This window comes from Streptomyces sp. SD15, from assembly GCF_054462255.1.
Window position 1 is genome coordinate 1 of sequence record NZ_JBTLMO010000047.1, and the last position, 57113, is coordinate 57113.

General features: G+C 69.8%; 48 protein-coding genes and 3 pseudogenes (1 of these 51 running past the window's edge). 23 read left to right on the forward strand and 28 right to left on the reverse strand.

Annotated features, from left to right (window positions below):
- Positions 1–242: 242 nt before the first annotated feature.
- Together ACX28W_RS33925 and ACX28W_RS33930 are read right to left on the reverse strand one after the other, a co-directional pair.
- Positions 243–617, reverse strand: a complete 375-nt coding sequence (locus tag ACX28W_RS33925) for a hypothetical protein (RefSeq protein ID WP_459003841.1) — start codon at positions 615–617, stop codon at positions 243–245.
- A gap of 84 nt (positions 618–701) precedes the next feature.
- Positions 702–896 carry a hypothetical protein gene (locus ACX28W_RS33930; RefSeq protein WP_459003842.1) on the reverse strand — a complete coding sequence of 65 codons (195 nt, stop codon included), beginning with the start codon at positions 894–896 and terminating at the stop codon, positions 702–704.
- A gap of 645 nt (positions 897–1541) precedes the next feature.
- Between ACX28W_RS33930 and ACX28W_RS33935 the strand changes: the two genes are divergently transcribed.
- Entirely contained in the window at positions 1542–2759 is a 1218-nt protein-coding gene (locus ACX28W_RS33935) for an acyltransferase family protein (RefSeq protein ID WP_459003843.1), read from the forward strand.
- A gap of 31 nt (positions 2760–2790) precedes the next feature.
- Here the strand turns inward: ACX28W_RS33935 and ACX28W_RS33940 are convergent, their stop codons facing one another.
- Together ACX28W_RS33940 and ACX28W_RS33945 are read right to left on the reverse strand one after the other, a co-directional pair.
- Positions 2791–3246, reverse strand: coding sequence for an HD domain-containing protein (locus tag ACX28W_RS33940; RefSeq protein WP_459003844.1), 456 nt, complete (start codon positions 3244–3246; stop codon positions 2791–2793).
- A gap of 226 nt (positions 3247–3472) precedes the next feature.
- Entirely contained in the window at positions 3473–4645 is a 1173-nt protein-coding gene (locus ACX28W_RS33945; protein WP_459003845.1) for a PP2C family protein-serine/threonine phosphatase, read from the reverse strand.
- 160 nt (positions 4646–4805) lie between these two features.
- Here ACX28W_RS33945 and ACX28W_RS33950 point away from each other — a divergent pair, with 160 nt between their 5' ends.
- Positions 4806–6035, forward strand: coding sequence for a GNAT family N-acetyltransferase (locus tag ACX28W_RS33950; RefSeq protein ID WP_459003846.1), 1230 nt, complete (start codon positions 4806–4808; stop codon positions 6033–6035).
- 8 nt (positions 6036–6043) lie between these two features.
- On the opposite strand, the gene ACX28W_RS33955 is transcribed toward ACX28W_RS33950, so the two are convergent.
- A complete protein-coding gene (locus tag ACX28W_RS33955) occupies positions 6044–6859 on the reverse strand; it encodes an Fpg/Nei family DNA glycosylase (protein WP_459003847.1) in 816 nt (271 codons plus the stop codon).
- Between the two features lie 333 nt (positions 6860–7192).
- Positions 7193–7678, reverse strand: a complete 486-nt coding sequence (locus tag ACX28W_RS33960; protein ID WP_459003848.1) for a ribose-5-phosphate isomerase — start codon at positions 7676–7678, stop codon at positions 7193–7195.
- Positions 7679–7896: 218 nt separating this feature from the next.
- Here ACX28W_RS33960 and ACX28W_RS33965 point away from each other — a divergent pair, with 218 nt between their 5' ends.
- The gene (locus tag ACX28W_RS33965; protein WP_459003849.1) at positions 7897–9405 is read left to right on the forward strand and encodes an amino acid permease; all 1509 of its coding nucleotides are present in this window, start codon (positions 7897–7899) and stop codon (positions 9403–9405) included.
- Between the two features lie 104 nt (positions 9406–9509).
- Here the strand turns inward: ACX28W_RS33965 and ACX28W_RS33970 are convergent, their stop codons facing one another.
- Positions 9510–11492: a serine/threonine-protein kinase gene (locus ACX28W_RS33970; protein ID WP_459003850.1), complete on the reverse strand. Its 1983-nt coding sequence runs from the start codon at positions 11490–11492 to the stop codon at positions 9510–9512.
- Between the two features lie 232 nt (positions 11493–11724).
- On the opposite strand from ACX28W_RS33970, the gene ACX28W_RS33975 reads away from it, so the two are divergent.
- Positions 11725–12450 (forward strand): LPXTG cell wall anchor domain-containing protein, encoded by a 726-nt coding sequence (locus ACX28W_RS33975; protein ID WP_459003851.1) that lies wholly within the window; start codon positions 11725–11727, stop codon positions 12448–12450.
- Positions 12451–12539: 89 nt separating this feature from the next.
- Here the strand turns inward: ACX28W_RS33975 and ACX28W_RS33980 are convergent, their stop codons facing one another.
- Positions 12540–13130, reverse strand: coding sequence for a biotin transporter BioY (locus ACX28W_RS33980; protein WP_459003852.1), 591 nt, complete (start codon positions 13128–13130; stop codon positions 12540–12542).
- 299 nt (positions 13131–13429) lie between these two features.
- Between ACX28W_RS33980 and ACX28W_RS33985 the strand changes: the two are divergent.
- The 3 genes and pseudogenes from ACX28W_RS33985 to ACX28W_RS33995 all read left to right on the forward strand — a co-directional run.
- A pseudogene (locus ACX28W_RS33985) lies at positions 13430–13687 on the forward strand (TauD/TfdA dioxygenase family protein); the annotation flags it as partial.
- Between the two features lie 172 nt (positions 13688–13859).
- A complete protein-coding gene (locus tag ACX28W_RS33990; protein ID WP_459003853.1) occupies positions 13860–15248 on the forward strand; it encodes an amino acid permease in 1389 nt (462 codons plus the stop codon).
- A gap of 333 nt (positions 15249–15581) precedes the next feature.
- A pseudogene (locus tag ACX28W_RS33995) lies at positions 15582–15947 on the forward strand (superoxide dismutase); the annotation flags it as partial.
- Positions 15948–16233: 286 nt separating this feature from the next.
- On the opposite strand, the gene ACX28W_RS34000 reads toward ACX28W_RS33995, so the two are convergent.
- Positions 16234–16890, reverse strand: coding sequence for a histidine phosphatase family protein (locus ACX28W_RS34000; RefSeq protein ID WP_459003854.1), 657 nt, complete (start codon positions 16888–16890; stop codon positions 16234–16236).
- 129 nt (positions 16891–17019) lie between these two features.
- On the opposite strand from ACX28W_RS34000, the gene ACX28W_RS34005 reads away from it, so the two are divergent.
- Positions 17020–17244 carry a hypothetical protein gene (locus ACX28W_RS34005; RefSeq protein ID WP_459003855.1) on the forward strand — a complete coding sequence of 75 codons (225 nt, stop codon included), beginning with the start codon at positions 17020–17022 and terminating at the stop codon, positions 17242–17244.
- On the opposite strand, the gene ACX28W_RS34010 is transcribed toward ACX28W_RS34005, so the two are convergent.
- Positions 17241–17897 carry a mycothiol-dependent nitroreductase Rv2466c family protein gene (locus tag ACX28W_RS34010; RefSeq protein WP_459003856.1) on the reverse strand — a complete coding sequence of 219 codons (657 nt, stop codon included), beginning with the start codon at positions 17895–17897 and terminating at the stop codon, positions 17241–17243. The genes ACX28W_RS34005 and ACX28W_RS34010 overlap by 4 nt on opposite strands.
- 157 nt (positions 17898–18054) lie before the next feature.
- Between ACX28W_RS34010 and pepN the strand changes: the two genes are divergently transcribed.
- Both pepN and ACX28W_RS34020 read left to right on the forward strand, forming a co-directional pair.
- A complete protein-coding gene (gene pepN, locus ACX28W_RS34015) occupies positions 18055–20634 on the forward strand; it encodes an aminopeptidase N (protein ID WP_459003857.1) in 2580 nt (859 codons plus the stop codon).
- Positions 20635–20882: 248 nt separating this feature from the next.
- Positions 20883–21935, forward strand: a complete 1053-nt coding sequence (locus ACX28W_RS34020) for a hypothetical protein (protein ID WP_459003858.1) — start codon at positions 20883–20885, stop codon at positions 21933–21935.
- A 258-nt stretch (positions 21936–22193) separates the two neighbouring features.
- Here the strand turns inward: ACX28W_RS34020 and ACX28W_RS34025 are convergent, their stop codons facing one another.
- The 3 genes from ACX28W_RS34025 to ACX28W_RS34035 form a co-directional block, all read right to left on the reverse strand.
- On the reverse strand, positions 22194–22967 hold the full coding sequence (locus tag ACX28W_RS34025) for a hypothetical protein (RefSeq protein ID WP_459003859.1): 774 nt from the start codon (positions 22965–22967) through the stop codon (positions 22194–22196).
- A 109-nt stretch (positions 22968–23076) separates the two neighbouring features.
- The gene (locus ACX28W_RS34030) at positions 23077–24849 is read right to left on the reverse strand and encodes a TIGR03767 family metallophosphoesterase (RefSeq protein WP_459003860.1); all 1773 of its coding nucleotides are present in this window, start codon (positions 24847–24849) and stop codon (positions 23077–23079) included.
- Between the two features lie 241 nt (positions 24850–25090).
- Positions 25091–25549: an NUDIX hydrolase gene (locus tag ACX28W_RS34035; RefSeq protein WP_459003861.1), complete on the reverse strand. Its 459-nt coding sequence runs from the start codon at positions 25547–25549 to the stop codon at positions 25091–25093.
- A 277-nt stretch (positions 25550–25826) separates the two neighbouring features.
- On the opposite strand from ACX28W_RS34035, the gene ACX28W_RS34040 reads away from it, so the two are divergent.
- Positions 25827–29147, forward strand: a complete 3321-nt coding sequence (locus ACX28W_RS34040; protein WP_459003862.1) for a S8 family serine peptidase — start codon at positions 25827–25829, stop codon at positions 29145–29147.
- 97 nt (positions 29148–29244) lie between these two features.
- Here the strand turns inward: ACX28W_RS34040 and ACX28W_RS34045 are convergent, their stop codons facing one another.
- Together ACX28W_RS34045 and ACX28W_RS34050 are read right to left on the reverse strand one after the other, a co-directional pair.
- On the reverse strand, positions 29245–29994 hold the full coding sequence (locus ACX28W_RS34045; protein ID WP_459003863.1) for a hypothetical protein: 750 nt from the start codon (positions 29992–29994) through the stop codon (positions 29245–29247).
- Between the two features lies 1 nt (position 29995).
- Positions 29996–30541, reverse strand: coding sequence for an RNA polymerase sigma factor (locus ACX28W_RS34050; RefSeq protein WP_459003864.1), 546 nt, complete (start codon positions 30539–30541; stop codon positions 29996–29998).
- Between the two features lie 403 nt (positions 30542–30944).
- Between ACX28W_RS34050 and ACX28W_RS34055 the strand changes: the two genes are divergently transcribed.
- Entirely contained in the window at positions 30945–31964 is a 1020-nt protein-coding gene (locus ACX28W_RS34055) for an aspartate-semialdehyde dehydrogenase (RefSeq protein WP_459003865.1), read from the forward strand.
- A 271-nt stretch (positions 31965–32235) separates the two neighbouring features.
- Here the strand turns inward: ACX28W_RS34055 and ligD are convergent, their stop codons facing one another.
- Entirely contained in the window at positions 32236–33117 is an 882-nt protein-coding gene (gene ligD / locus ACX28W_RS34060) for a non-homologous end-joining DNA ligase (RefSeq protein ID WP_459003866.1), read from the reverse strand.
- Between the two features lie 140 nt (positions 33118–33257).
- On the opposite strand from ligD, the gene ku reads away from it, so the two are divergent.
- Both ku and ACX28W_RS34070 read left to right on the forward strand, forming a co-directional pair.
- Positions 33258–34370, forward strand: a complete 1113-nt coding sequence (gene ku, locus ACX28W_RS34065) for a non-homologous end joining protein Ku (RefSeq protein ID WP_459003867.1) — start codon at positions 33258–33260, stop codon at positions 34368–34370.
- A 513-nt stretch (positions 34371–34883) separates the two neighbouring features.
- Positions 34884–35360, forward strand: coding sequence for a hypothetical protein (locus ACX28W_RS34070; RefSeq protein WP_459003868.1), 477 nt, complete (start codon positions 34884–34886; stop codon positions 35358–35360).
- A 223-nt stretch (positions 35361–35583) separates the two neighbouring features.
- On the opposite strand, the pseudogene ACX28W_RS34075 reads toward ACX28W_RS34070, so the two are convergent.
- Positions 35584–36209, reverse strand: a pseudogene (locus tag ACX28W_RS34075) (IS200/IS605 family accessory protein TnpB-related protein); the annotation flags it as partial.
- An 18-nt stretch (positions 36210–36227) separates the two neighbouring features.
- Positions 36228–36545: a hypothetical protein gene (locus ACX28W_RS34080; protein ID WP_459003869.1), complete on the reverse strand. Its 318-nt coding sequence runs from the start codon at positions 36543–36545 to the stop codon at positions 36228–36230.
- Between the two features lie 259 nt (positions 36546–36804).
- Between ACX28W_RS34080 and ACX28W_RS34085 the strand changes: the two genes are divergently transcribed.
- The gene (locus ACX28W_RS34085) at positions 36805–37770 is read left to right on the forward strand and encodes an ABC transporter ATP-binding protein (protein ID WP_459003870.1); all 966 of its coding nucleotides are present in this window, start codon (positions 36805–36807) and stop codon (positions 37768–37770) included.
- A gap of 19 nt (positions 37771–37789) precedes the next feature.
- Positions 37790–38584 (forward strand): ABC transporter, encoded by a 795-nt coding sequence (locus ACX28W_RS34090; protein WP_459003871.1) that lies wholly within the window; start codon positions 37790–37792, stop codon positions 38582–38584.
- Between the two features lie 156 nt (positions 38585–38740).
- On the opposite strand, the gene ACX28W_RS34095 is transcribed toward ACX28W_RS34090, so the two are convergent.
- Positions 38741–39400, reverse strand: coding sequence for a response regulator (locus tag ACX28W_RS34095; RefSeq protein ID WP_459003872.1), 660 nt, complete (start codon positions 39398–39400; stop codon positions 38741–38743).
- Between the two features lie 119 nt (positions 39401–39519).
- Here ACX28W_RS34095 and ACX28W_RS34100 point away from each other — a divergent pair, with 119 nt between their 5' ends.
- Entirely contained in the window at positions 39520–41133 is a 1614-nt protein-coding gene (locus tag ACX28W_RS34100) for a sensor histidine kinase (protein WP_459003873.1), read from the forward strand.
- A gap of 103 nt (positions 41134–41236) precedes the next feature.
- Here the strand turns inward: ACX28W_RS34100 and meaB are convergent, their stop codons facing one another.
- The 3 genes from meaB to ACX28W_RS34115 are packed head-to-tail and all read right to left on the reverse strand — an operon-like array spanning position 41237 to position 46190.
- The gene (gene meaB / locus ACX28W_RS34105; protein ID WP_459003874.1) at positions 41237–42223 is read right to left on the reverse strand and encodes a methylmalonyl Co-A mutase-associated GTPase MeaB; all 987 of its coding nucleotides are present in this window, start codon (positions 42221–42223) and stop codon (positions 41237–41239) included.
- Entirely contained in the window at positions 42220–44382 is a 2163-nt protein-coding gene (gene scpA, locus ACX28W_RS34110; protein ID WP_459003875.1) for a methylmalonyl-CoA mutase, read from the reverse strand. The genes meaB and scpA overlap by 4 nt, the downstream gene beginning before the upstream one ends.
- Entirely contained in the window at positions 44382–46190 is a 1809-nt protein-coding gene (locus ACX28W_RS34115; RefSeq protein WP_459003876.1) for a methylmalonyl-CoA mutase family protein, read from the reverse strand. The genes scpA and ACX28W_RS34115 overlap by 1 nt, the downstream gene beginning before the upstream one ends.
- Before the next feature lie 125 nt (positions 46191–46315).
- On the opposite strand from ACX28W_RS34115, the gene ACX28W_RS34120 reads away from it, so the two are divergent.
- Positions 46316–46999, forward strand: coding sequence for a hypothetical protein (locus ACX28W_RS34120; protein ID WP_459003877.1), 684 nt, complete (start codon positions 46316–46318; stop codon positions 46997–46999).
- A gap of 47 nt (positions 47000–47046) precedes the next feature.
- Here the strand turns inward: ACX28W_RS34120 and ACX28W_RS34125 are convergent, their stop codons facing one another.
- From ACX28W_RS34125 to ACX28W_RS34135, 3 genes are all read right to left on the reverse strand, one after another.
- Entirely contained in the window at positions 47047–47703 is a 657-nt protein-coding gene (locus ACX28W_RS34125; RefSeq protein ID WP_362077204.1) for a response regulator transcription factor, read from the reverse strand.
- Positions 47700–49025, reverse strand: a complete 1326-nt coding sequence (locus ACX28W_RS34130) for a sensor histidine kinase (RefSeq protein WP_459003878.1) — start codon at positions 49023–49025, stop codon at positions 47700–47702. The genes ACX28W_RS34125 and ACX28W_RS34130 overlap by 4 nt, the downstream gene beginning before the upstream one ends.
- A 125-nt stretch (positions 49026–49150) precedes the next feature.
- Positions 49151–51367 carry an MMPL family transporter gene (locus ACX28W_RS34135; RefSeq protein WP_459003879.1) on the reverse strand — a complete coding sequence of 739 codons (2217 nt, stop codon included), beginning with the start codon at positions 51365–51367 and terminating at the stop codon, positions 49151–49153.
- A 330-nt stretch (positions 51368–51697) separates the two neighbouring features.
- On the opposite strand from ACX28W_RS34135, the gene ACX28W_RS34140 reads away from it, so the two are divergent.
- A complete protein-coding gene (locus ACX28W_RS34140; protein WP_459003880.1) occupies positions 51698–52537 on the forward strand; it encodes a patatin-like phospholipase family protein in 840 nt (279 codons plus the stop codon).
- Between the two features lie 58 nt (positions 52538–52595).
- On the opposite strand, the gene ACX28W_RS34145 is transcribed toward ACX28W_RS34140, so the two are convergent.
- On the reverse strand, positions 52596–52964 hold the full coding sequence (locus ACX28W_RS34145) for an HNH endonuclease family protein (RefSeq protein ID WP_459003881.1): 369 nt from the start codon (positions 52962–52964) through the stop codon (positions 52596–52598).
- Between the two features lie 19 nt (positions 52965–52983).
- Here ACX28W_RS34145 and ACX28W_RS34150 point away from each other — a divergent pair, with 19 nt between their 5' ends.
- From ACX28W_RS34150 to ACX28W_RS34165, 4 genes are all read left to right on the forward strand, one after another.
- Positions 52984–53304 (forward strand): GatB/YqeY domain-containing protein, encoded by a 321-nt coding sequence (locus ACX28W_RS34150; protein WP_459003889.1) that lies wholly within the window; start codon positions 52984–52986, stop codon positions 53302–53304.
- Between the two features lie 565 nt (positions 53305–53869).
- The gene (locus ACX28W_RS34155) at positions 53870–54355 is read left to right on the forward strand and encodes a DUF2975 domain-containing protein (protein ID WP_459003882.1); all 486 of its coding nucleotides are present in this window, start codon (positions 53870–53872) and stop codon (positions 54353–54355) included.
- Positions 54355–54576, forward strand: a complete 222-nt coding sequence (locus ACX28W_RS34160; RefSeq protein WP_266636582.1) for a helix-turn-helix domain-containing protein — start codon at positions 54355–54357, stop codon at positions 54574–54576. Before ACX28W_RS34155 ends, ACX28W_RS34160 begins: the two co-directional genes overlap by 1 nt.
- Before the next feature lie 383 nt (positions 54577–54959).
- The gene (locus ACX28W_RS34165; protein WP_459003883.1) at positions 54960–55448 is read left to right on the forward strand and encodes a hypothetical protein; all 489 of its coding nucleotides are present in this window, start codon (positions 54960–54962) and stop codon (positions 55446–55448) included.
- Positions 55449–55584: 136 nt separating this feature from the next.
- Here the strand turns inward: ACX28W_RS34165 and ACX28W_RS34170 are convergent, their stop codons facing one another.
- Positions 55585–56595, reverse strand: a complete 1011-nt coding sequence (locus ACX28W_RS34170; RefSeq protein WP_459003884.1) for a DUF6215 domain-containing protein — start codon at positions 56593–56595, stop codon at positions 55585–55587.
- A gap of 127 nt (positions 56596–56722) precedes the next feature.
- On the reverse strand, positions 56723–57113 hold the 3' portion of the coding sequence (locus ACX28W_RS34175) for a type II toxin-antitoxin system VapC family toxin (protein WP_459003885.1). The gene runs 23 nt beyond the window's last position; only the last 391 of its 414 coding nucleotides appear in the window; its start codon lies beyond the right edge, outside the window; the stop codon is at positions 56723–56725.

Below are 57113 nucleotides of genomic sequence, written 5' to 3' on the forward strand. Positions count from 1 at the left end.
CATGCCAGGAAGATGCCCACCACCAGGCGAGATCACCCAAGGTAACGAAGCACTACTAGGGCCTGTCCGGCGGATCAGGTCGCAGGGAAGCAGCGGCGCCTGATAGTCGCCGGTGAGCGGGGCCTGGTGCGTGCGGCTGCAAGGCGGAGGAGGGCGTCGACGCGGAGCGTCGGCAACCGACGACAACGCCGCAGGTGGGCGTGCCAGGCCCCGCGTCTGCGGCATGATCCGCCGGACAGGCACTAGGCAGCGGTGGCCGGCTCCGCGATCGCGTCGAAGTACTGCCATCCGTCCACTTCGACCACCCGCTCGGATGCGAGGCGGTCCAGGCTGGGCGTGGCGGCGTCCAGGTAGCGGCGGACCGTGCCGGGCTCATAGAGATTGAGGTAGCTGCGGTCCGGGAGACGCACCACGGCTCCGGAGTCGAAGTAGCAGTTCGAGATGACCCGATCCGAGTCCGGCCGGAAAACCAGAGTCAGCCGGCGTCGCGCGCCCTCGGGATAGAGGGAGAGCGTGAGGCTGCAGTCCTCATAGGCGGGCCTCACTCGCTGCCGGACCATCCAGTGCCAGGTCGCGTCGCCCACGACAAGGCGGCGAAGGCGTCGATCGTTCTTCACCGGGGCAGCGTAAGCGGCCAACGGGATACGCGCTCGGGCATTTCACGTCGGCCGGTTGTCGGTCGGGCTCACCATTCGTCCCGCTCAGAAGCTGATCGAGTTGATCGTCTCCGCTATCGAGTCGAGGAACCGTTGGATGGACGGAGCCATACCGGTCGACGCGAGGAAGAAGCCGAAGAGCACCGCGACGACGGCGGGCCCCGCCTTGATCGACCCCCCTCGGATCAACACCACGAGGATGATCGCCAACATCAGTACCACTGACAGCGAGATGGCCACAACTGATCACACCCTACGGTCGGTCCGCTCTCCCGGCCCGGGGGTGCAACCCCGCACACCCCCGCCAGAACCATCGTGCCACCAACCCGGCTTCCGTATGCCGCAGGTGACGCATCGTCAGCCACGGGCATCCGGGCTCCCCTACCCCCGCTCCCCCCCCGTGACCGACGAACTGCGGGGCTCCGCACTGCAATTCGAGTGCACCCGCACGGGAACCCAGAGGGGCCGTTGCCGTGTCCACACATCCTGTTCGCAGGTAATTCGAATTGCTGCCACAGACGCATCGAGGATGCCGAAGACCCGGTCGGCGACGGGTCATTAAAGGCCAATGAAGCGGACATTTCACCAGAGTCGCCCGCGAGCCTTATGCACCATTTAGTCATGACGAATGAGGACAGAGCGACCTCATGGCGGCCTCAGAACGACCTCACCGGTGAGCAAATCCATATGCGGATCCACTTGCGATCCGGCAGGCAGACATCTTCAAATCCCGGGTACTCGCAGGCGATAAGCAGAAATGACATCGAGAGTTTTACGAAGACGCACAGACAGCGCTAGGGTGCCTCAGATGTTCCACGCCGCCTCGTCCCCCGTAAGCGCAGCGAGGTCCCGGATCGTCTCCCCCAGTTCCTGGTGGGAGGGTCTGTGACGAACTCGCTGCGACCGCCCGGCCGTAATCGAGCGCCGCTCCCCCCGGCACAGCAGTCGGCGGAGGGAGTGCCGAGTCCGCACTCACCCCGGAATCAGGCCTCGAAGACCGCTACCCAGACCGCTTCGAAGGCGGCCGTCACCGGCTCCGCTCCGAGTACCGAGCCCGGCAGACAGCGCGACGCCTTCTTCGACAACGCCAAGTACCTGGCGATCGTGCTCGTGGCCATGGGCCATGCCTGGGAGCCGCTGAAGAGCCAGAGCCGCATCCTCGAAGCCGCGTACACGATCGTCTACGCCTTCCACATGCCGGCCTTCATCATCATCTCCGGCTACTTCTCGCGCAGTTTCGACATGCGTCCCGACCGGCTCAAGCGGCTGGTGACCGGTGTCGCCGTGCCCTACATCGTCTTCGAAGTGGCGTACGTCCTCTTCAAGCGCTGGGCCGACGACGATCCGTCCCTGCCGATCAGCCTGCTCGATCCCTGGTATCTCACCTGGTTCCTGTGCGCGCTCCTCATCTGGCGGTTGACAACGCCCCTGTGGAAACTGGTGCGTTGGCCGCTGCCGGTCGCACTGGTCATCGCCATGCTCGGGTCCGTCTCGCCGGACATCGGTGACGACCTGGACCTGCAACGCGTACTGCAGTTCCTGCCGTTCTTCGTCCTGGGTCTGGTCATGAAGCCCGAGCACTTCCAGCTGGTGCGCCGCCGCGAGGTGCGCGTCCTGTCGGTGCCGGTCTTCGCCGCCGCGCTGGCCGTGGGCTGGTGGGCGGTGCCGCGGATGAACACGGCCTGGTTCTACCACCGTGACAGCGCGCAGGAACTGGGCCACCAGTGGTGGGTCGGCCCGGTGATGGTGTGCGTGCTCTTCGGCTGCTCGCTGCTGCTCACCGCGTGCTTCTACTCCTGGGTGCCGCGCCGCAAGATGTGGTTCACCGCTCTCGGCGCGGGCACGCTGTACGGCTATCTGCTGCACGGATTCCTGGTCAAGGGCGGCACCTACTGGGGCTGGTTCGACCACGCGTGGCTGCACCGGCCGCTCGGCGAGATCTTCGTGACGCTTGTCGCGGGTGCGGTCGTCACGCTGCTGTGCACGGCGCCGATCCGGCGGATCTTCCACTTCGCGATGGAGCCCAGGATGGAGTGGGCGTTCAAGCGGGACGCGGCGGAACTGGCCCGGGAACGGGCCGGGGTCGGGTCTGCCAGAGCGTAGGCGGTCTCGCGGGTCTCGCGGTCTCGCGGCCTCATCCCGGCGGGAGGTCGAGCAGCGTCCGCATGGCGACGTACTTCTTCGTCAGCCGTGCACGGGTGTGTTCGTCGAGGGCCGCGAGCCGGGCCGGGTCGGCGTTGTGCGCCAGGTCCGACGCCTTGACCAAGAGGGCCCCCGGAGTCGTGCGAATGCGTTTCGCGTACGACTCCGGGGGCTCTCCGTCGCGTTTGGTGAGCGCCAGCACGATGTCCTTCGTACGGCGGGTCAGTGCGGCCTCGTGCAGCCAGTCCTCGGAGAGTGCGTCGTCCTCGACGGCGTCGTGCAGCCAGGCCGCGGCTATCTGTTCGTCGTCGCCCCCTCGCTCGCGGACGCCGTCCGCGACGGCCTGCAGGTGTTCGGCGTACGGCCGACCCGCCTTGTCGGTCTGGGCGGCGTGCGCCTCGCGGGCGAGGGCCTCGACTTCGGCCAGGGTCAGGAGAGTTTGCGTCACTCCTCCAGTGTCTCTCGAACAGGGGGGAGGGTTTCGTTCGTTCGCCCCCGCCGTCCCTACCCGTCCCACCCTTGGGGGCTCCGCCCCCAAACCCCCGCCATCGCCCGAAGGGCTCGTCCTCAAACGCCGGACGGGCCCGGTATGTCAGCCCGTCCGGCGTTTGAGGACGAGGCCGTTCAGGCCGAAGCGGGGGTCTGGGGGCGGCGGGGGCGAGGAAAGTCGGCCGTCAGCGGGTTGGCGCTGGGGCCTCTCGGCAGATCAGGAGTAGCGCACGGTCGTCGTTCACGTCCTTGGCCACCGCCTCGATGAGGTGCCAGGCGGCACCGTGGAAGCCACCGGCGACATAGCGATCGGCTTCGCCGGTGAGACGGTCGATGCCCTCCACGATGTCGCGGTCGGAGGTTTCCACCAGACCGTCGGTGAAGAGCATCAGAACATCGCCGGGACGCAGCGAACCCTTCACGGAGTCGAACTGGGCGCCGTCGTACACCCCGAGGAGCGGACCGTCCGCGACCTTCTCCTCCCAGCGGCCGCTGCCCGCGCTGAGCTGGAGCCCCGGCGGATGCCCGGCGGAGAAGAGCTCGTAGTCACCGGAGTCGAGGTCGAGGACCAGGTGGATCGAGGTGGCGAACCCCTCGTCCCAGTCCTGGCGGAGAAGGTAGCCGTTGGCGGCGGGGAGGAAGGCATGGGGTGGGAGCGATCCCAGGAGGCCACCGAACGCACCGGACAGGAGCAGCGCCCGCGACCCCGCGTCCATGCCCTTGCCGGAGACATCGGTGAGGACGACTTCGAGGGTCCGGCCGCCGTTGGTACGGGCGGCCACCACGAAGTCCCCGGAGAACGACTGCCCGCCCGCCGGCCGCAGCGCCATCTCGCGGTGCCAGCCCAGCGGCAGCTTCGGCAGCTTGCTCTGCACCCGGATACGCTCGCGCAGGTCGAAGAGCATGGTGCCGCCGCGCCGCCACGGCACCCCGACCCGGCTGCGGAACTGCGCGATCACCAGGCCGAAGAAACCGCAGGCCGCGACGACGAGGACCACGCCCGGCGTCACCCGGGACGGGCCCTCCGTGTACGGGCCGAGTTTCACGGACTCCACTATCAGCGCGCTGGCGGCGGCGGCGTACAGACCGAGCAGGCTGGCGGGGCGCAGGAGGAGGCCTCCGGCCACGATCGGGAGGACCAACGCCGCCGGTGAGCACCAGACCGAGTTGACCAGCGTCGTCGCCGCGATCACCGGGATGGTGAGGAGCAGACCGGCCAGCGCGATCCAGTCGGAACCGTCCCCGCGGAAGTAGTCGACGGCGGATCTGCGCAGGCCGGTGCGGGCCCGGTGCCACTGCTTCTTCAACCGGGCCGTGAACGTATCGGCTTCCGCGCGCCGCTCTCGTCCTGCTGCCATTAGTTCGGGACCCTATCCATCGGACCAGGTGCTTGGCACGGGAGGTCCCACTTGTCCCCCGTCCGAGCGCTCAACATCACAGCGAACTGCACGGCGGGCCCCCTTCCGGCCGAGTGGAAATCCCCTCGCCCGTACCGCATTGCCCTGGTAGGCATGGCTTATGACGACTGACTTGCGGGTGCTGCGGCAGGACGACTGGGATACGTGGTACGACAACCTGCTCCGCGCCTTCGGCGGGATGAGAGAGTCGTCCGAGGAGCGCGAGCTGTCGAGCGCGCTCACAGAGTACGACCGTTCCCTGGGCGTCTGGGACGGCAACGAGTGCGTGGGCACCGCGAGCGCCTTCTCCTTCCGGGTCACCGTCCCCGGCGGCGCCTGCGTACCGGCCGCCGGCATCACGATGGTGAGCGTCGCGGCCACACACCGGCGGCGCGGACTGCTGACGTCCATGATGCGGCGGCAGTTGGACGACATCCGCTCGTGGGGCGAGCCGCTCGCCGTCCTGACCGCCTCGGAGCCGATGATCTACAGCCGGTTCGGCTACGGCATCGCGACGCACCAGCACAATGTCGAGATCGACACGACCCGGGTCCGGCTGTCCGTCCCGCCCGGCACCGATGACGTACGGCTGCGGTACGCCGTGCCGGCCGACGTGCTCGACGCGTGCGAGGCGGTGTACGCACGACTGGTTCCGGGGCGGCCCGGCATGCTGGCGCGGCAGCCCGGCTGGGATCGGGCGATGCTGCTGGACCGGGAAAACGGGCGGGACGGCGCGTCGCCGTTGCAGTGCGTGGTCGCCGAGCGGGACGACGCGGTCGTCGGCTACGCCCGGTACCGGATCAAGCCGGGCCACGACCACGGCGGCCCCAGGAACACGATCGTCCTGGATGAACTGGAGGCACTCGGCCCGGCTGCGCACGCGGCGCTGTGGCGGTTCCTCTTCGACATCGACCTCGCCTCCACGCTCCGTGCCCACAACCGCCCCGTGGACGAGGCCTGGCAGCACATGGTGTCCGACATCCGTCGCTGCGGTGTGCGGACGCGGGACTCACTGCACGTACGGCTCGTCGATGTCGGCGCCGCGCTGGAGGCGCGGACGTATCAGGCGCCGGTGGACGTGGTGTTCGAGGTCGAGGACGCGTTCTGCCCCTGGAACGAGGGGCGTTGGCGGCTCACCGGCGACGCCAAGGGCGCGACCTGCGCGCGTACGGGTGACGCGGCCGATCTCTCGCTGTCCGTACGGGAGTTGGGAGCGGCGTATCTCGGCGGGGCGTCCCTGGCCTCGCTCGCGGCGGCGGGGCGGGTGCGCGAGCTGCGGCAGGGGGCACTGACGGAGGCCTCGGTGGGGTTCTCGTCGACGGTCGCGCCCTGGCTGCCGCACGGGTTCTGAGCCCACGGTCAGATTGCTTGGCAGGTCGGGCACCAGAAGAGATTGCGGGCGGCGAGACCGGCGGTGCGGATCTCGCCGCCACAGATGTGGCAGGGCTGGTTCGCCCTGCGGTACACGTAGACCTCGCCGCCGTGGTCGTCCACGCGCGGTGGGCGGCCCATGGCCTCGGGCGTGTGTTCCAGGCGGACGGTGTCGATGCGGTTGTTGCGGACGCCTTCGCGCATCAGCGCGACGAGGTCCGACCAGACGGCGTCCCACTCCTTGGGAGTGATGTCCTTGCCCGCGCGGTACGGGTCGATGCCGTGCCGGAAGAGGACCTCCGCGCGGTAGACGTTACCCACGCCCGCGATGATCTTCTGGTCCATGAGGAGGGCGGCGATCGTCGTACGGCTGCGGGAGACGCGGTGGTACGCGGCCGACGGGTCGGCGTCGGGGCGCAGCGGGTCCGGGCCCAGACGGTCGTGTATCGCCTGTTTCTCGTCGTCCGTGATCAGGGCGCAGGTGGTGGGGCCGCGCAGATCGACGTACGACGTGGGGTTCGCGAGGCGGAGGCGGACCGTTTCGGCGGGGGGCGGGGCGGGGGCGTCGCCGAAGTTCACCTTGCCGAAGAGGCCGAGGTGGATGTGGATCCAGTCGGTAGCGCCGCGGAAGGCCAGGAAGAGGTGTTTGCCGTGGGCTTCCGTGTGGTCGAGAGCGGCGCCGTCGAGGAGGGTGGCGGCGTCGGCGAACTTGCCCTGCGGGCTGGTTACGCGGGTGGGGGTGCCGCCGCCGAACCTGGCCTCGTAGTCCTCGGCCAGCCGGTGAATCGTGTGCCCCTCGGGCACGGGGTCCTCCTGTTTGTGCGGGTGGCCGACGGCGGCTCGGGGGTGTGTTCGCCCCCGCCGCCCCTACCCTCCCCCAAGCTCTCGACTTCGCTCGAGCAGGGGGGACCCCCATCATCCCCGGGGGCTCCGCCCCCGGACCCCCGGCAGGTGGTTGTTTTGCTGCGGGAGGGTGGGGGCTGGGCGCGCAGTTCCCCGCGCCCCTGACCACTTCCAGCCCGTCCGGCGTTTGAGGACGAGGCCGTTCAGGCCGAACGGGGGTCTGGGGGCGGAGCCCCCAGGAACGGGATGGGACGGGTAGGGGCGGCGGGGGCGAGAAACCAACCCCGCCGGGGGCTACGACTGCGGGTGGTGGGCCGGGATGGGCGGCAGGGCGCCCGTCGTCTCGTACTCCGAGAGCATGTCGATGCGGCGGATGTGACGCTCGTCGCCGGAGAACGGCGTACCGAGGAAGGTCTCGACGAACTTGGTCGCCTCTTCCTGGGTGTGCATGCGCGCGCCGACAGCCACGACGTTGGCGTTGTTGTGCTGGCGGCCCAGCGACGCCGTCTCCTCGCTCCAGGCGAGCGCGGCACGCACCCCGTCCACCTTGTTCGCGGCGATCTGCTCACCGTTGCCCGAGCCGCCGATCACGATGCCGAGGGCGTCGGGGTCGGCCGCCGTGCGCTCCGCGGCGCGCAGGCAGAACGGCGGATAGTCGTCCTGGGCGTCGTAGATGAGGGGGCCGCAGTCGACGGGCTCGTGGCCGGCGGCCTTGAGCCACTCGACGAGGTGGTTCTTGAGTTCGAAACCGGCATGATCGGAGCCGAGATACACGCGCATGCTCCGAGTGTGACACGCCTGTTTCGGACCGGCCTCGCGGGGTGCCGCCAACGAAAACTGTGAGCAACACTACAAACCTAATGGAAAGCTCAGGTAACGATCTGGATTCAGAGGTTCACGAATTCCTTTACCTCAGATTCACTGGACCGGCTTGTTACACCGCTCGCACGAGTCCCCACCTCACTCGTGCGCACCCGGCGCAAAGGAATTCCCCCCTCATGACCTCGCAGCCGACCCCCACAAAGGCCGCAAGCGGCCCCGGAGGCCCCGAAGAACCTGGTGGCCTCCACGCCGGACTCAAGAACCGTCACCTCTCCATGATCGCCATCGGTGGTGTCATCGGAGCCGGGCTCTTCGTGGGCTCCAGCTCCGGTATCGCCACCGCCGGACCCGGCATCCTCCTGTCGTACGCCCTCGTCGGCACGCTCGTGGTGCTGGTGATGCGGATGCTCGGCGAGATGTCCGCCGCCAATCCGACCTCCGGCTCCTTCTCCGCCCACGCCGACCGCGCGCTCGGACGCTGGGCCGGGTTCTCGATCGGCTGGCTGTACTGGTTCTTCTGGGTGGTCGTGCTCGCCGTCGAGGCGACCGCCGGGGCCAAGATCCTCGAAGGGTGGATTCCCGCCGTTCCGCAGTGGGGGTGGGCGCTCATCGTGATGATCGTGCTCACCGCGACCAACCTCGTCTCCGTCGGCTCGTACGGTGAATTCGAGTTCTGGTTCGCCGGGATCAAGGTCGTGGCGATCGGCGCGTTCATCGTGGTCGGCGGGCTCGCCATCTTCGGATTGCTGCCGGGCGTCGACGCCCAGCAGGCCGGCCTCGGGAACCTCACCGACCACGGCGGCTTCCTGCCCAACGGGCCCGGCGCGATTCTCACCGGCGTGCTCCTGGTCGTCTTCTCCTTCATGGGCAGTGAGATCGCGACCCTCGCGGCCGGCGAGTCCGAGGACCCGCAGCGGGCCGTCACCAAGTCCACGAACAGCATCATCTGGCGGATCGGCGTCTTCTACCTCGGCTCGATCTTCGTCATCGTGGCCCTGCTGCCGTGGAACGACCCGTCCATCAAGGACAAGGGCTCGTACGTCGCCGCCCTCGACTCCCTCGGTATCGCGAACGCCGGTCAGATCATGAACTTCATCGTGCTGACGTCCGTGCTGTCCTGCCTCAACTCCGGGCTCTACACGGCCTCCCGCATGGCCTTCTCACTCGGCCGGCGCGGGGACGCGCCCAAGGCCTTCGCGAAGACGACCTCGCGCGGTGTGCCGCTGGCCGCCATCGTCGTCTCGGTCGTCTTCGGCTTCGTGGCCGTCTTCTTCAACTACAAGTTCCCGGACTCGGTCTTCCTCTTCCTGGTCAACTCCTCCGGCGCGGTGGCCCTGTTCGTCTGGCTGGTCATCTGCTTCTCCCAGCTGCGGATGCGGAAGATCATCCAGCGCGAGTCGCCGGAGAAGCTCGTCGTGAAGATGTGGCTGTACCCGTACCTGACCTGGGCGGCCGCCGCGCTGATCGTCTTCGTGCTCGGCTACATGCTGACCGACACGGAGCACGACGGGCGCGAGACCGTACTGCTGTCGCTGCTCGTCGCCGCGGTGGTGCTGGCGATCGCCCTGGTGAAGGAGAAGCTGCGCGGCGGAGCCAAGGCGGCGAAGGCCGCGGGCACCGATACGGAAACCAGTGCGCCGCTGGGTGGCGGAGAGCCGGCCGACGCCGTGTCCGACGCTCGCTGAGCGCGGTGGCATGAGGGGAGGGGGTCCGGGGCAGTGCGGTCGCACTGCCCCGGACCCCCTCCCCTTTCTTTGTGTGTGCGTGTTTCTCCGCGTGTGCGCGCGGCTCACAGGGGCGTGAAGCTCTTCTTGACCTCGTCGTAGACGCGGATCGCGGCGGCCTCGATGTCCGGGTGGTACCAGGTGCTGATCTCGTAGGACGTGCCGCCCGAGCGGAAGCCGAGCAGCCGGACGTGCCAGAGGCGTCCCTTGGCGGTGACGGAGTACTCCCAGGAGACCGCGGGGGCGTTGCGGAACGTGGTGCGCTCCAGGCGGATCCGCTGGTAGTTCAGCCCCTTGCTGGTGTCCGCCTCCGCCTGCTGCCACTGCGCCAGCAGGTCGCCCCGGGCAGGCCTCGCGTTCGCCACGATCTCCTGTGCGCGGTCGGGCGAGGTGTAGTGCACCTCGGAGCCGCTCTGCGCCACCCGCTGCCAGCTCTTGGGCGGGACCCATGCGTACAGCCCGGCCTCCTTGCGGGCGCCCGCGGGCAGGCTCGGCGGCCGGGACGTGCCCTCGACGGTGGGTGACGGGGAGGAGACCGTCGACACCGATGAGGAGGAGGAGGACGGGGACGCGCCGTTCGTGTCGCGGGAGGACCCGTCGGTCATCGCGACGATGAGCCAGACAGCGGCGCCCGCGACCACCACACCACCGGCTGCGGCGAACCCCATCCTGCGCCGGCTCCGCCGCGGGCCTGACGGCACGACGGGGCCGGGGAGTTCACCCGGCGGCAACGCTGCGGATCCGGGGACTGTCGGGTATGTCGCGAGGGACGCGGGGGAGGAAGGGGCTGGGGAGGGGATGGGGGTTGGGGTTGGGGTTGGGGTTGGGGCTGGGGTTGGGGACGGGGACGGGGACGGGGAGGGGGCTTCCGAGCGGACCTGCGAGTGCGCCTCGGTGGCGGGGGGTTCGGCGGCTGCGGTGGGCAAGGGCTCGGGTGTGGCCTGCCCGGGGTCGGGTGGGCTCTTCTGCGTGTGAGTGCGTTGCGCTGGTATCGCGTCGTGGACGGAATCGGGCTCGGACTCGGACTCGGATTGATGTTCGGGCTCGGGCTGAGGTTCGGGCTCAGGTTCGGACTCGCGCTCACGCTCCGGCTCCGGTTGCGGCTGCGGCTGCGGCTGCGACGGCGGGCTCTGTGCCGCGCGTATGAGCTCCGCTTCCAGGAGCACGGGAGTGCGCGACTCCTCATGGGCGGGGGGTACGGGCGGCACGAGTTCCGGCGGTTCGGGCGTCTCTTGTGCTTGCGGTGCTTGTGGTGCTTGTGGCATCTGTCGCGTCGGGGCGGGCTCGCTCTCTCCCTCCGGGAACGCGATCGGCCGCAACGCCGTCCCCAGTTCGTCCAGGCCGGGCCGAGTCGACGGTTCCTTGTCCAGGAGGGCAGCCAGGATGTCCCGCAAGTCACCTGCGGAGGAGGGAAGTTCCGGCTCCTCGTACAGCACGGCGTGCAGCGTCGCCAGGGTGGTCGCGCGGGAGAACGGGGAGCGTCCGCCGAGGGCCGCGCAGAGCGTCGCACCGAGGGACCACACGTCGGACGGCGGGCCCTGCGGGCGGCCGGAGACGCGCTCGGGCGCCATGTAGTCGGGTGAGCCCACCAGCATCCCGACCATGGTGAGCGCCTCCGCGTCCTGGAGTGCGGCGATACCGAAGTCGGTGAGAACGACCCGCCGGCCGCGCCGCTCGACCAGGACGTTGCCCGGCTTGATGTCCCGGTGCAGCACTCCCCCGGCGTGCACCTGGCTCAGGGCCGCCACCAGTTCGAGCCCGATCCGGGCCACGGCGGGCGGGGCGAGCGGGCCGTCCTCCACCACCATCTGTTCGAGGGAACGGCCTGCGACCAGTTCCATGACGATCCACAGTCGCTCGCCCTCGTCCACGACGTCGTAGATACGCACCACGTTGGGATGGTCGATCCGGGCCGTGGCCCTGGCTTCGCGCAGCGTGCGTTCCCGGCGGGTGCGGGTGTCCTCCGGATCGAGTCCGTCGATCCGCATTTCCTTGACGGCGACCAGCCGGTCGAGCATTTCGTCGGTCGCTCGCCACACCCGCCCCATTCCCCCCTGCCCAATACTCTCGGCCAATCGATATCGACCCGTCACCAATAATCCCGGAACGCCACCACGCGTATTCCCCGTCAATCCCCTGCACCCCCTCAACACCCGCCACAATCGCCCGTCACAGCAGAAACATAATGGTCACACTTCACGCCGTACCAGCATAGTGTGGAGAAATCTTGTGGTACCTCTTCAAGTACTGCGAATTCAGGCGCAGCCAAGGGGGACGAACATGAGTTCTCGTCACACGACGACCATCGCGGGATCGCTGCTCGCGGCATCTTTCTCGGCCGTGATGATCCTTTCCTACACCGCCGTCGCGGACGACCAGGGGCCGGGAAGCAGCAAGGGAGGAAAGGCAGTCGACGAGGCACCGGCGGGCGTCAAGCTGACCACGGAACTGCCCGAGAAGATCACGGTCGACAACAGCTCGCAGGAGACGGCGATTACCGCCACCGTAAAGAATGAGGGGACCAAGGAAAGCGACAAGATCCGGCTTTTGGTGGTCGGTTTCGACGGCCTCCAGGTCAAGAGCGTCAAGGGCTGCACCGCGATGGCCGAAGCGGATCTGCCCGAGGGGTCGAACAGTGGTTTCATTTGCGATGTCGGTAATCTCGCGGCCGGAAAGTCGAAGTCGTACGCCGTCGACGCGACCTTCGACCTGAGCAAGACCGGAAAGATCTGCCTGCCGGTCCAGGACAGCGACGGGAAAAAGACGTTCTGGCAGCAGGGACCGGTGCCGTTCGGTGCGGCGAACCCGTCGCCGAACGCCCCCACCACCCCGCTTCTCCTCGACACCGAGAACAACCCGGTGACACCCGGCGGCGACCAGCTGCCCGAGACCGGCGTCGAGAATGACGTCCTACCACTCGGTGCGGCGGGGGCGGCGCTCATCTCTGCCGGGGCGGTGGGCCTGTGGTGGGCGCGGCGACGACCCCGGCAACAGCAGCAGTCCTGAGCCCGCTCACAGACAAAGCGGGCCGGGATGCCCTGTGTGGCATCCCGGCCCGCTTTTCCGCAGGAACCTTTTCCGCAGGAACTACGGCGTCACCGGTTGAGGAACTTCCAGGCCGTGGGCAGCACACCCATCGCCAGCGCCGCCTTGAGGGCGTCGCCGATCAGGAACGGGGTGAGGCCCGCCGCGATCGTCGCGCTGAACGACATGCCGGTGGCGGCGGCCAGGTACGGGAGGCCGACCGCGTAGATGATCGCCTCGCCCAGCAGCATCGTGCCCGCCATGCGCAGCATCGAGCGGTCGGCGCCGCGGCGTGCGAGCGCGCCCACGGCGGCGGAGGCGAACAGCATGCCGAGGACGTAGCCGAGGGAGGGGGCCGCGGCGCCGGAGCCGCCTTCGGCGAACCACGGCATGCCTGCCATGCCGACCAGCGCGTACACGAGGAGCGACAGGAAGCCGCGGCCCGCGCCCAGCGCCGTGCCCACGAGGAGGGCGGCGAAGGTCTGGCCGGTCACCGGTACCGGGGAGCCCGGCACGGGCAGCGCGATCTGGGCGGCGAGGCCGGTGAGCGCGGCGCCACCGAGCACGAGGGCGGCGTCCCTGACGCGGGAGGCCGGCAGCAGGTCGGCGAGGACCTCGCCGGGGCGGATGCCTGTGCGGGACGTGGCGGCAGCGGTGCTCATGGGGACTCCGGCGGGTGGCTGGGGTTCGGGACACGGTGACGCTATCCCAGGGGGCTTGCGGGGATCACCATCAGCGCTCGACAAAGCGGGGATCGGGGGGTTGGTGGATCTCTGACAAAGAGTGCGGTGTACACCTGCGGGGGCGTGATGCTGGTCACTGGGGTGGGGTCGTCTTGTCCGCGGAGGGGGGTGGCTGGGGACTGTAGAGTCCCGCCAAATCGGCCACACCCGGCGCCGTGCCCGGCGGGTTCTTCGCCCCCGCGGCCGCAAGATCCATCCACCGCGCCACAAGGGGACGTGGCGAGTCCCGCAAGATCCTCGACCTGTTCCAGTCGTACGTCACCCGCCCGGAGAACGTCCTGCGTCACCGCTGGTCGCCGAACCAGCTCGTGCTGTTCGACAACCGGATCACCCAGCACTACGCCATCGACAACTACGACGGCCTGCCGCGCCGCCTGCACCGCGTGACCGTCGCCGGTGACGTGCCGGTCGGAATCGAGGGCAAGGAGAGCCACTCGATCGCGGGCGACGCCTCGCACCACACGTCCGTGGCATGACGCCCGGATGACCCATAGGTGACCATTCCTTTACGTTGCGTACGGCGCGCGTCCGCATACTGGGCAGCCTCTTCCTCTGAGCGGAGAGGCTGCCCAGACTGTGGGGGTTTTTGCCCACACGCACGTTCTCGTGCGTACGCACGCACTCGCACGTAAGGGACCACCCGCACCCATGTCCCGCACCACCCTCGACGCCCCGCCCGGTACGACCGACACGGGCGTCTCCCTCTCCCACGGCCTCAAGCAGCGCCACCTCTCGATGATCGCCCTCGGCGGGGTGATCGGCGCGGGCCTGTTCGTCGGCTCCGGCGCGGGTATCGCCGCTGCCGGACCGTCGATCGTGATCGCGTACGCCGTCTCCGGTCTGCTCGTCATGCTGGTGATGCGGATGCTCGGCGAGATGTCGGCCGCGTATCCGTCCTCGGGCTCCTTCTCGGCGCACGCCGAGCGGGCGATCGGCCCCTGGGCCGGCTTCACCGCCGGCTGGTCGTTCTGGGTCCTGCTCTGCACGGCCGTCGGCCTGGAGGGCATCGGCGCGGCGAAGATCGTCACCGGCTGGCTGCCCGGTACCCCCGAGTGGGCCTGGGTGGCCCTCTTCATGGTGGTCTTCTGCACCGCGAACCTCGCCGCCGTGAAGAACTTCGGCGAGTTCGAGTTCTGGTTCGCCGCGTTGAAGGTCGGCGCGATCAGCCTGTTCCTCGTCCTCGGCGTGCTGGCCATCGCCGGGGTGCTGCCCGGCACGGACTCCCCCGGGGCCTCGAACCTGAGCGACTTCCTGCCGCACGGCAGCGAGGGGCTGGTCATCGGCCTGCTCGCGTCGGTCTTCGCGTACGGCGGTCTGGAGACCGTGACGATCGCGGCGGCCGAGTCCGAGAACCCGGTCCAGGGCGTGGCGAGCGCGGTCCGTACGGCGATGTGGCGCATCGCGCTCTTCTACATCGGCTCGATGGCGGTCATCGTCACCCTCGTCCCGTGGGACTCCAAGGAGGTCGTCGAGAAGGGCCCGTACGTCGCCGCCCTGGACCAGCTGGGCATCCCGGGCGCCGGTCAGCTGATGAACGTGGTCGTCCTGGTGGCCCTGCTCTCGGCGATGAACGCCAACATCTACGGCTCCTCGCGCATCGCCTACTCGCTGGTGGAGCGGGGTCAGGGCCCGAAGGCGCTGGGCGCGGTGTCCGGCGGGGTTCCGCGCGTCGCCGTGCTGGTCTCCTGCGTCTTCGGCTTCGTCTGCGTACTGCTGAGCTACTGGCGGCCCGACGACGTCTTCCCCTGGCTGCTGAACATGATCGGTGCGGTGATCCTGGTCGTCTGGATCTTCATCGCGGTGTCGCAGCTGCGGCTGCGGCGCACGGTGGAGCGCGAGGCGCCCGAGAGGCTGGTCGTACGGATGTGGCTGTTCCCGGCGCTGACGTGGGTGGCGCTGGCCGGTATGGTCGCGATCTTCGTCCTGATGGCCCGGGAGCCGGACACGCGGGTGCAGCTGTACTCGACGGGCGGGATGACGCTGCTCCTGGCGGCGGTCGGGTACGCCTGGCAGCGGGCGCGCGTCACCGGCAACTGACGTCCCTCACCCGTGAAAGGCCCTCGCGTACGCCACGCGAGGGCCTTTTTGTTGCTAACGTGCAGTTGCAATATGTTCGCAATAAGAGATCGGAGGGGACTCGTCGTGCCCGCCCAAACAACCTCTCCTGTTCGAACACGCGCGCGGTTGATCACTCGCTGTGGTGGGCATCACCAGTTGTCAACCCCCGGTGGCCCCAGTCCCGATACGTTGGCGGAGGCAGGTCAGCGATCTGCCCGGCGGCCGGGAGGGTCGTCGCCGGACGGGCCTCACCGCCGTCAAACTCCCCGGAGCGATCCAGGGGAGAGTCTCCAGCCCTCGGGCAGGAGAGAACTCCAATGGCACAACATGAGCGGAAACGGTGGCATCGAGCTGAAGTTCCCACGGGACTTCGGCTCCTTTGCCTTGCCCCGGCCAGCGCCGCGACCACGCAGGGCTCCGGCTGGGGCGTCCTCGCCCATGAACCGCTCAGCGGCCGGCTGATCGTCGAGCAGGTCTACGACCACCAGGGCAACGTCGGCCAGGGCGCGACCCCGATCCTGGTCTTCGACGCCTGGGAGCACGCCTTCTACCTCCAGTACAAGAACCAGAAGGTCGACTTCGTCCGAGGCCATGTGGCAGGTCGTCAACTGGCAGGACGTGGCCCGCCGTTACGCCGCAGCGAAGTCCCGCGCGGATGTGTTGCTGCTCGCCCCCTGAGGGATGTATGAAACGTCCTGCTCGTGATCGTCTTCTCACCCTTCACGCGGCAGGCGGAGAAACGGGAGCCCCCGCGAGGACGTGACTCGCGGGGGCCTTCCCCTCCCCAGGGTCCACCGATCGGTGGACGACAAGTTCAACCGAGTACCCGTGTCCGCCAACTGGCCTGGCCGGGCAGGCTTTTGGGCATGAACTCATTCACCGTGGGCGTGGCGCGCTGGAGCGCTCGGCACCCTTGTCGGTGGTGGCGATGGAGCGGGGGTTGCTGCGGCGGCCCTGAGGCCGCTCAGCCGCACGGCACGTTGAGGGACAGCAAGGCCGCGGTCCCGTCCGTCATCCGGAGTTCGGTGACCGCCGCGTTGCCCAGCCGCGGGAGCACCCGGCGGTATTCGCCCAGCGGGATGGACAGCAGGGAACAGAGCACCAGCCGGAGCAGGGTGTTGTGGGCGACGACCAGGACGCGTTCGCCGGGGTGGGCGCTCGCGATGCGGCGCAGCACGGCGGCGCCGCGGGCCGCGGCGGTCCGGGGGTCCTCCGCCTCCGGGAAGGGGTACGACACCGGGCAGGTCCGGAACGCCTTCGCCCGCGCCGGGTTCTCGGCCTCGAACTCGGCGAGGGTGCGGCCCTCCACGACGCCGAAGTCGCATTCGCGCAGGGCGGGTTCGCGGTGCGCGGCGAGGCCGAGGGCGCGGCAGGCGGGTTCGGCGGTGGCGACGGCACGAGAGAGCGTCGACGTCCAGACGGCGTCCACGGGGTGGGCGGCGATCCAGCGGCCGAGGGCCTCCGCCTGAGCCCGGCCCTCATCCGTGAGGGGGACGTCACTCACTCCCGCGTAGCGGTTCTCGGCGTGCCAGACGGTCTGGCCGTGCCGGGCCAGCAGCAGGGTCGTGCCCGCCAGAGGTGCGGGGCTCATGGCGTCGGTCGCGCTCGTCGTCGTACTCATGACCCCGCAGTATCCAGGTCGAGGCCTGCTCGCGCGGGCGGGTCGGCGAAAAGCGGAATGGCTCTTGCCGGAACCCCCTGGGGGCTTAGGATCGCGGGTCCAGGAGATCCGTCCGGTGCGGAGGTGCTCGTGAGCAAGTACTTGGACTGCCTGAACTGCGGCACGATGCAGAACTTCCGCCTGCTGGAACCCCCCGAGAAGGCGGCGGTCAAAGTGATCACGCAGGCGGACTACGTGGATGACTACTGGCGCTGCGAGGCCGCCCGCTGCCTGCGGTTCCAGCGCTGGTACGCCAAGGGGGACGGGGGCACCCTCCCCGAGGAGTTCCTGGCCCCCGCCCCGGACAGGACCTAGAGGTTGCTGAAGTCCGGCCCCGCCGTCCGCGTCCGCTTGATCTCGTAGAAGCCCGGGGTCGAGGCGACGAGCAGCGTGCCGTCCCAGAGCCTGCCGGCGGCCTCACCCTTCGGGGCCGGGGTGACGACCGGACCGAAGAAGCCGACCTGCTCGCCGTCGGCGCCCGGGACCGCGATCACCGGCGTGCCGACGTCCTGGCCGACCTTCTCGATGCCCTCCTTGTGGGAGGCACGCAGCTCGGCGTCGAACTCGAAGTCCTCCTGGTCGGCGTAGTCGATCAGGTCGGCGGGGAGGCCGACCTCGTCGAGGGCCGCCACGATCGCCTCGCGGGTCGGGCCCTGGCCGTCGTTGTGGAAGCGGGTGCCGAGCGCGGTGTAGAGCGGGCCGAGGACATCGTCGCCGTGCTTCTGCCAGGCGGCGGTCACGACGCGGATCGGCTGCCACGCGGTGGTGGCCAGCATCTCGCGGTACTCCTCGGGCAGCTCGTCCAGCTTGGGCTCGTTCAGCACGGCGAGGCTCATGATGTGCCAGCGGACCTCGATGTCCCGGACCTTCTCCACTTCCAGGACCCAGCGCGAGGTCATCCAGGCCCAGGGGCAGAGCGGGTCGAACCAGAAGTCGACGGGGGTCTTGGCGGAGGTCGTCTCGGGCATGTCGCTCCTCGGAAGATGGTCTTTCCCCAGCCAACACCGACGGTCGCCCGCCCCATTCCCGGTGTCCGCCGCCGTTCCCACTGTCCGGCGTCAGGGGCCCATGGCAGGATCGGCCCTGTCCGCTATATCGCCATGACACCCCGAGGGAGTGCCGCACGTGCCCGGTGAGAATCTGTCCCGCGACGAGGCCCAGGAGCGGGCGGCCCTGCTGTCCGTGGACGGGTACGAGGTGTCCCTCGACCTGCGATCCGCCGTGGGGGACACCGAGGCCGAGCCGCGCACCTTCCGCTCGGTGACCACGATCCGCTTCCGCTGCGCCGAGCCCGGCGCGGCGAGCTTCGCCGACCTGATCGCGCCGAGCGTCACCGCCGTCTCACTCAACGGCAGGGACCTCGACCCCGGCGCCGTCTTCGACGGAACACGCGTCCAGCTCGAAGACCTCCAGGCCGACAACGAGCTGGTCGTCGACGCGCAATGCGCCTACTCCCGCACCGGCGAGGGCATGCACCGCTTCGTCGACCCCGAGGACGGCGAGGTCTACCTCTACACCCAGTACGAGCCCGCCGACTCCCGGCGCGTGTTCGCGAACTTCGAGCAGCCGGACCTCAAGGCGCCGTTCCGGTTCGAGGTGCGGGCGCCCGAGGAATGGGTCGTCTGGAGCAACGGTGTCGGTGAACTCGCCGACGGCGTATGGCGGTTCGCCGAGACCAAGCCGATCTCGACGTACATCACGGCGTTCGCGGCGGGCCCGTACCACTACGTCACGGACCGCTACTCCCGCACCTTCGACGACGGTACGACGCTGGAGATCCCGCTCGGCGCGATGTGCCGCAAGGGCCTCGCCCCGCACTTCGACGCCGACGACGTGTTCCTGGTGACGAAGCAGGGGCTGGACTTCTTCCACGACCACTTCGACTACCCGTACCCGTTCGGGAAGTACGACCAGGCGTTCGTGCCCGAGTACAACCTCGGCGCGATGGAGAATCCCGGGCTCGTCACCTTCCGCGAGGAGTACATCTTCCGCGGGAAGGTCACGCAGACGGCGTACGAGGGCCGGGCGAACGTCATCCTGCACGAGATGGCGCACATGTGGTTCGGCGACCTCGTCACCATGGAGTGGTGGGACGACCTGTGGCTCAAGGAGTCCTTCGCCGACTTCATGGGCGCGTTCTCGCTGGTGGAGGCGACCCGCTTCAAGGACGGCTGGATCACCTTCGCCAACCGCCGCAAGGCCTGGGCGTACCGCGCCGACCAGCTCCCCTCCACCCACCCGATCACGGCCGACATCCACGACCTCGAGGACGCCAAGCTCAACTTCGACGGCATCACGTACGCCAAGGGCGCGTCCGTACTGAAGCAGTTGGTGGCGTACGTCGGCCGCGACGCGTTCCTCGAAGGCGCCCGCCGTTACTTCAAGCGGAACGCGTACGGCAACACGCGCCTCGGCGACCTCCTCTCCGTCCTGGAGGAGACGAGCGGCCGCGACCTGGCGACCTGGTCGCGGGCCTGGCTGCAGACGGCCGGGGTCAACTCCCTCACTCCGCAGGTGATCCTGAGCGCGGAGGGCCGCATCACCGAACTGGCCGTGCTGCAGGAGGCGCCGGAGTCCCACCCCGAACTGCGCCCGCATCGCGTGGCGGTGGGTCTGTACCGGCGCTCGCCCGGCGGCGCCCTGGAGCGGTACGCGCGCGCCGAGGTGGACGTCGAGGGCCCGCGCACGGTGGTCGGTGAGCTGGTCGGCGCCGACGCCCCCGAGCTGGTCCTCGTCAACGACGACGACCTGACGTACTGCAAGATCCGCTTCGACGAGAACTCGCTGGCCGCACTCCGGGACCGGCTCGGCGACATCACCGACCCGCTGGCTCGCGCCCTGTGCTGGTCGGCGCTGTGGAACCTCACCCGGGACGCGCTGATGCCGGCGCGGGACTTCGTGGACCTGGTGCTGCGTTTCGCGGGCCGCGAGTCCGACATCGGTGTGCTCCAGATGCTGCACGCCTGGGTCTACTCGGCGCTCACCCACTACGCGGCGCCCGACTGGCGCACCGAGGGCGGGCGGCTGCTCGCCCAGGGCGCCCTGACGGAACTGCGGCTCGCCGAGCCCGCCGGTCAGCACCAGCTCGCCTGGGCCCGCTTCTTCGCGACGGTCGCCTCCGAAGAGGCCGATCTTCAGCTTCTCCGGGGCCTGTTGGAGGGCAGCGCGAAGATCGACGGCCTGGACGTCGACCAGGAACTGCGCTGGGCGTTCCTTGAACCGCTGGCCGCGCGCGGCGTCGCGGACGAGTCCACGGTGGCCGCCGAACTCGCCCGCGACGACACGGCCTCCGGCAAGCGCCACCAGGTCCGCGCTCTCGCCGCCCGCCCGTCGGCGGCGGTCAAGGCACAGGCCTGGGCGGCGGTCGTGGAGTCCGACGCGCTCTCCAACGCCCTCGTCGAGGCGACGATCGCGGGCTTTGTCCAGCCGTCCCAGCGGGAGCTGCTCGCGCCGTACGCCGCGAAGTACTTCGCCGCGATCGAACGCGTCTGGGCCGACCGCTCCATCCAGATCGGCATGGACGTGGTGAAGGGCCTGTTCCCGTCCCTCCAGGACCCGCAGACGACGCTGGACGCGACGGACACGTGGCTGACGACCCACGAGAACGCGGCCCCGGCGCTGCGCCGGCTGGTACTGGAGGCGCGGGACGATCTGGCTCGGGCCCTGCGGGCACAGGGGTGTGACGAGGCGGCGACGGCCGAATAGCTCCTGCCGGGTGGGGCACCGATTCCGTCGGTGCCCCACCACCATGGATCCACCGATCCCGTTGATTGCGTCGGTCCCACGGCGGTTACGAAATACAGGTATGGAAAGCCGTAACCCCTACCGCTCCCCATCCGGACCAGCGCCTTTCGGCAGTCGAACGCCCGTACTTTAGGGCGAGCTTGTCCGGATTTGTCGACGGGCGTGTAACAGCGGTTAGGGGACGGATCGGACGCGGGAAACCCCCGGTCATGAACCACAACACCCCGCTCTCCCCCCGCCCCCTGCGCCACCTCTCCGAGGTACGGCGGCGCGTACTGACCACCGCCCAGCTGCGCGCCCACGGCGTCACGGCCGCCCGAGCGAACGAGCAGTGCCGGCCCGGCGGCCCCTGGCAGCAGATCCTCCCCGGCGTCTTCCTGCTCCACCCCGGCCCGCCCACCTCCGAGGAACGCCTGCACGCGGTCCTGCTGTTCGCCGCCCGCTCCCCCCTGCCCGACCCGGCCACCGGCATCCCCGCCCAGCCGGGCGCCGAACAGCCGCACGCCCCCCACCCCTCCACGGACGCGCTGATCACGGGCCTGGCGGCACTGACCCTGCACGGCTTCTCGTCGGCGCCCCCGCTGACCTCCCTCGACCGGATCGACGTCCTGGTCACGCGCCTGCGCCGGCTCCGCTCGCACGGCTGCGCCCACATCGTCCGCACCGCCGCCCTCCCCGCCCCCTGCTACGTCACCGGCGTCCCGGTCGCCCCCGTCCCGCGCGCCCTCGCCGACGCGGTCGCGGAACTGGAGGACGCGGGCGCGGTACGCCGACTGCTGACCGAGGCGGTACGCGGCAACCACTGCGAACCAACTGCGGTGGTACGGGAGTTGACCGAGGCGAGGCTGCTGAACCGCCCGCACGTCGTGGACGCCGTCGACTCCCTCCTCGCCGAGGGCCGGGTGATCGCGGAGGACCGCCTGTACCGGATGGTGCGGGAGTACGGCCTTCCCGACCCGGTGTGGAACGTCGACCTGCGCCTGCCCGGCGGCCCCCACCTCGGCGACCTCGACGCCTACTGGCCCGAGCAGGCGGTGGCGGTCGAGCTGGACACCCGCGCCCCCCGCCAGGACGAGGACGCCCTCTGGTCGGAGTACGCCCGCAAGCGCGAGCACCTGGAGCGGCTCGGCATCACGGTCGTGTACCTCACTCCGCGCAAGCTGCGCGACGGGCTGGAGCAGCAGGCCACGGTCGTACGCACCGCCCTGATGGCGTCGAACGACCGCGATCCGGCGGCGTATGTCGTGGTGCTTCCCCGGTAGTGACGGTCCGGGAAAGCGTCAGGAGGGGAGAGGAGGGGCCGCCGGGTTGCCGGCGGCCCCTCCTCATACGGCTACCGGGATTCATTCGCAGTGCATCGGGTTTCAGGACTCTCAGCAGAGTCTTTCAGCCCGGTGGTGAAGTGAATCTGAGGGTGGCGACGCGGAGCGTCGCCGAACGCGCGGCCCGGCTCTGAAAGCTGCGCCACACTCCTAGGGCCCTGTTCCAAGTTCAAGGCCGAGGGGGTCGGTTCCGGCGGGTCAGTTTCGGCGGGGCACGGTGAAGTAGTCGTACGCGGAGGAGCCCGAGCCACCGAGGCTGAGGGTCAGGACGGTGCCGTAGCGTGCCCGCGCGGCTGCCACGCTCATCGGGGACTCCGGAGCGGTCGAGCAGCGCAGGTAGATCCCGGCCCCCTCCGGGGGGCACGGGGCAGGCTCCTCGACCCGGTTCGGAAGCGGCAGGTCCGGCCGGTCCCAGTCGATCCGCAGCCCCGGGGCTTCGAGCGTCGGCGCGGGCATCAGGGTGCCGTCCGAAAACCGGCCGCGATCACGGTGGTAGTCGAGCGCGTAGGTCACGGTGCCGGCCGCGTACGACAGGTCCCGCCCCTCGCCGTCCTGCGGCCCCCAGGTCGCGATGTCGGCCGCTCGGATTCGGGGCAGCGTGTCCGTGATGTCTCCCTGAACGCCGAAGTAGGCGTCGGCCCGCATACCGCACTCGAGGGTGTGCGGAGACCGGTTGTTCTCGAAGATCGAGCCGTTGGAGAACCTGGCGCAGGAGTCGGTGAAGCGCGTGAGCACGTGCTCCAGGCCTTCGACAGCGGTCAGTTGCTCGATGAGGGAGCGCATCTTCTGCTCCTCCGCCGCCCTGCGGGACTCCGCTGCGGGCGACGTGGCCTGCGTCCGCAGTTCCGTCTCCGACGGCTCGCTGGAGCACGCCGCCGACAGCCCCACCAGGGCGAATATCAGCAGCAGTCCGCCCGCTCGGGCGCACCGCCCGCGGACTCGGTGCCACCGGGCCGCCACGGTCTCCTTCATCTCTGCACCTCCGCCCCCCACCTTCCGGTGAGGCGGGGGCCGGGTGCATGAGTGCGCGTACTCAGGTTCCGCCCGGCGGGCGACCGGTCCGCTGCCCGCCCGACGTGCCTCAGCCCTTCTTCAGCACCAGTTCCGTGTTGCGGTCGCGCGATGTGCCGCTCAGTTCCGGGTTTCGGCCCGGGGTGTTGTAGGAGAGTTCGCGGTACAGGGCGGCGAGGCCGGTTTGGGTGAGGTCGGAGTAGTCGGTGCGGTGGGGGGCCGCGGACTCGATGAGGGTGGTGAAGAGGGAGAGGGTGCCGTCCTTGTTGTCGACGACCTCGATGATGCGGGCGAGGTGCGGGAAGTCGACGTGCGAGGCGGTGTTGATCTCCCAGAAGGAGCCGTTGTTCGGCGCGGAGTGCGGGATGATCTCGTTCCTGTGGGTGTGGCCGTTCACCCAGGCCAGGACGTTGCGGTGCCGGGAGAGGGTGGAGACGACCTCCTCGCCGTCGTGGCGCTTCTCGGCCGGGCGGGCGGGGTCGGCGCGACGGTTGGTCATCGACTTGCTGGTGTGGTGGCTGAAGATGATCGCGTACGAGTCCGCGTTGTCGCGCAGCGTCTTGTCCAGCCACTTCAGCTGGGCTGTGCCGATGGAGCCCAGGTAGTGGCCGCCCGGGTCGGTGGTGTCGAGGCTGATGCCGAGGATGTCGTCGGCGATGCGGAAGGCGTAGTACTGGGTGCCCGCGGCGACGTTCGCCTGCGAGTAGCCGTGGCCGACCGGGCCGGGCCCGGTGTTCGCCGGGTCGAGGTGCGCCTTGAGGTACTCAGCCGGCGTGAAGGGGGCGCGCGACTCGTCCGGGGTGACCGAGCGGAGCTGCCGCGCCTGGGCCTTGAGCAGGTCCCGGAGCTGGGTGCCCTTCGGGTCCTTGTCGTTCTTGATGGAGGCGCGCAGATCGACGCTCTGCGACGCGGGCAGCGACATCAGCTTCTTGCCGCCGACGGCGAACTCGGCGAGGAAGGAGTCGCCGTGCCGGTAGCAGCCCAGCGGCATCGCGTCGTGGTTGCCGACCGTGGAGTACCAGGGCAGCCCGAGGCCGGGGCTTTGCAGCTCGCGGATGGCGGCGGCCAGGAAACCGTGCAGCTGCGGGAAGCCGCGCTGCTTGTCGGCGTCGCGCAGGGCCGCGTCGGGCTGCCAGTACGTCTTGAGGCCGCTGTTCTGGACGCCCTCGTAGTGGCGCGGGTCGCCGCTGTTGGGGCGGATGCGGCCACCGCTCATGACCTTCAGGAACCAGTCCAGCTCCGTCTTGGAGTTGTTGTCCGTGTTGTCCCCGGTGGTCATGACGAAGTGCAGCGGGGAGCCGGTGACGGGGGCGCCCCGCAGCGAGTTGACCCGCTCGACGAGCGACACGGCACCGTGGACGGTCAGCGACTCCTGCGGGCGCCACGCGTTCACCGCGCCGGAGCGCAGGTACTCGAGCCGCAGCGGGTGCTGGGTGTCGATCAGGTGCAGGTCGGTGAACTGCACGAACGAGGCGAGCGCGGTGCGCCGCTCGGCCCGGCCGGACTTGGCCGCGGCCAGGTCGCCGCGCACCACCCGCTTCCAGGCGGGGCCGTTGCCGAGCCGCTGGTACCCGCCCGAGCCGGTGCGCGGGGCGGCGACGGTCTGCAGGGTGGTGCCGCGCTCGTACGGAGCGAGCGGCGCGGCGGGTGCCTGCCGCGAGACGGCGACGGGCGCCTCGCCCGACGCGGCGGACTGCGCCTCCCCCGCCGCGGCGGCGTGCGCCTCGGAGTCGGGCCGCAGGGCGTAGCCGACGCCCGCGGAGAGGGTCACCGCCCCGGTGGCGGCGAGAAGCGTACGGCGGTTCATGGCGGCGGCAGTGGCGACAGAGCGTATGCGCGACATGGCGCGATCTCCCCGAGTGCGAACGCTTCGGCAGTGGTCGCGGGGGCTGGTTGCGGTAACTCCCCGCTCACACTGGATCGTTGGCACTACGGGTGACCTGGACGTTAACTGGGCCACAACGGGCAACGCCGATCGCCGTACGTGGATCTTGGACTACCCTGCGCGCCCACGCGCGTCCATGGAGCCCTCCCCGAACGGCTCGGACGCGGTCACTCCGTGTTCATTTCCCGGGGTACCGAACCTACTTCCCGGCCCCTTCGGTACGCCCCAGGGCCGGTCGCTCCCGCCACAGCGCGAGGCCCATGTCGACGAGCCCGACCCGGTCGAGGGCGGGCACCTCGTCGAGGGCGTGCCAGGCCGCCATGTCCGTGGAGCCGTTGGTCTCGTGGCGGAGTTCGCCGCCGGTGACGCGGACCTCGTAGACGATACGGAGGGCGTGGAAGTCGGCGGCCGGGCCCAGCCGGCGCGGGTGGCTGCGCAGTTCGGAGTCGACGCCGAGCAGCGCGACCGGTTCGACCGCGTACCCTGTCTCCTCCTCGGCCTCGCGGACGACCGTGTCGTACGGATCCTCGCCGTGGTCCATGCCGCCGCCCGGCAGGGTCCACCGCTTTCGGCCGTCGCCCGCGACCCAGCGGGCCAGCAGCATCTGCCCGTCGCGCACGCATACGGCGTAGGCCGCCACCCTCAACTCTTTTGGCATACACAGACGTTACGGCACCCCCCGAAGCACCCGCACTACGCGCGTAGGAGGGGCAGCGGACGCGCAGAAATCTCCCGGTTCGTGCCGTTGTGTCCCCGATGGCGCATGGCGGAAGTACGCCATGGTTCCATCCCACCTCGGCCAACTCTCCCCAAACAACAGCCCCTTGAGCAAAGCTGAGCGGTCATCCGGGATCACATACCGGACCGAGGTGATCGCGTCCCGTACGTCGGGACCGGTCACAAAACGCTCGTTCCTTTACCTACAAGGGATGCTGATGACCCCCGACCCTCAGCGCGCTCCGATATCGGGCGCGAGACGCGTGGCCCGTATCGCCGTGGCCGCAGGCCTGGTGACCGCGCTCTCCGCGGCCGGGCCGATACCCATGGCCCTCGCCGCGACCCACGCACCCGCCACACCTGCCGCACCCACCACGCCCGACCCGGGCAAGTCCGCGAGTGCCAAACTCGGTTCGGACGACGCGGACCTCCTCACCGAGGCCAAGGCCGCCGGTGACAAGACCGTCACGATGATGATCGCCACCGCGCCCGGCCGGACCGAGCAGGTCGCCGACCAACTGGACGCGGTCGACGGCGGTCTCGTCGGCCGGACCTTCGACAAGGTCGGCTACGTCCGCGCCACCGTCCCGACCGCGAAGGCGGACGCGGCCATCGCCGCCGCCGTGAAGCTGACCTCCGTGCACGGCATCGACCTGCGCCAGGAGATCGCGCTGGACGACCCGACGCCGAGCGCGGACACGGCGAAGGGCGCCGCGAGCAAGGGCTCGGCCGCCTACTCCGCGCCGAACAAGAACACTCCCGCCGAGAACCCGTACAACCCGTCCTTCGAGACGGGCGCCGTCGACTTCGTGGAGGACCACCCGAAGGCGGACGGCCGGGGCATCACGATCGGCGTCCTGGACTCGGGCGTGGACCTCGCCCACCCGGCGCTGCAGAAGACCACCACCGGCGAGCGGAAGATCGTCGACTGGGTGACGTCGACCGACCCGGTCTCCGACGGCGACGGCGCCTGGCGGCGGATGCTCACCTCGGTGGCCGGCCCGGCGTTCTCCGCGACCCCCGTCGGCGGCGCCGCCGAGGCGTTCACGGCGCCGGCCGGGTCGTACAAGTTCAACTACTTCTACGAGTCCGTGACCGCGGGCGGCGACCAGCTCGGCGACGTCAACCGCGACGGCGACACCACCGACGCCTGGGGCGTGCTGTACGACGCCGCCTCCGGCACGGTCCGCGTCGACCTCGACGACGACCACGAATTCGGTGACGAAGAGCCGATGAAGCCGTACAAGGACGGCTACCAGATCGGTTACTTCGGCACGGACAACCCGGCGACCGAGGTCGCCGAGCGCATCCCGTTCGTCGTCGAGATCCGCAAGGACGTCGTCTACAACGCCGCCGGCAACAAGGCCGACTACGTCAACATCGGCATGATCTCCAGCGAGCACGGCACCCACGTGGCCGGTATCACCGCCGCGAACGGCCTGTTCGGCGGCGAGATGAACGGTGCCGCCCCGGGCGCGAAGATCGTCTCGTCCCGTGCCTGCCTCTTCGGCCCGAGCTGCACCAACGTCGCGCTCACCGAGGGCATGATCGACCTGGTCGTCAACCGCGGTGTCGACATCGTCAACATGTCGATCGGCGGTCTGCCCGCGCTGAACGACGGCAACAACGCGCGCGCCGAGCTGTACACGCGCCTCATCGACACCTACGGCGTCCAGCTGGTGATCTCGGCCGGCAACTCCGGCCCCGGCGCCAACACCATCGGCGACCCGGGCCTGGCCGACAAGGTCATCTCGGTCGGCGCGAGCATCTCCAAGCAGACCTGGGCCGCCAACTACGGGTCGGTCGTGCAGAAGTCGTACGCGATGATGCCGTTCTCCTCGCGCGGTCCGCGTGAGGACGGCGGGTTCACGCCGACCCTGGTCGCCCCGGGTGCCGCGATCAACACCATCCAGACCTGGCTGCCGGGCGCCCCGGTCGCCGAGGCGGGTTACAAGCTGCCGGCCGGCTACGGCATGCTCCAGGGCACCTCGATGGCGTCCCCGCAGGCCGCGGGCGCGTCCGCGCTCCTGCTGAGCGCCGCCAAGGCGAAGAAGATCGACCTCGCCCCCGCCACCCTGCGCACCGCGCTCACCTCGACCGCCGACCACATCAGTGGTGTGCAGGCGTACGAGGAGGGAGCCGGGCTCATCAACATCGAGGACGCCTGGGACTCGATCCTCGACGGCGCCACCGCCCACGATTACACCGTCAAGGCACCGGTCGACACCGCGATCGACCAGTTCCTGAAGACCCCGGGCTTCGGCACGGGTCTGTACGACCGTGAGAGCGGCCTCAAGGCCGGTCAGAAGAAGACGTACGACGTAACGATCACCCGTACGTCCGGCGCCGACAAGGCGATCCGCCACGAGCTGCACTTCGAGAACAACGCGGCGAGCACCTTCAGGATCGTCGGCTCGGACGAGGTGAACCTGCCGCTGAACCAGCCGGTGACCGTCAAGGTCCAGGCCGCACCGAGGTCCACGGGCATCAAGAGCGCGATCCTCGAGGTCGACGACCCGAAGACCGAGGGCATCGACAAGCAGGTCATGACGGCGGCCGTGGTTTCCGCGCCGCTCGCCTACACCTACTCGGCGTCGAACACGGTCCAGCGCAACAGCACCCAGTCGTACTTCGTGACCGTGCCCGAGGGCGCCAAGTCCCTCGAGGTCGCGATCGGCGGGCTGAAGGACAAGAGCCAGACCCGGTTCATCGCCATCCACCCGTACGGCGTTCCGGTCGACAACACCGGCACCCCGTACTGCTACAACAACTACCTCGACGGCAACGGCTGCAAGCCCGACGTGCGTTCGTACGCCGACCCGGTGCCGGGTGTCTGGGAGATCGAGGTCGAGTCGCGGCGTACGTCGCCGCTGCTCGACAACCCGTACACGCTGGACGCCACCGTGTACGGCGCGGCCTTCGACCCGGAGGTCGTGACCGTTCCCGAGGCCAAGGTCGGCACCCCGGCCACCGCCTCCTGGAAGGTGACGAACAACTACGCCGCGCTGAACGGCACGCTGAAGGGCGGCACGTTCGGCTCCTCGAAGACGGCCCGGCCGACCATCGCCGACCTCGCCGTGCAGACCACCACGGTCGACGTGCCCGCGGGCGTCACGTCCCTCGACGTCGCCATCGGCAATGTCTCCGACACGGCCGCCGACCTGGACCTGACGGTGTACAACGCCGCCGGCACCGCGGTCGCGCAGGACGCGGACGGCGACTCGGAGGAGTCGGTCTCCATCCCCGACCCCGCCGCCGGCACCTACACCATCGAGGTCGCGGGCTACGCGGTCCCCTCGGGCTCGACCGCGTACGACTACAAGGACGTGTTCTTCTCCTCCGCGCTCGGCACCGTCGACGTCGACGAGTCGGCGCCGGTGAAGCTCGGTACGGGCGACTCGACCACGGTGTCCGGCACGGTCACCGCGCTGGCCGCCGCACCCGAGGGACGCGAGTTCTTCGGAGAGGTCCAGCTGGTGAACGCGCGCGGCACGGTCGCGGGCGTCGGCAGCGTGAAGATCGAGAAGGTCATTCCGTAGTTTGTACGGGGGTAGGGGGCGGGCGTCCGGGAACGGGCGCCCGCCCCTTTTTCATGGGCGGCTGAGGGCGCGGCTCATGGGCGGATGACGGTGCTGCTCATGGGCAGGTGGCGGTGCGGGACTCGGGCAACGCCTGCAGGATCCAGGCCCGCTCGCGGGCGATGGCCCGCTGACCCGTGGTCCAGCCGTCGGGTGTCGCCGGGTTGTCCTGGAGGGCGACGAGTACGCGCCGGCCCTTGCGCGGGTCGGGCGCGACCTCCTCGTCCAGGACGACGACGACCTCGCTCTTCCCCTTCTCCGGCTTGTAGTAGCGGTCCACGTCGAGGGTGATCCGGTTCTGTGTGGTGCCGGGGCCCGGCTCGACCTCGGCGATCGTCCCCTCGACGACGAGCCGGGAGCAGGCGAGATAGCCCGGGCCGCTCAGCGATGCCTCACCGGCCGCGCTGTCGGCCGCCTTGGCCCCGCTGTCCGAGCTGCTCTCACTCAGCCCGGCGCCCGCGCCCTGCGCGAGGAGCCAGCCCATCCCGACGACCATCGTGGCGACGGCGGCCACGGCGAAGCCGCCCAGCGCGAGGGCTAGGGGCCGGCGGCCGCGGTTCCTGGGGGCTCCCTCCGGGCGGCGGGCACGTTTCCTGGACGCCCGTACCGGCGCCGGCTTCGCCGCCGTGTCCGTACCGTCCGCCGCCAACGCCTCCCCGATGACCGTCAAGTGCTCCCGCAGCAGCGCCACATCGGCCGCCGCCGACCGGTGCTCGGCCATGAACTCGGCGTCGTCGTGGGCCTCTTCGGGCAGCGGTTCGTCCGTGATCGCGGCCCACAGCGCGTCCACTCCCTCGTATTCGGCCACGTCACACCACCTCGTCCTCGTGCAGGCGGGCGCGCAGGGCGCGGACCGCCGAGTGCAGCCTGCTCTTGACCGTGCCCTCGGGGACGCCGAGTTCCTCGGCTATCCCGCGCACGGAGAGATCGGCGTAGAAACGCAGGACGAGGACCTGACGCTGGTAGTCGGGAAGTTCGTCCAGGCCCTGGGCGACGGCGAGCGAGAGCACGCTGGACTCCTCACCGGAGGGTTGCTCCAGGGGCCGGAGCGAGGCGAGCCGCTCGCCGAGCCGCTCCTGGCGGCGCTTGGCCCGGTGCCAGTCCATCGCCAGGTTCGAGGCGACGACCGCCGCCCACGCGGACACGTCACGCGGCGCCTCGTCGCCCTTCGCCGCGCGCTCCAGCAACCGCAGGCGGACCTGCTGCACCCCGTCCGGCAGGTCCGCCTGCGGTACGCCGCCGAGCGCGAGCACCGCTCGCACCCGACGTTCCTGAGCCGCGTCCAAGGGGTCGTCCACTCCCTGTTCCTGGACGTCCCCGTGGGCACGGCGTGCCTTTCTGCGCAGCACAGCCACCCCTCCCCTTCCCACGTTTCCCCTACGACGCCGGGGCGGCCCAAAACGTTCGGCCCACTTCGAGGGACTTTCCCGGACCCACTCCGACGGAGTTTCGCGGAGGCTGTCCGGACAGGGCTGTGGAGTCATACGTCACACCGGCCCGGCGGCCGAGATGATGGTCCGCTACACATCAGCCGGCCTCTTCGACGTCAAGGCCGTCCGGGAACTCGACGAACGCCTCGAACCGATACGGCGGCTCAGCATCGCCACCGGCCTGCGTCCCACCCCCGGCCCCCTCACCTGTCCCATCCCGGTCCCATCCTCTGTCCCATCCCTTGGGCAAAGGATTGGACAGGCGGGCCGGGGTCAGACGCATCATGGAAGCGCTGGACCACGTAAAACGCACGCAAAGGGAGTCGCCGTGAGGGTCGGAATCGTCGGAGCCACCGGTCAGGTCGGCACAGTCATGCGCAGGATCCTCGTCGAGCGGGAGTTCCCGGTCACCGAGCTGCGCCTGTTCGCCTCGGCCCGTTCGGCGGGGACGGTCCTCGACGGAGTGACGGTGGAGGACGCGGCCACGGCCGACTACTCCGGCCTGGACATCGTCCTGTTCTCCGCGGGCGGCGCGACCTCCAAGGCGCTGGCCGAGAAGGTCGCCGCGCAGGGCCCGGTCGTGATCGACAACTCCTCCGCCTGGCGCAGGGACCCGGACGTACCCCTGGTGGTCTCCGAGGTGAACCCGCACGCGATCGCCGACCGCCCCAAGGGCATCATCGCCAACCCGAACTGCACGACGATGGCCGCGATGCCGGTGCTGAAGCCGCTGCACGAGGAGGCAGGCCTCGAGGCGCTGGTCGTCGCCACCTACCAGGCGGTGTCCGGCTCGGGCCTCGCGGGCGTGGCCGAGCTGCACGGCCAGGCGCTGAAGGTCGTCGCGGACGCCGACAAGCTGACCCACGACGGCGAGGCGGTCGACTTCCCCGAGGCGCACGTCTACAAGCGCCCCATCGCCTTCAACGTCATCCCGCTCGCCGGCTCCATCGTCGACGACGGCCAGCACGAGACCGACGAGGAGCAGAAGCTCCGCAACGAGTCCCGCAAGATCCTGGAGATCCCCGCCCTCAAGGTCTCCGGCACCTGCGTCCGTGTCCCGGTCTTCTCCGGCCACTCCCTTCAGGTGAACGCCCGCTTCGCGCGTCCGCTGAGCGTGCAGCGCGCCACGGAGCTGCTCGCCGGCGCCCCGGGCGTCACCCTCTCCGAGATCCCGACCCCCCTCCAGGCGGCCGGCAAGGACGCCTCGTACGTCGGTCGCATCCGCGGCGACGAGACCGTCGAGAACGGTCTCGCCCTCTTCGTCTCCAGCGACAACCTCCGCAAGGGCGCCGCGCTGAACGCGGTCCAGATCGCGGAGCTGGTGGCAGCCGAGCTGAACGAACGCTAGGGCTGACGCCGGGCCGGGTGCAGTTCGCCCCCGCCGCCCCTACCCGTCCCATCCCTGGGGGCTCCGCCCCCAGACCCCCTCCTTCGCCCGAAGGGCTCGTCCTCAAACGCCGGACAGGCTGGATATCCCCGGCCGGGGCTTGATCTTTCAGCCCGTCCGGCGTTTGAGGACGAGGCCGTCCAGGCCGAACGGGGGTCTGGGGGCGGAGCCCCCAGGCAGGGATGGGACGGGTAGGGGCGGCGGGGGCGGAAAATCCCCCCACCGGCCCCGGTCACGGCAGTGGGCCGGCGTGGTGGGTGTTCAGTAGGGGCTCCAGGAGATCCCCGTACCGCTCGAGGCGCGGAGTGATGTCCTGGGCGAGGAAGACGAACCGCGCGGGGTCATCGAAGCCCGCGACCTCGTCCCAGGTGACCGGCGTGGACACGGTCGGTGCGGGCCGGGCACGGAGGGTGTACGGCGTCGCCGTGGTCTTGCGGGCGGCGTTCTGGCTGTGGTCGACGAAGACCTTCCCCGGCCGCAGGCTCTTCGTCATCCGGTGGGTGACGAGGGCGGGCAGCGCCTGCTCCGCCTCGACGGCGAGCTCCCGCGCGTACGCGCTGACGTCCTTCGACGGCGCCGGCACCAGCGCCGCCAGCAGATGCAGCCCCTTCGAGCCGGACGTCTTCGCGTACGCCTCGATCCCGTCCGTGGCCAGCCGCTCCCGCAGCCACAACGCGACCTCGCAGCACTCGACGACCGTCGCGGGCGCACCCGGGTCGAGGTCGAACACGATCCGGTCGGCCGTACCGGGCGCGTCCGCCTGCCACTGGGGCGTGTGGAACTCGGTGACGAGGTTCGCCGCCCACATGAGCGAGGCGAGATCCTGGATCAGGACCATACGGGCGGGGCCTTCCGTGCGGGGGACCTCGGCGGTCTCGACCCAGGAGGGTGTGCCCGGCGGCACGTTCTTGGTGAAGAAGACCTGCCCGTCCGGTCCGTCGGGGTAGCGGAGGAAGGAGACCGGCCGGTTGCGCAGATGTGCCAGCAGGGGGTCCGCGGCCGTCGCGCAGTAGTGCAGCACCTCGCCCTTGGTGAAGCCCGTCGCGGGGTACAGGACCTTTTCCAGATTGGTGAGCGCGAGCCTTCGTCCCGCGACCTCCGCGATCGGCGTCATATGACGAGAGTCGCATGCTTGCGGATGTGGTGTCGCTAACGTCCGTTTAGCCTGTCTTTGCCGGCACCTCCCGAATTCGTGTCGGCGCCAGCGTCAGTGTCAGTGCCAACGTCAGTGTCAGTGTCAGGAAGGTGCTGCACGTGCGATCCATCTGGAACGGCGCCATCTCCTTCGGCCTGGTCAGCATTCCGATCAAGCTCGTGAACGCGACGGAGAGCCACTCGATCTCCTTCCGGCAGATCCACCTCGACGACGGCGGCCGCATTCGGTACCGCAAGTTCTGCGAGCTGGAGGACCACGAGGTCACCACCGATGAGATCGGCAAGGCGTACGAGGACGCGGACGGCACGCTGATCCCGATCACGGACGAGGATCTGGCCTCGCTGCCGATCCCGACCACGAAGACGATCGAGATCGTGGCCTTCGTGCCGGCCGACCGCATCGATCCGCTGCAGGTGGACACGGCGTACTACCTGTCCGCGAACGGCGTTCCCGCCGCCAAGCCGTACGTCCTGCTGCGCGAGGCCCTCAAACGCAGCCAGAAGGTGGCCATCGCGAAGTACGCGCTGCGGGGGCGGGAGCGGCTCGGCATGCTGCGGGTGGTCGACGACGTGATCGCCATGCACGGGCTGCTCTGGCCCGACGAGATCCGCGCCGCGGACGAGGCCGCCCCGGACATGAGCGTGACCGTCCGTGACAAGGAGCTGGACCTGGCCGACGCCCTCATGGACACCCTCGGCGAGGTCGACCTGGCCGATCTGCACGACGACTACCGCGAGGCGGTCGAGCAGCTCATCGCCGCCAAGGCATCCGGCGAACAGGCGCCCGCGGCCCCCGCCGGGGTGGAGGCCGGAGGCAAGGTGCTCGACCTGATGGCCGCTCTGGAGAAGAGCGTGCGCGCGGCCAAGGAGTCGCGGGGCGAGGACACCGGCGAGGCCGCCGAGGTCACGCCGCTCCCGGCCCGCAAGTCGGCTCGTACGGAGCCCAAGGCGGTCGGCGGGAAGAAGTCGACATCGACGGCGACGAAGTCGGCGGCCAAGAAGACGACGAAAACGGCGACGAAAACGACGACGAAATCGGCGACGAAGAAGGCCCCGGCGGGGACCACCGCCAAGAGCACCGCCAAGAGCACCGCCAAGAGCACCCCCAAGACCACCGCCAAGTCGACAGCCCAGGCAGCGGGCACCAAGAAGTCCACCGCCAAGAAGACGACCGCCAAAAAGACCGCGCCACGAAAGCGCGCGTCGGCCTGAGCCGGGGCGTTCCCTTGAGTCTGGCGCTGAGTCAAGGGGAAACGCAGGGCATGGGTCCGCCCGACCCCGTAAGGGAGTTGCGTTGCGGACTTCAAGTGCCGCCGCATATCCGTGCGTTGCGCGCGCGTCGCAGTGGGCCCTGGTGGGCGGTGACCGCGGTGCGGATTGGTGCGCGTGCGGTGGTCGGGCGAGGTGTCGCGCAGTGCCGTTGCGCGGACTGGTTGCCCACTCAAGATGCCAAGCGGCGAATGGGGGACTAGCGTCTACAAGTGAGAGCCGCAACCCGGGGCACGCCCCCCCCGGCCGGCGAGGTTCCTGACAGAGCGGGACCGCGACCGTAGCCCCGCCCGCGCAACCTTACGCGGAGTCAGGGCGGCGTCGGCGGCCCAGACGTGCCTCTCATATTCATGCGGCGACGCCACGAGTCGCGCCGCACATTTCCCCCTAGCGGGCGCGGCCATATGTCCCGCGACGTCGAGAGTCGCGCGAGACAATGGAAGGAAAGGTATACCCATGCGATCACAGCGCGTGAAGCGTCTGTTCGCGGTGTCCGCGGCCGGCGTTCTGATGGCCGGTGGCGCCGCGATCGGCGCGACGGGCACGGCCTCGGCGTCTGTCCCGACGAACGATTCCAGCTACAGCAGCGACTGCGACTACGGCTGGTGGGACAACGACTGCGACAACGGCCACGGATACGACCGCGGTTACGACAACGACAACGACTACGGCGACAACGACAACGGACACGGCGACAACGACAACGGACACGGCGACCACGACAACGGCGACAACGGACGCGGCGGCGACAACGGACGCGGCGGCGACAACGGCCACGGCGGCGACAACGGCCACGGCGGCGACGGCGGCGGCGACGGTGGCGGCCACGGCGGCGGTGACGGCGGCGGTGGCGGAGGCCACGGCGGCGGTGGCGGCAACGGCGGCGGCGGCAACGGCGGCGGCAACGGCGGCGGCGGTGGCGGAGGACGCTGAGGAGGCTAGTGATTCAAACGCAGTGAATGCCGAGGTGCGAGGCTCCTCCCCCGGAGTCGGCATCGCGGCATTCATCTGTCACCGGTCGCCGGTCACTCGTTCGGCGGCCGTTTGAAGGAACGGCCGACGACGTACATCGCCAGGGCCATGAGCGCGGCGCTGGTGGCGAGCGCGCCAGCTCCACACTGCGCAGCCACGCCGCCAGAGCGATGAACCGTTCCTGAAGACTGAGCGGGAGTGAGTCCTGTTGCCAGGACTCCTGCTCAGCCGTGTGCCCCGAACGGTCTTGGGCACACTGGTCCCCCGCTTTCGCTCCACGGCCCGGTGGCGCGCATCCGGTGCGCTCCGTCCGTCGCCGGATCGGGTGTCCGAGGGCGCGTCGCCCGACCGCGATGCTTGCCGCATCGTGCCGGGACGTCTGACGTCGTGGGGTGGTCAGCGGTTTCTGCCAGTGCTGGGCACCCCAGCGAGAGGTGTAGGCCGGGTCGACCGCGACGACCGCCACCTGCTGCTCGGCGGCCATCGACACCAGCCGGGCCTTGAGTTTGGCGGTGGGGAAGCGGGAGATCAGGCGGCGGAAGCGTTTGTTGCGGCCGTGCTTCTCCCGGCCCTTGTCCGCCGCGAAGTCGAGGTCCTCGATGGCGATCGCGGCGGCCCCGCACCGTCGGGTGTAGTGCAGCAGCCGGGTCAGCGCGTGCCGGAGCTGCGCGTCCCGGTGTTCGGTGCTGCCCGAGAGGTCGTAGAAGTAGCGCTGCGGCTCGCCGACCGGATTGCCGTGCGCATCGAACGGCCGCGTGCCGTGTCGTGGTGGATGCGGTAGGCCACCGCCCGGTCGGCGGTGATCCGGTCACCAGAAGCCACTCCTGCTCAGTACAGGTTGGCGGGCAGCACCCGGAACCGGGCCGCTATGCCGTTGTCCATGTCCCTGACCAGCCCCACCCCCGCACCCTGCGCCGAACCGATACCGGTGGTGACCAGCAGGGCGGGCACCACGTAGTCGATGTAGCGCATGCCGTGCGGGACGTCGTCGGGGTTGGCCATGCTGCCGAAGATCTCACTCAGCAGAAGCAGCACGATCACCGGCTGCATCAGACTGAACACCGCGAGACGCCGGTCGCCGTACATGGAAAGGAGCAGCTGTGGGCCGTGCGGGGCTCGGGCATCGGCTACGGACTGCTGCGCCACTTCAACCAAAGCACCGCACGGTGGTCGGCGGCCGGGCTGCGGCCGCAGTTGGGATTCGACTACCTGGGCCGGTTCTGGCCCGTGCCGACGGTGATCGCCGCAGGCACGGGCCCTCCCGTCATCTCTGCCGAAGGTCTCTCTCTGTCACAAGACCCTCTGTCGAAAGTCGTAGTGACGCTCTGTCGATCGGCCGAAGACCGGGCGGACCCCCGGCCCATACCGTCACTCACATGAACGGACACCTGAGGACGGACTGGCAATGATCACACTGCGTGCAGTGAGGAAGCGGTACGACACGGCTGTCGCTGTGGACGGCCTGGACCTGGACATCGCCCCGGGCAAGGTCACTGGGTTCCTCGGCCCCAACGGGGCCGGCAAGTCCACCACCATGCGCATGATCATGGGCCTGGACAACCCGACCTCGGGTGAGGCGCTGATCAACGGCAAGCCCTATGCGGCGCTGGCGCATCCGCTGCGTGAGGTCGGGGCGCTGCTAGAGGCCAAGGCGCTCCACCCCGGACGCAGCGCGCACAGCCATCTGCTGGCCATGGCGCGCAGCAACGGCATCCCGCGCAAGCGGGTGGACGAGGTGCTGGAGATCGTCGGCCTGGAGAAGGTCGCCAAGAAGCGGGCCGGCTCCTTCTCCCTGGGCATGGGGCAGCGGCTAGGCATCGCGAGCGCGCTGCTCGGTGACCCGCAGATCCTGCTGTTCGACGAGCCCGTCAACGGCCTCGACCCGGACGGTGTGCGCTGGGTGCGTGAGCTGATGCGGTCGCTGGCGCAGGAGGGGCGCACCGTCTTCGTGTCGAGTCACCTGATGAGCGAGATGCAGCTCACCGCCGACCACCTCGTGGTGATCGGCCGGGGCAAGCTCCTCGCCGACGACACCATCGACCGTGTCATCGCCCGCAGTTCACTGACCGCGGTCCGGGTGCGTACGCCCGACGGCAATGGCATGGACACCTTGGTCGAGCGCCTGGAGGCACAGTCGCTCGAGGTCCAGCGGCACGGTGAGCACGAGATCCTCGTCTCCGGGGTGTCCGTCGAGACCATCGGCGACATGGTTTTCAAGCTGGGCATCCGACTGCATGAACTCCGCGTCATCGAGGCCTCGTTGGAGCAGGCCTACATGGAGATGACGGCCAACAGCATCGAGTACGAGTCGTCGAAGCCCGTGGCCGCGGGCGCAGCCGCTCATGCGGATCACCAGGAAGTCGAGGCCTGAGCAAATGTCGAGCACAGCCATGAGCACGCCCACGTCGACAGTGGCCGTGCAGCAGGGGCGCGGCGGCACGATCGGCGCGGTTGCCGCGGAGTGGACCAAACTGTGGTCCGTACGCGCCACTTGGTGGTGTCTTGCCGGTTCCCTCGTCCTGATGGCGATCTTCGCGTCGGGGCTGGGGGTGAGCATCGCCAACAGCTACCGGAGTGACGGTGAGGAGGTCGACATTCCGATCGCCCATCCCATGGTCCTCGCCGTGAACATGGTCCAGTTCGCCGTGGTGGCGCTCGCCATGCTGGCGATCACGACCGAGTACTCCACGGGAAGCATCCGTACGACGCTGCAGTGCGTGCCCGTGCGTGGGCGGATGCTGTTCGCCAAGTCGGCGGTCGCCGCCCCGGTGATGTTCGTGGTGGGGACACTGCTGGCCGTGGTCGGGACGGTCACCACCGCACCGCTGCTGTTCGAGTACGCCGACTCCGACATGGGCAAGGCGGTGGCGACCATCCTGTGCACCGGTGTCTACATCGCGCTGATGGGTGGCTTCGCCATCGGCATCGGGGCGGCGATCCGCAGCGCCGTGGGCACGCTGACGACGGTCTTCATGATCCTCGCGGGTCTGCCGGGCGCCCTGGCGCTGTCCAGCAGCGACTTCACCAAGAAGATCCTGGACTATCTCCCGTCCACGGCCGGTCAGCACCTGATGGACGGTGACGCGGATCCGTACGGGCGGACGGGCGCCCTGCTGGTCGTCCTCGTCTGGGTGGTCGCCGCTCAGGTCGCGGGTTACGTGGTCCTGCGCAGGCGGGACGCTTGAGCCGATGGCGGCGAATGACCTCCCCCACCGGTCGCCGCCATCTTCAATCTCGTCGGACTTGTTGCATACGACCCCGTTCTCCCCGGAGGGTGGGCCGACCGAGCGCGCATGAAATGAAGGGGCGCTCGCGACACTTCGTACGCAGGTACGCAGGTATCAGCCGACGCTTTCGATCAGTCCGGCCTCGTAGGCGATGATGGCCGCCTGGACGCGATTGCCGACAGCCAGTCGGGCGAGAAGGGAACTGACATGAGTTTTGACTGTGCCTTCGACGAGGTGCAGTCGGCGGGCGATCTGAGCGTTCGACAGCCCTTCCCCGAGCAGTGTCAGCACTTCCTGTTCACGGGTGCTGAGTCGGTCGACCCGCTCCCGCGCCGCGGAACCCCGCGCCATCCGCCCCGTGGACAGACCGCGAATCACCCGGTGCGCGGCCTCGGGAGAGAGATAGGCCGCCCCGTCGGCGACGGCGTGCACCCCCGCGATGAGATCGCGCGGATCTCCCGACTTCAGCAGGAATCCACTCGCCCCCTCACTCAGGGCGCGGGCGATGTAGTCGTCGTTGCTGAACGTCGTAAAGATGATCACAGCCGTACCCGCGTCGGACTTCAGAATCTCCGAAGCGGCGTCGAGGCCGTCGAGTTGGGGCATCTGCACGTCGAGGAGCGCCACGTCCGGCCGGTGACGACGTACGAGTTCCACGGCCTCCCGGCCGGTGGAGGCCTCGGCGACCACCTCGATCTCCGGATCGGTCGACAGGATGGCCCGGACCCCCGCCCGCATCATCGTCTCGTCGTCGGCGATCAGAACTCGAATCACGCGCTCCCCATTTCTTCCCTCACCGAGGCTGTCCCCATCGAGGCTGTCTGCATCGAGGCGTCCATCAAGGTTGTCGCCATCAAGGTTGTCGCCGTACCGGCTTTCCGCCAGGACGCCCCATGAAAGACCCGGATACGGCGCCGGAACCTGCTCGCAGAACCAGCCGAACCCGAATACTCGTCGAGGGGACCGGCCGACGCAAGATCGTCCGGAGTGCCGCGCTGTGGGTGGCGCTCGCCGTCCCCGCGCTGCTCGACTCCCCCGGCGACGCGGACTCGCCGCCCCTGTGGTGGCGGCTGGCCGGGGTGCTGCTGCTCGTGCCCGTCGTCGGTTTCCGGGACACCCGGCTGCCGTTGTCCTGGTGCGCCGGCGCGGTCCTGAGCCTGATCAGCCCCTGGTTCGCGCCCAGCCTGTTCGTCATGAGCTACCTGGCCGGCCGACGCGGCGATGTGCGGGAGCGGCCCGTCGAAGTGGCGGTGGCGGTGAGCGTCGTACTCACCGCGCTGGGCGTCATCGGCACCACGGCGGGCCATGTCACCACCTGGGTGAACAGCGCTCCGCTGCTGGTGGGCGCGGTGACGGCCTGGCTGGCGGGCCGCCACCGCCATCAGCGCCGCGAACTCGAGCTGGCGGGCTGGCAGCGGGCCCGGGACCTGGAGCGGGAGCACCAGCTCGCCGCCGACCGGGCCCGGATCCGGGAACGTTCCCGGATCGCCCAGGACATGCACGACCAGCTCGGCCACGATCTCACCCTGATCGCCATGCAGGCGGCCGCCCTCGAAGTGGCCCCCCGGCTCGACGAGTCGGCCCGGTCCACGGCCGGGGAGCTGCGCCGTAGCACGGCCCTGGCGATCGGCCGCCTCAGCGACATCATCGGGGTACTGCGGGTGGACAGCGCGCAGGAGTCGACGTCGACCCGCGAGGACCTCGTGACGACGGTGGATCGCGCGCGTACCGCCGGAATGCTGGTCGGCCTGAGACGGATCGGCCTCGACATCACGGCCCCGGCGGTGGTGGAGGAGGCCGTGCAGCGGGTGGTCCAGGAGTCGCTCACCAACGCCGCCAAGCACGCGCCCGGGGCGGAGGTCCTGGTCCGGATCGACCGGCTGACGGACCACACCGTCGTCACGGTCACCAACGGCGTCCACGACCGCCCTGCCCACGAGGCGATCGGCAACAGCATGGGGCTGGTCGGCCTCTCCGAGCGGGTCAGGGTGCTCGGAGGCACGCTCTCGGCGGGCCACCGCGACGGCGGCGGGTTCGAGGTCTCGGCCCGGTTGCCGCACTCCGGTGTCCGGTACGGATCCGGCGACGCCGACCAACCGCCGGTGCCCGGTGCTCCGTTGACCGCCACGGCGCAGCGGGACGCCGAGCAGCGGGTACGCCGCAGTCTGGCGGCAGTGCTGGCGGTCCCCGTGGTGGCGGTGGCCGTGGTGTGCGTGATGCTGGTGGTGTACTTCTCCCACGCCGTGGACAGCGCGACGCTCGACGCGACGACGTACCGGAACCTGGCGGCGGGGCAGCGTTGGGAGGATCTGCGGACCGTGCTGCCGACGCAGCAGGCGTACGTGGACCGGGACGCCGACAGCCTGCCGACCCCCGCGCATGCCGTGTGCAGGTACTACCGCGCCGAAGGCGGTGGCCTCTTCTCCATGGAGGCCAAGTCCTACCGGCTGTGCTTCATCGACGGGAAGCTCGTTTCCAAGGACGAACTCGACGAGAACCCCCGATAAGCACGAACCCCGTCCGCCCCGCGCCTCTCCGACATGCCCATCCCACCCCGCCACCCCCGGCGGCCCGCCGACCACGGTGCCCACCGACTACGGCGGCCCCCGCTCAACGCTCCGCCCCGCCCCCGAACACCTCAAGGATCCGCTCGGCGGCGAGCGTGGCCGTCAACTCGCCCTCGCGTACCTGTCGTTCGAGGTCGGGCGTGAGGGACCGTACGGCCGGATCCGCGTGCAGGCGGCCGAGCAGCTCGTCGCGGACCATCGTCCAGGTCCACTCGACCTGCTGCTCGCGGCGCTTGGCGGCGAGACGGCCCGTGGAGTCCAGGAGTGCGCGGTGCTGTTCGAGGCGCTCCCAGAGGGTGTCCAGGCCGGTCGACTCCCGGGCGCTGCAACTCAGCACGGGGGGAGTCCAGGCCGCGTCCACGGGGTGCATCAGCCGCAGGGCGCCCGCCAACTCCCGTGCCGCCGCTCGGGCGTCACGCTCGTGCGGGCCGTCCGCCTTGTTGACGGTGATCACGTCGGCGAGTTCCAGCACGCCCTTCTTGATGCCCTGCAACTGGTCCCCGGTACGGGCGAGCGTGAGCAGCAGGAAGGAGTCGACCATGCCCGCGACCGCGGTCTCCGACTGGCCGACACCGACCGTCTCGACGAGCACCACGTCGTAGCCCGCCGCCTCCATCACCACGATCGACTCACGCGTCGCCTTGGCGACCCCGCCCAGCGTGCCGGCGGTGGGGGAGGGGCGTACGAACGCCGCCGGGTCCACGGCCAGGCGCTCCATCCGGGTCTTGTCGCCCAGGATCGACCCGCCGGTACGGCTCGACGACGGGTCGACGGCCAGCACCGCGACCCGGTGCCCGAGCCCGGTGAGCATCGTGCCGAGCGCGTCGATGAACGTCGACTTGCCCACGCCCGGCACACCGCTGATGCCGATCCGCCGCGCCCGGCCGCTGTGCGGCAGCAGCTCGGTCAGCAACTCCTGGGCCAGAGACCGGTGATCGGGCCGGGTGGACTCGACGAGCGTGATGGCGCGCGCGATGTGCGCCCGCTTCCCGTCGAGTACGCCCTTCACATAGCCGTCAAGATCGATCACAGCTCGTGCCCGAGGCCGGCCGCCAGTCGCTCGACCAGGTCGTGGGCCGCGTCCGGGATCACCGTCCCGGGCGGGAAGACGGCAGCCGCGCCCATCTCCAGCAGCGTCGGTACGTCCTGCGGCGGAATCACCCCGCCGACGACGATCATGATGTCCTCGCGGCCCTCCTCGGCGAGCTGCTCCCGCAGCGCCGGTACGAGGGTGAGGTGCCCGGCGGCCAGCGACGAGACGCCCACGATGTGCACATCCGCCTCCACCGCCTGGCGGGCCACCTCGGCCGGCGTCTGGAACAGCGGGCCGACGTCGACGTCGAAACCGAGGTCGGCGAAGGCGGTGGCGATCACCTTCTGGCCGCGGTCGTGACCGTCCTGGCCCATCTTGGCGACCAGGATGCGCGGACGGCGGCCCTCGGCCTCCTCGAAGGAGTCGACGAGCGTACGGGTGCGCTCCACGGACGGCGACTCCCCTGCTTCGGTGCGGTACACGCCCGCGATCGTACGGATCTGGCCCGCGTGCCGCCCGTACACCTTCTCCAGGGCGTCGGAGATCTCCCCGACGGTGGCCTTCGCGCGGGCCGCGTCGACCGCCAGCTCCAGCAGATTGCCCTCACCGGCGGCGGCCCGCGTCAGCGCGTCCAGCGCGTCCTGGCACGCCCGCTCGTCCCGCTCCGCCCGCAGCCGCCGCAGCTTCTCGATCTGCTGGGTGCGTACGGAGGAGTTGTCGACCTTGAGAACGTCGATCTGCTCGTCGGACTCCACCCGGTACTTGTTGACGCCGATCACCGGCTGCCGCCCCGAGTCGATCCGGGCCTGTGTGCGGGCCGCCGCCTCCTCCACCCGCAGCTTCGGGATGCCCGCGTCGATGGCCTGCGCCATGCCGCCCGCCGCCTCGACCTCCTCGATGTGCTGCCAGGCCCGGCGGGCGAGGTCGTACGTCAGCTTCTCGACGTACGCGCTGCCGCCCCACGGGTCGATCACCCGGGTCGTGCCGGACTCCTGCTGGATCAGCAGCTGGGTGTTGCGGGCGATGCGCGCCGAGAAGTCGGTGGGCAGCGCGAGTGCCTCGTCGAGGGCGTTGGTGTGCAGCGACTGGGTGTGGCCCTGCGTCGCGGCCATCGCCTCCACACACGTACGCGTGACGTTGTTGAACACGTCCTGCGCGGTGAGCGACCACCCGGACGTCTGCGAATGGGTGCGCAGCGAGAGCGACTTGGCGTTCTTCGGGTCGAACTGCTTGACCAGCTTCGCCCACAGCAGCCTGGCCGCCCGCAGCTTCGCGATCTCCATGAAGAAGTTCATGCCGATCGCCCAGAAGAAGGAGAGCCGGGGCGCGAACGCGTCCACGTCCAGCCCCGCCGCCTGCCCCGCCCGCAGATACTCGACCCCGTCCGCGAGCGTGTACGCCAGCTCCAGATCGGCCGTCGCACCCGCCTCCTGGATGTGATAGCCGGAGATGGAGATGGAGTTGTAGCGGGGCATCCGCTGCGAGGTGAAGGCGAAGATGTCGGAGATGATCCGCATCGACGGCTTCGGCGGATAAATGTACGTGTTGCGGACCATGAACTCCTTGAGGATGTCGTTCTGGATGGTCCCGGCCAGCTTCTCCGGCGGTACGCCCTGCTCCTCGGCCGCCACGATGTACAGCGCGAGGATGGGCAGCACCGCGCCGTTCATCGTCATCGACACGGTCATCTTGTCGAGCGGGATACCGTCGAAGAGCTGCCGCATGTCGTAGATCGAGTCGATCGCCACGCCCGCCATGCCGACGTCACCCGTCACCCGCGGGTGGTCGCTGTCGTAGCCGCGGTGGGTCGGCAGGTCGAAGGCGACGGACAGGCCCTTCTGACCGGCGGCCAGATTGCGCCGGTAGAAGGCGTTGGACTCCTCGGCGGTGGAGAAGCCCGCGTACTGGCGGATGGTCCAGGGCTGGTTCACGTACATCGTCGGGTACGGGCCGCGCAGGTACGGGGCGATGCCCGGGTAGGTGTCCAGGAAGTCCAGGCCCTCCAGGTCACGGCCGGTGTACAGCGGTTTGACGGCGATGCCCTCCGGGGTCTCCCAGAACGCCTCGTCCCCGCCGATCGCTTGACGCCAGGCTTCGGCGCTGCCGTCGGCGGTGGGCGTCCCCAGCTCGATTCCGGAGAAGTCGGGGATTCCCATCAGGACACTCCCATGCGGTCGAGGGTGGTGGAGAGTACGGCGACGGCGTCACAGCCGGCGAAGACGTAGGCGTCGACATCGGTGTACCGGTCGGGGCGGCCGGCCAGGAACACCTGCCCGGCGCCGGCCGCCTTCAGCGCCCCGGCGGCCTCGGCGGCCTGCTCCTCGTACAGCGCGTCACTGGAGCACAGGCAGGCCACGGTGGCGCCGCTGTCCTCGAACGTGCCCTCCGTGACGGGCTCGATGCCGCCCGCCTGGAAGAGGTTCGAGGCGAAGGTCGCGCGTGCGGTGTGCGCGGCGGCGGGGCCCAGGGTGGCGAGGAAGATCCGCGGCCGGGTTCCGGTCGCCGCGAGGTGGTCGTCGGAGCGGGCCCGCAGAGCCTCGTAGGCCTCGTCGCGCCGTACGCGCGGCAGTCCGCCGGACGGGGGCTCGGGTGCGGGCTCGCGCTCCACCGGCCGCTCGGCGAGATACGGGAACTCGCTGACCCCGGTGATGGGTTCGCGCCGCTTGGCGAGCTTCGCGCTGCGCGCCTCCCAGGTGCCGGCCAGATCCTGCCCGAGCCGGCCCGAGCGCAGGGCCGCCGCCTGACCGCCCGCCCGCTCGATCTGCTGGAAGAACTCCCAGCCGGCGTGGGCGAGTTCGTCGGTGAGCTGCTCCACGTACCAGGAACCGCCCGCCGGGTCGATCACCCGGGACAGATGCGACTCCTCGACCAGGATCGTCGAGGTGTTGCGGGCGATACGGCGGGCGAACGCGTCCGGCAGGCCGAGGGCATGGTCGAAGGGCAGCACGGTGACGGCGTCGGCGCCGCCGACTCCGGCCGCCAGCGTGGCCATCGTCGTACGCAGCATGTTCACCCAGGGGTCCCGGCGCGACATCATCACCGGCGAGGTCACGGCGTGCTGCACCTGCGCACCCGCGCCCGGCGCTCCGCACACCTCGGCGACCCGCGCCCACAGCCTGCGCGCGGCCCGCAGCTTGGCGATGGTCAGGAACTGGTCGGCGGTGGCGGCGTACCGGAACTCAAGTTGCGCGCACGCCTGTTCGGCCGACAGTCCCGCCTCGGTCAGCTCCCGCAGATAGGCGACCCCGGTCGCCAGCGAGCAGCCCAGCTCCTGCGCGGCGGAGCCACCGGCCTCGTGGTATGGCAGCGCGTCCACGATCAGCGCCCGCAGCCCCGGATACGTCTCGGCACACAGCCGCGCGAGCCCGGCCACCGGCGCGAAGTCGAAGGACTTCCCCGTACGGGCCTCATGACCCAGCGGGTCCGCGCCGAGGTTTCCGCGCGCGGCCTCGGCGGCGACGCCCCGCTCCTCGTACAGGCGCAGCAACTCCCGGGCGGCGGGCTCGACGTCGCGCCCCGCCTCGAGGACCACGGGCGCCAGGTCGAGATAGACACCGTCGAGGACCTGGGGGAGCGAGGACACCGGGAATCCGCCCTCGCCGACGACCAGCCAGAGCGAGGTGGCGCCGTTCTCCAGGTCCGCGAGCACCGTCTCGGCCGCACCCGCCGCGTGCCGCTGCCGTACGTCCCAGCCGCCGACGCTGCTTCCCTCGGCGCGGCCGCCACGGACGAAGGGGGCGAATCCGGGGAACCCGGCGTCCGGGGTGGCATCCAGAGCCGTGTACAGGGGCCGGGTGACGAGCCCGTCCTCCAGCCGGGTGGACAGCGCGTCCTCGGCTGCTGCGCCCGAGACATCTTTGCCCGACTTGCGCAGTACGCCCTCTACGAGGCGCTGCCACTGTTCATGGGGCGCGGAAGGGAACTCGGCGGCCAGCGAAAGCCCGTCGTTGGGCAGGACTGTCATGCTCGGATGCTAGGGCAGAGTCCTTGAGCAACAGCAGAGCCCGAGCCTGTGACCTTGCCCTCGCCACATCTGTGACCCCGGCCTCACCGCCAGGGGCTGCCGGATGCCGGAACTCCCGTTGTGTCGTGTCCATCGCGTGCGTCCTCGACCTGGTCACCGCATTCGACCCCGGCTCGCTGTCCGGCTCGGTCTCCGGCGAGCTGTCCGACGGGCTGTCCGATGAGCTCGCCGACGAGCGGATCAACCGATACAGCGCCGCCCTCGCCGCACTGCCCGCCGACCGGCCGCACCGTTACGCCTACGTCGCGGTGCTGGCCGCTCTCACGGGACTGCGGGCGCGGGACCTGCGGGAGACCGCACCCTCCAGGGCGGACGTGCTCGCCATGAACGCGCGGGAGCTGACCGAGGCGGCGGCGGCCGACGCCCCGGCCGACTTCCTGCCGCTCGGCCTGCTGCGCCGTGGCAGCTTCGACGGCGCGCTGCCGGTCGCCGCCGTGTCGGTCCTCACCACTGTCACTGACGCCACCGAACCCACGAGTTCCACCGGCGAACCGGCTGACCCGGAGCGAGATGCCCTGGCCGAAGACCTGGCCAGGACGGTCGCACAGCTGACCCGTATGGACGACGTCCGTCTCGACGACCCGGAACACCTCGACTCCAGCATCGAGATCATGCGGGAACTGCTCGCGGACATCGGGGAGGACGACCCCGCCACGCGAGGGCTCATAGCCGGGGCGCTCGGCAGCGCGCTCTCCTCCCGGTCGTCGGCACAGGGCACCGAGGCCGCCTACGTCCACGCGGGTACCTAGGGGGCTTCTGATGGATCTCCGCGGCGTCGCGACTGCCGCGCCGGGGCTCATGCCGGCCGGACGAGTCCCGTGTCGTAGGCGAAGATGGCGGCCTGGACGCGGTCCCGGGCGCCGATCTTGGCGAGGATGCGGCTGACGTGCGACTTGACGGTGGATTCGGCGAGGTGGAGGCGTTCGGCGATCTCGGCGTTGCTCCAGCCGGAGGCGATGGCGGTGAGGACCTCGCGTTCGCGTGGGGTGAGGTCGGAGAGCTGGCGTTCCTGTTCGGGGGTGTGGCCGGGCAGCCGCTCGGTGAACGAGTCGATGAGTTTGCGGGTCAGGCCGGGGGCGATGACGGCGTCCCCGGCGGCCACCGCGCGGATACCGGCGATGAGTTCGTCGGGCAGCGCGTCTTTCAGCAGGAACCCGCTGGCTCCGGCGCGCAGGGCGGCGTACGCGTACTCGTCGAGGTCGAAGGTGGTCAGCACCAGGACACGGGAACGTCCGCCGGACTCGACGATGCGGCGGGTGGCCTCGATGCCGTCCATGCCGGGCATGCGTACGTCCATCAGGACGATGTCGGGGCGCAGTTCGGCGGTCATGCGGACCGCCTCGGCGCCATGCCTGGCCTCGCCGACCACGGTCAGGTCGGGGTGCTGCTCGATGAGCATGCTGAAGCCGAGGCGTTGCAGGGCCTGGTCGTCGACGATGAGGACGGTGGTCATGCGCGGCGTTTCTCCGTGGTCGAGGTCGTGGTCGTGGTCGTGATCAGAAGGCGGGCGCGGACCGTCCAGCCTCCGAGGGGGTTGGGGCCCGCGGTGACACTTCCCCCGTAGAGGGCGGCCCGCTCGCGCATCCCGACCAGGCCGCGTCCCTCGCCTTCTCGGTCGTGCGTAGGCGGGGTGCGCGGCGGTCCGGTGTCCTCGACGGTGACGTGTACGGCGGTGCCGTCGGCGGTGACGGTGACATGGGCGGTGGTGTCGGGGGCGGCGTGCTTGAGGGTGTTGGTCAGGGCCTCTTGGACGACGCGGTAGACGGCCAGTTGGAGGCCGGTGGCGAGATGGGTCAGGTCGCCGTCGGTGTGCAGGGTGACGGTGGGGCCGGCGGCCCGAACGCGCTCCAGCAGGGGTCTCAGGTCGTTGATGCCCGGCTGGGGGGCGAGCGGGGTCTCTTCGGGGGTGGCCTTCTCGTCATCGCCGATGACGGCGAGGAGGCGGCGCAGCTCGGCCAGGGCGCCGCGTCCGCTGTCGGCGATGATGCGCAGGATCTCGGCGCCCCGTTGGGGTTTCGCCTCGGTGAGTCCGGCGGCGCCGTTCGCGAGCCCGACGATGACGGCGAGGGTGTGGCCGAGGATGTCGTGCATCTCGCGCGCGACGCGGGCGCGTTCGGCGGCGGCGGCGAGGCGGGCGCGCTGGTCGCGTTCGACCTCGAGGCGTACGGCGCGCTCGTGCAGGGCCCTGATGTACGCGTTCACGACCCGGCCCACCAGGCCTGCCGCGGCGACCGCCGCCACGAGCGCCGACTGGACGAGCGCCAGCACCGGAGTCTGCAGGTCGGTCGACGGGGCGTCGCCGCGGACGACGACCGCTACGGACGTCTGCGTGACGGCGACCGCCAGACAGACGGCCAGCGTGACGGGCCGGCCCCGGCGGCCCACATTGAGCAGCGCCACGATCCGCGCGGCCTCGGAGCCCGTGGCGGCGTCCAGGACGAGGGACACCGCGGCGACGGCGGAGGTGAGGGCGAAGACCAGGACGGGTCGCCGCTGCCGCCACAGCAGCGGAACGCAGTATCCGGCCATCAGCGCCAGCATCGTCGGTACGCCGGGTCCGATGCCGTTCACCGCGTCCCGCAGAGCCGGGCCACCGATCGCCGCGCAGAGGATCGGCACCGTCCATCGCCAGACCCACGGATGAGCCTGGTCCGCCTGGCGCATCCGCATGAGCCACTGCATGACCGCGACGTCCGAGCGCCGCTCCGCACCGCCCAGCAGGGTCTCGGGCGTGACGGAAGGAGCCGAGGACCCGGGAGCGGTCGGTGCGGTCACGTCGTACACCTTCTCGATACAGGGGCCGCCCGCCGGTCCCCGGGGGAGTGGGACCGGCGGGCGGGGTGGGTGGTCACGGCCGAGGTTCGTGCCGTACGCCTGCTTCGGATCGTACGGCCGGGCGCTCAGCCTTTTCCGGTGGGAACCGGCTCGGGCTCCTCCGTGGCCTTGGGGCCCTTGCCCAGCAGGTGCCGCAGCTTCTCGCCCTCGACATCCACGTTGGGCAGCACCCGGTCGAGCCAGGCGGGCAGAGCCCAGGCGCGGCGGCCCAGCAGGGCCATGACCGCCGGGACGATGGTCATGCGGACCACGAAGGCGTCGAAGAGCACGGCGGAGGCGAGGCCCAGGCCGATCGACTTGATGAGCGCGGTGTCGCTGAACAGGAACCCGGCGAACACGGAGATCATGATGACCGCGGCGGCCGTGACCACCCGGGCCCCGTGCCGGAAACCGGCGACCACCGCTTCCCTCGGCTCGGCCCCGTGGACGTACTCCTCCCGCATCCGGGTGACGAGGAAGACCTGGTAGTCCATCGCGAGCCCGAACACCACGCCGACCATGAAGATCGGCAGCACGCTCACGATCGGGCCGGTCTGGTCGACGCCGAAGACATCCGCGGCCCAGCCCCACTGGAAGACGGCGACGACGACGCCGAGGGTCGCGAGGACGCTGAGAAGGAAGCCGAGTGCTGCTTTGAGCGGGACGAGGATCGAGCGGAACACCAGCATCAGCAGGACCAGCGCCAGGCCGACGACCACGCACAGATACGGGATCAGGGCGTCGCTCAGCTTGTCGGAGATGTCGATGTTGAGGCCGGTGGTGCCGGTGACCATCAGCTCGGCGCCGGTGTCGTCCTGGAGGGCGGCGCCCCGGTCGCGGATCTCGGAGACGAGGTCGACCGTCTCCTCGCTGGTGGGGGAGCTGTCCGGGACGGCGCGGATCAGGGCCACGTCGCCGGTCGTGTTGAAGGTCGCCGGGCTCACCGACGCGACGTCGGGCAGGTCGTCGAGCAGGGTTACCGCGTCATCGGCCGCGCCCTCGGGGTCCTCGCTGCCGCGGGCGTCGACCACGACCGTCAGCGGGCCGTTGTAGCCGGGGCCGAAGCCGTCGGTGATGGTGTCGTAGGCGGTGCGCTGGGTACTGCCGGGGGTGGCCGTCGCGTCGCTGGGCATACCGAGTTGCAGCGAGAAGGCCGGAAGGGCGAGCAGGAGCAGACCGGCCACCGAGGCCGCGAGGACCTTGACCGGGTTGCGCAGCACGAACCGTGCCCAGCGCACGCCCATCGGCTCGCGCTCGCCGCTCTCCATCGCCCGCATACGGCGCGTCTTGAGCTTCCCCGTCGCGATCCGCGGACCGACGAAGCCGAGCATCGCGGGCAGCAGGGTGAGGGCGATGACCACGGCGACGACGACCGCGAACGCGGCGCCGAGACCGATGTCGGTCAGGATCTTGATGCCGATGACGCCGAGCCCGGCCAGCGCGATGACCACGGTCAGACCGGCGAACACCACGGCCGACCCGGCCGTCCCCAGGGCACGCCCGGCGGCCTCCTCCGGCTCGTGACCCTCCCTCAGCTCCCCTCGATAGCGGGAGACGATGAACAGGGCGTAGTCGATGGCCACCGCGAGGCCCAGCATCAGCGCCAGCGTGCTGGTGTTGGAGCTGAGGTCGATGAACGCGCTCGCGACGGTGATCCCGCAGATCGCCGCGATGACGCCGAACAGCGCGGTCAGCAGCGGCAGTCCGGCTGAGACCAGCGAGCCGAAGGTGATGACCATGACGACGGCGGCGATCGCGATGCCGATCAGTTCGGTCGCGCTCTGCTCGGGCTCTTCGTTGACGGCGGTGCCACCCATGCTCACCGCGAGGCCGGCCTCCTCACCCTGCTCGGCGACCTGCTCCAGGTCGGCGCGGGCCTGGTCGGAGACATCGGCCTGGACGACCGAGTAGGTCACCTGGGCGTAGCCGATGGCGCCGTCCTTGCTGACGGTGCCGCTGGTGTAGGGGTCGGCGACACTCGCCACCTGGGACGCCGACTTCAGCTCGGTGACCAGGTCCTCGACCTCGGCCTTGGTGGCCGCAGAGGTCAGCTTCTGCCCGTCCGGCGCCTCGAACACCACCCGGGCGGTGGCCCCGGAGGCCGACGCCTGCGGGAACTCCTTCTCCAGCAGGTCCAGGGCCTTCTGGGACTGGGTGCCGGGGATGGCGAAGGTGTCCGTCGTGCCGGCGGAGACGGTGCCGGCCCCGATGCCGACGGCGGCCAGGACGGCGATCCACAGCATCAGGACGAGCCGTCGTCGTCGGAACGAGAACCGGCCGAGCCGGTAGAGGAACGTGGCCACGGAATACTCCCGGAGGGCGTGCCTGAAGACGTGCCTGAAGACGTGCCTGAAGACGTGCTTGAAGGCGTGCTTGAAGGCAATGCCTGAAGACGTGCAGAGGGCGGGAAGAGCGGGTCGGAGGCCGTCGAGGCCCCGTGGAACCACGCTAGGAACGCTTCGCCGTCATCCGACGGCACCGGCGAGGTGAATACGGCCGCGGCCACCAGTACCCCGGTGCCGTACGCATGTCATCCCTCAGATGTACGCGCGGAAGCGGGGACCATTCCCCGGTTGCGTGCTAACGTCGGGACGGTAAACGGGGACCGGTCCCCGATAGCCGGGAGGGTGGAAGTGGCGGACACGGCACTGGTGTTGGGTGGGGGAGGGCTGACCGCGTACGCGTGGCAGGTCGGCATGCTGGCGGGGCTGGCCGACGCCGGGGTGGACCTCGGCGGTGCTGACGTGCTCGCCGGCACGTCAGCCGGCTCGCTGCTCGCGGTGGAACTGGCCACAGGTGCGGCGCCGGCCGACCTGTACGCGGTCCAGGTCGCCCGCAAGCGGGCCATGATGGAGGTGGACTTCACCTTCACCATGACGGTCAAGTACCTGTGGGCCGCGCTCGGTTCGCGCGACCCGGCGACCGTGGTCAAACGGCTGGGCAGGCTCGCGCTGAAAGTGCGCGACGTGACGGAGGCCGAGGTCCTCGACGCGATCCGTCCCCAACTGCCGGTTCAGGAGTGGCCGAAGAGGCCGGTGCGGCTGTTCGCGGTGGACGCGCTCACCGGCGAGCCGAACGGCTTCAGTGCCGACAGCGGAATCGACCTGGTGACGGCGATGTCGGCCAGTTGCGCGCTGCCACCGCTGTTCCCGCCGATCACGATCGGGGCGGGGCGCTGGATGGACGGGGGCGTGCGCTCCACGACCAACGCCGACTTGGTGCACGACTGCCGACGGGTCGTCGTGCTGGCCCCGATTCCCAACGTGCCGGGGGCGACCCCGGGCGCCTCCGATCAGGTGGCCTCCCTTGTCGCAGGCGGCGCCCGGGCCGCTCTGCTGGTCCCGGACCGAGCGGCCCGCCGCGCGTTCGGCCGTAACCCCCTGGACGCGTCCCGCATCCCCGGCGCGGCCCGGGCAGGGCTGCGGCAGGCAGCCGAGCACGCCGAACAGATCCGCGCCATCTGGCACGGCTGAGCCTCCCGTCCAGGAGGCCAGCGTCGAGGCCGTCCTCGGCGGCGCGACGCACGCCGTGTCACTTGCTGCCGGGCTCCGAGAACACAGGGGCGGCGAGCAGTGCGTCCGCCGACGGCCAGATACTCGGCGCCAGCGACGCGAGGTAGGCGCCGCGGGCTTGGATCCGGCGCTCGTCCCAGGTGGAGGCCCAGCCGCTGATCTCAGCGGTCGGCGGGGGATTGAGCAGGGTGCCGTGGGTGAGGCGCAGGAGGCTGTGTTCGCCGAGCCACTGCCGTTTGTCGTCCCATGCCATGTTGCCGAGGGCGGGATTCAGACGGGCCGTGACCAGAGACAGGTTGCCGAGGGTGTGAACCAGCTCATCGCGGCCTACACCTTCGGACGGGTCGTCATCCAGGGGAGGCCAGTTGTCGCGCCAGCTCTGTGGCATGACGTGCTCGATGGTCGCGATGCGCGCCCGTGACAAGGCCGCAGTGAGCGCCCTGCGCACAACACTTGCTGCGCTGGACAACGCTGAGGTGGTACCCGTGGACGAAGCAGAGCTCCGCGGCTCGGCCCTTGAGCAGTCGCCGGTTGGTGCCGACGCCACCGAAGCAGCGCGGCGCGAGGTGAGCGAGCCCAGTGCCGTGGATGTCGTGCGCGCTGAGGCCGCCGAGCGGCTGGAGATTGCAGCGCAGTTGACTGCGCCCGCGCACGCAGACCGAGCCGCGCAGCTCCGCGCGGAGGCCGCCGTGCTGCTTCGCTTCCTCGATGGTCCCGGCACCGCATAGGAAACGGCGTGTCGCACCCGAAGTGACGCAGGAGCAGGGCTGGGAACAGATACGGCCACTGCATGATCATCGGGGGTCATGTGGACTCCCGAAGATCGTGCGGTGACCGCGGGCCATGGCGTAGGCCCTGTCCGTGGGCGGGCGATGTCCGACCGGGCCGGAGCGCCTGCTGCGCTACGCCCGCCGGGACGCGGATGCCGTCCGAGACGACGTCCGCACCTACGCCGTCGAACACCTCGGGGCCGACGGCGGTGTTCTTGTGCAGGGCCCTCCAGGCTCGAGGAGCCCCGGCTCAGCGGCACATCTCGGCCGTGGGGAACCGTCGTTGACCGTGGCTGACCGCCTGACGTGGCACGACTCTGGCACGCGCCGACACCGCCTTGGACGCCAGTCGGGTGTTACCCAGGGCTTCGGCAAGATCAAGACAGTTCGCGCAATCGCCATGCCATGGGAGGCGGCGGCGTCCCGCCACGGTGCGGAACTGCCGCCCACCCTCCGTCCCAGCCCTTGCTTCATATATCGAGTTTCGATAGGTTCCCATCGTAAATCGATGGAAGGATGGGTCGTGGGGAAGCTGACAGTGGGTGTGCTGCGCGCCGTGCTCGTGGTGGTGCTCGCCGGCACCGTGTTCGTGCAGGCAGGGATGGTGTGGGCGTTGGCCACCGACCCGGAGGACGGGTCGCTCCCGCTGACCCCGCTGCGCGTGATCACGATCCTGGGCATGGCGTCGGTCCAGGTCGCGCTGGTCTGCGTATGGCGGCTGGTGACGATGGTGCGACGCGGAACCGTGTTCTCCCATGCCGCCTTCCGGTACGTGGACGGCGTGATCGGCGCGATCGTGGCGGCTGCCCTCGTGTGGTTCGCGGTCACGGCCATCAATGCGCCGGGCCAGCGGGAGGACCCGGGCGTCACCGTCATCATGGGCGGGGTCGGCGTGGCCATCCTGGGGGTCGCGCTCGTCGTGCTCGTGCTGCGGATGCTGCTCGCCCAGGCCGTCGCGCGCGACGTCGAAGCGGCGCAGATGCAGGCCGAGTTGGACGAGGTGATCTGATGCCTATCGTCGTCGACATCGACGTGATGCTGGCCAGGCGGAAGATGTCCGTGGGCGAGCTCGCGGACCGCGTGGGGATCACGCCCGCCAACCTGGCGGTGCTCAAGAACGGCCGCGCCAAGGCGGTGCGCTTCGCGACGCTCGCCGCGCTCTGCGAGGTGCTCAAGTGCCAGCCGGGCGACCTGCTGCGCTGGGAGGCCGAGGACGCCGCGGGCGGATGACGTGCCCTTCCAAGATCATGGAGTCGACGCCCCGTGATCCGAGTGGAAGACCGTGTCCGCCGACGCATCATCGCCGATCCCGCCTGCCTTTGGCCAACTCCGCGAGCATCCCGGGGCCGTGCCCGAGGAGATCCCGGGCCTGCTGGAGCGAGTGGCCGAGGTGTCCGACCCTCGCGATCCGCACGGCGTACGGCACGCTCTGGTCGTTGGCGCAACCTCACCATCGGCGCCCTTCGCCTCGCCGGGAAGAGCAGCATCGCCGCCGGCCCCCGGCACAACGCCCGCGACGTCGCGCAAGGGGCGCGTCGGCGTACTCCAGCAGTGGAACCGTAGGCCGGGTGAATGAGTCTCTTCGTTAAGTGCCGCATCGGTGGGGGGCGAAGATGGACGCTAATACGGGCATTGCTGTCTGCGCGACCGTGATAGCGGTTGGTTCACTCTGGATCAGCCTGGTGCAGACAAAGTCCGCCCGAGAACACAACCGGCAGTCTGTGCGACCTTTGCTGCAGATTCGGATGGTCAAGGGCTACAACGACGACATAGCCCGCCTTGAGGTCATCAATGCTGGTCTTGGCCCGGCGATTGTGACGAAGACTGTAGTGACATTCGACGGGGAGGTCGTCGGACAGTGGGACCTGCAGACCTATCGCAGAGTAACCCAGTCCTTTCCGTTTCAGCCTAAGGTGCTGACCCTGGTAGAAGGTGCGGCTCTTCTCGTGGGGCAGAAGAGCTATTTGCTGCACATCGATGGTTTCAGCGAAGATGAGCACAGATGGTTTTGGGAACTCATCTCCCGGAGAATGCTCATCGAGATTCGCTATGAGTCTCTCTACGGCGGAGAGAACTTCGCAGTTCGCTCGTCGCCGTTGTGACGTGCCACCTAGCCTCGAGACGCAAGAGCACCCTCCGGCCGGGCCTCCTATGAGCCAGCAATAAAGTTGCGCAAGACTGATGCCGTCGCCGGCAGCGCGACTGGACCGATCTTTTCGCCGAGGTGTTTTCGGCGTCTCATCGGACAGGTCGTTCGGGGATCCTCGGAAGAACCTTCTCGGCGATGTTGAGGAGAACGCTGTCGTTCGGGAGGGCTCCGGACGTGCTCCACACGGTGATGTCGCAGGAGCCGCCTCGGTCATTACGGTCCAGGGCCACGGACAGCGTCCTGGCCAGGGGGCCTTGTTCGACCGGTCCGCCGGATCCGCCACTCCCGAGATTGATCTCGAGCTTCATGGTGTGATCCGAGAAGAGAACCGCGGGCCGACCGAGAACCGTAAGCGTCTTGATGTCCTTCTCATCCCCGAACTTCATCAGCTTCACGTACTGGTCGGTCGTCAGCTCGTTGTAAGTGGCCGAGACATTCACGGTGTACGTGTCGAACGTGACCTCGGCCTCCGGTTGGGCGACCTTCCCATCCGTCAGAGGAGCGGTGTTGTTGGTGCTGGAAACAGTGGTCGCGGTCTCTTCAGGCGTTCCAAGGAGCTTGGCCAGGTCCGGCCGGTTGAGCGCCTTGCACAGCTCTTCACCGGTCACAGGCTGGGGCGTGTCCTTGTAGGCATTCGGAAGCTCCTCGTGTGCCCCGCCCGAACACGAGGCGGGCTGCGGGGCGTTGTCGTCGGACGGCATGAAGCGTGGGGCCAGCCACAGCGCGGCCGCGAGTGCCCCGAACACGGCCACGGCCGCGACGGCCTGGCTCCATGCGTTGTGCTCCTTCTCCGGAGTGTCCGGGCTGGGACGCGGCCCGGTTCCGGCCTGGAGCTGGGGCTGGGGCTGAGCGGCAGCATCGACTGCCGCCCCGTCTGCGGAGGCTCTCGGACTCGGGTTCCGGCGTGCGCGCAGGGCCCGGATCACCGCGTAGACGCGTATTGCGGTGAACACGAGGAACACCACGCCGAGACCGGCCGCGACCCGATCGTGATCGCGGACGGCGAGATACATGATGCGTACGCCGAGAACAGACCCGACCGCGATGAGCAGGGGCTCGCGGACCCAGAACGGCAGGAGACGGAGGAGGAAACCGAGCATCCGGCGATCTCACCAGGACAAGATCACATTCGCCATGATGGAAGCCACAGTTCCGGGTACGTGCAGGGCCTGCCGAAAGCGGACGCTCCGAAGTCACTGTCGGGAACGCACCCCTCGACTGCTGGCGTCAGACTTTGATGACGGTGATGCGAGAGCCGCACAGGGCGATGAGATCCTCGGGGTCTGAGGTGAGGACCGTCGCCGGACCGGGGGCGGCGAGGGCTGTGGCGCTGAGCATGGCGTCGATGGCGTACTTGTGGCCGTGCAGGCCGGCATCGGCGAGGAGGGTGGCGGCGTGGCGGGCAATGGGCTCGGTGACCGGTTCGATGACGAGGCGGGACAGGGTCCATTCCAGGGCTGGGCGATTGATCCGTGGGTGGATCACTTCCGCGAGGGTGGCTGCGGAAGTGATCACCCGCAGGTCGTCGGCGCGGGCGAGGGCGAGCCAGCCGGTGACCGTACGGTCGCGCAGGACGGCCTTGGCCAGCCCTTCGCTGTCGAGAACCAGGGTGCCGCCG

What these genes read in the sequence shown, in the direction of transcription:
- ACX28W_RS33945 (WP_459003845.1), bottom strand. Translation starts at nt 4,645, where the DNA reads ATGGCAGCAGGACGAGAGCGGCGCGCGGAAGCCGATACGTTCACGGCC.
- ACX28W_RS33950 (WP_459003846.1), top strand. Translation starts at nt 4,806, where the DNA reads ATGACGACTGACTTGCGGGTGCTGCGGCAGGACGACTGGGATACGTGG.
- ACX28W_RS33960 (WP_459003848.1), bottom strand. Translation starts at nt 7,678, where the DNA reads ATGCGCGTGTATCTCGGCTCCGATCATGCCGGTTTCGAACTCAAGAAC.
- ACX28W_RS33965 (WP_459003849.1), top strand. Translation starts at nt 7,897, where the DNA reads ATGACCTCGCAGCCGACCCCCACAAAGGCCGCAAGCGGCCCCGGAGGC.
- ACX28W_RS33970 (WP_459003850.1), bottom strand. Translation starts at nt 11,492, where the DNA reads ATGGGGCGGGTGTGGCGAGCGACCGACGAAATGCTCGACCGGCTGGTC.
- ACX28W_RS33975 (WP_459003851.1), top strand. Translation starts at nt 11,725, where the DNA reads ATGAGTTCTCGTCACACGACGACCATCGCGGGATCGCTGCTCGCGGCA.
- ACX28W_RS33980 (WP_459003852.1), bottom strand. Translation starts at nt 13,130, where the DNA reads ATGAGCACCGCTGCCGCCACGTCCCGCACAGGCATCCGCCCCGGCGAG.
- ACX28W_RS33990 (WP_459003853.1), top strand. Translation starts at nt 13,860, where the DNA reads ATGTCCCGCACCACCCTCGACGCCCCGCCCGGTACGACCGACACGGGC.
- ACX28W_RS34000 (WP_459003854.1), bottom strand. Translation starts at nt 16,890, where the DNA reads ATGAGTACGACGACGAGCGCGACCGACGCCATGAGCCCCGCACCTCTG.
- ACX28W_RS34010 (WP_459003856.1), bottom strand. Translation starts at nt 17,897, where the DNA reads ATGCCCGAGACGACCTCCGCCAAGACCCCCGTCGACTTCTGGTTCGAC.
- ACX28W_RS34020 (WP_459003858.1), top strand. Translation starts at nt 20,883, where the DNA reads ATGAACCACAACACCCCGCTCTCCCCCCGCCCCCTGCGCCACCTCTCC.
- ACX28W_RS34025 (WP_459003859.1), bottom strand. Translation starts at nt 22,967, where the DNA reads ATGAAGGAGACCGTGGCGGCCCGGTGGCACCGAGTCCGCGGGCGGTGC.
- ACX28W_RS34030 (WP_459003860.1), bottom strand. Translation starts at nt 24,849, where the DNA reads ATGTCGCGCATACGCTCTGTCGCCACTGCCGCCGCCATGAACCGCCGT.
- ACX28W_RS34035 (WP_459003861.1), bottom strand. Translation starts at nt 25,549, where the DNA reads ATGCCAAAAGAGTTGAGGGTGGCGGCCTACGCCGTATGCGTGCGCGAC.
- ACX28W_RS34040 (WP_459003862.1), top strand. Translation starts at nt 25,827, where the DNA reads ATGACCCCCGACCCTCAGCGCGCTCCGATATCGGGCGCGAGACGCGTG.
- ligD (WP_459003866.1), bottom strand. Translation starts at nt 33,117, where the DNA reads ATGACGCCGATCGCGGAGGTCGCGGGACGAAGGCTCGCGCTCACCAAT.
- ACX28W_RS34070 (WP_459003868.1), top strand. Translation starts at nt 34,884, where the DNA reads ATGCGATCACAGCGCGTGAAGCGTCTGTTCGCGGTGTCCGCGGCCGGC.
- ACX28W_RS34085 (WP_459003870.1), top strand. Translation starts at nt 36,805, where the DNA reads ATGATCACACTGCGTGCAGTGAGGAAGCGGTACGACACGGCTGTCGCT.
- ACX28W_RS34090 (WP_459003871.1), top strand. Translation starts at nt 37,790, where the DNA reads ATGAGCACGCCCACGTCGACAGTGGCCGTGCAGCAGGGGCGCGGCGGC.
- ACX28W_RS34100 (WP_459003873.1), top strand. Translation starts at nt 39,520, where the DNA reads ATGAAAGACCCGGATACGGCGCCGGAACCTGCTCGCAGAACCAGCCGA.
- scpA (WP_459003875.1), bottom strand. Translation starts at nt 44,382, where the DNA reads ATGGGAATCCCCGACTTCTCCGGAATCGAGCTGGGGACGCCCACCGCC.
- ACX28W_RS34115 (WP_459003876.1), bottom strand. Translation starts at nt 46,190, where the DNA reads ATGACAGTCCTGCCCAACGACGGGCTTTCGCTGGCCGCCGAGTTCCCT.
- ACX28W_RS34125 (WP_362077204.1), bottom strand. Translation starts at nt 47,703, where the DNA reads ATGACCACCGTCCTCATCGTCGACGACCAGGCCCTGCAACGCCTCGGC.
- ACX28W_RS34145 (WP_459003881.1), bottom strand. Translation starts at nt 52,964, where the DNA reads ATGCCACAGAGCTGGCGCGACAACTGGCCTCCCCTGGATGACGACCCG.
- ACX28W_RS34150 (WP_459003889.1), top strand. Translation starts at nt 52,984, where the DNA reads ATGCGCGCCCGTGACAAGGCCGCAGTGAGCGCCCTGCGCACAACACTT.
- ACX28W_RS34160 (WP_266636582.1), top strand. Translation starts at nt 54,355, where the DNA reads ATGCCTATCGTCGTCGACATCGACGTGATGCTGGCCAGGCGGAAGATG.
- ACX28W_RS34165 (WP_459003883.1), top strand. Translation starts at nt 54,960, where the DNA reads ATGGACGCTAATACGGGCATTGCTGTCTGCGCGACCGTGATAGCGGTT.
- ACX28W_RS34170 (WP_459003884.1), bottom strand. Translation starts at nt 56,595, where the DNA reads ATGCTCGGTTTCCTCCTCCGTCTCCTGCCGTTCTGGGTCCGCGAGCCC.